The sequence below is a fragment of the Streptomyces mayonensis genome, assembly GCF_018982965.1.
In the GTDB taxonomy this organism is placed as follows: domain Bacteria; phylum Actinomycetota; class Actinomycetes; order Streptomycetales; family Streptomycetaceae; genus Streptomyces; species Streptomyces mayonensis.
In genome coordinates this window covers 1-42,929 of record NZ_JACBYP010000071.1, presented here as the reverse complement: position 1 = coordinate 42,929, position 42,929 = coordinate 1, and the positions used below count along the sequence as shown (strand labels likewise).

The 42,929-nt window shown below is 72.8% G+C and carries 39 protein-coding genes and 1 pseudogene; 19 read left to right on the top strand and 21 right to left on the bottom strand.

Annotated features, from left to right (window positions below; translation table 11 throughout):
* The first annotated feature begins 295 nt into the window (after positions 1–295).
* Both HZS56_RS24295 and HZS56_RS24290 read left to right on the top strand, forming a co-directional pair.
* The gene (locus HZS56_RS24295) at positions 296–1,360 is read left to right on the top strand and encodes a hypothetical protein (RefSeq protein ID WP_216722899.1); all 1,065 of its coding nucleotides are present in this window, start codon (positions 296–298) and stop codon (positions 1,358–1,360) included.
* Positions 1,361–1,604: 244 nt separating this feature from the next.
* Entirely contained in the window at positions 1,605–2,282 is a 678-nt protein-coding gene (locus tag HZS56_RS24290) for an HAD family hydrolase (RefSeq protein ID WP_374201200.1), read from the top strand.
* On the opposite strand, the gene HZS56_RS24285 is transcribed toward HZS56_RS24290, so the two are convergent.
* The 3 genes from HZS56_RS24285 to HZS56_RS24275 form a co-directional block, all read right to left on the bottom strand.
* A complete protein-coding gene (locus tag HZS56_RS24285) occupies positions 2,228–2,509 on the bottom strand; it encodes a hypothetical protein (protein WP_216722897.1) in 282 nt (93 codons plus the stop codon). The genes HZS56_RS24290 and HZS56_RS24285 overlap by 55 nt on opposite strands.
* 46 nt (positions 2,510–2,555) lie before the next feature.
* The gene (locus HZS56_RS24280; RefSeq protein ID WP_253914781.1) at positions 2,556–3,236 is read right to left on the bottom strand and encodes a hypothetical protein; all 681 of its coding nucleotides are present in this window, start codon (positions 3,234–3,236) and stop codon (positions 2,556–2,558) included.
* A 264-nt stretch (positions 3,237–3,500) separates the two neighbouring features.
* Positions 3,501–4,145, bottom strand: a complete 645-nt coding sequence (locus HZS56_RS24275) for a TetR/AcrR family transcriptional regulator C-terminal domain-containing protein (protein WP_216722895.1) — start codon at positions 4,143–4,145, stop codon at positions 3,501–3,503.
* Between the two features lie 54 nt (positions 4,146–4,199).
* On the opposite strand from HZS56_RS24275, the gene HZS56_RS24270 reads away from it, so the two are divergent.
* The 3 genes from HZS56_RS24270 to HZS56_RS24260 are packed head-to-tail and all read left to right on the top strand — an operon-like array spanning position 4,200 to position 7,761.
* Positions 4,200–5,765, top strand: a complete 1,566-nt coding sequence (locus HZS56_RS24270; protein ID WP_216722894.1) for an FAD-dependent monooxygenase — start codon at positions 4,200–4,202, stop codon at positions 5,763–5,765.
* Entirely contained in the window at positions 5,762–6,172 is a 411-nt protein-coding gene (locus HZS56_RS24265; RefSeq protein WP_216722893.1) for a RidA family protein, read from the top strand. The genes HZS56_RS24270 and HZS56_RS24265 overlap by 4 nt, the downstream gene beginning before the upstream one ends.
* A complete protein-coding gene (locus HZS56_RS24260; protein WP_216722892.1) occupies positions 6,169–7,761 on the top strand; it encodes an MFS transporter in 1,593 nt (530 codons plus the stop codon). The genes HZS56_RS24265 and HZS56_RS24260 overlap by 4 nt, the downstream gene beginning before the upstream one ends.
* A 161-nt stretch (positions 7,762–7,922) precedes the next feature.
* Here HZS56_RS24260 and HZS56_RS24255 read toward each other — a convergent pair whose 3' ends face one another.
* Complete coding sequence (locus tag HZS56_RS24255; protein ID WP_216722903.1) at positions 7,923–8,795, bottom strand: LysR family transcriptional regulator; 873 nt, start codon at positions 8,793–8,795, stop codon at positions 7,923–7,925.
* 275 nt (positions 8,796–9,070) lie between these two features.
* Between HZS56_RS24255 and HZS56_RS24250 the strand changes: the two genes are divergently transcribed.
* A complete protein-coding gene (locus tag HZS56_RS24250; protein ID WP_216722891.1) occupies positions 9,071–9,943 on the top strand; it encodes an aldo/keto reductase family oxidoreductase in 873 nt (290 codons plus the stop codon).
* Positions 9,944–10,165: 222 nt separating this feature from the next.
* Positions 10,166–10,549, top strand: a complete 384-nt coding sequence (locus HZS56_RS38790; RefSeq protein ID WP_003974650.1) for a cold-shock protein — start codon at positions 10,166–10,168, stop codon at positions 10,547–10,549.
* 57 nt (positions 10,550–10,606) lie between these two features.
* On the opposite strand, the gene HZS56_RS24240 is transcribed toward HZS56_RS38790, so the two are convergent.
* Genes HZS56_RS24240 through HZS56_RS24225 form a run of 4 tightly spaced genes read right to left on the bottom strand, consistent with a single transcriptional unit; the run spans position 10,607 to position 14,180 of the window.
* Positions 10,607–11,506 carry a 1,4-dihydroxy-6-naphtoate synthase gene (locus HZS56_RS24240; protein WP_253914779.1) on the bottom strand — a complete coding sequence of 300 codons (900 nt, stop codon included), beginning with the start codon at positions 11,504–11,506 and terminating at the stop codon, positions 10,607–10,609.
* A complete protein-coding gene (locus HZS56_RS24235; protein WP_216722890.1) occupies positions 11,490–12,248 on the bottom strand; it encodes a futalosine hydrolase in 759 nt (252 codons plus the stop codon). Before HZS56_RS24235 ends, HZS56_RS24240 begins: the two co-directional genes overlap by 17 nt.
* Positions 12,218–12,730 carry a DUF2771 domain-containing protein gene (locus HZS56_RS24230; RefSeq protein WP_253914778.1) on the bottom strand — a complete coding sequence of 171 codons (513 nt, stop codon included), beginning with the start codon at positions 12,728–12,730 and terminating at the stop codon, positions 12,218–12,220. The genes HZS56_RS24235 and HZS56_RS24230 overlap by 31 nt, the downstream gene beginning before the upstream one ends.
* Positions 12,731–12,788: 58 nt before the next feature.
* The gene (locus HZS56_RS24225) at positions 12,789–14,180 is read right to left on the bottom strand and encodes an MFS transporter (protein WP_216722889.1); all 1,392 of its coding nucleotides are present in this window, start codon (positions 14,178–14,180) and stop codon (positions 12,789–12,791) included.
* 667 nt (positions 14,181–14,847) lie between these two features.
* On the opposite strand from HZS56_RS24225, the gene HZS56_RS24220 reads away from it, so the two are divergent.
* Both HZS56_RS24220 and HZS56_RS24215 read left to right on the top strand, forming a co-directional pair.
* A complete protein-coding gene (locus HZS56_RS24220) occupies positions 14,848–15,774 on the top strand; it encodes a DUF3027 domain-containing protein (RefSeq protein WP_216722888.1) in 927 nt (308 codons plus the stop codon).
* A 653-nt stretch (positions 15,775–16,427) separates the two neighbouring features.
* Positions 16,428–19,589, top strand: a complete 3,162-nt coding sequence (locus HZS56_RS24215) for a sacsin N-terminal ATP-binding-like domain-containing protein (RefSeq protein ID WP_216722887.1) — start codon at positions 16,428–16,430, stop codon at positions 19,587–19,589.
* A 217-nt stretch (positions 19,590–19,806) separates the two neighbouring features.
* Here the strand turns inward: HZS56_RS24215 and HZS56_RS24210 are convergent, their stop codons facing one another.
* On the bottom strand, positions 19,807–22,209 hold the full coding sequence (locus HZS56_RS24210) for an HAD-IC family P-type ATPase (RefSeq protein WP_216722886.1): 2,403 nt from the start codon (positions 22,207–22,209) through the stop codon (positions 19,807–19,809).
* A gap of 185 nt (positions 22,210–22,394) precedes the next feature.
* A complete protein-coding gene (locus HZS56_RS24205) occupies positions 22,395–22,661 on the bottom strand; it encodes a DUF2530 domain-containing protein (protein ID WP_216722885.1) in 267 nt (88 codons plus the stop codon).
* Between the two features lie 214 nt (positions 22,662–22,875).
* On the opposite strand from HZS56_RS24205, the gene HZS56_RS24200 reads away from it, so the two are divergent.
* Positions 22,876–24,333: an NCS2 family permease gene (locus HZS56_RS24200; RefSeq protein ID WP_216722884.1), complete on the top strand. Its 1,458-nt coding sequence runs from the start codon at positions 22,876–22,878 to the stop codon at positions 24,331–24,333.
* Positions 24,334–24,384: 51 nt separating this feature from the next.
* On the opposite strand, the gene HZS56_RS24195 is transcribed toward HZS56_RS24200, so the two are convergent.
* A complete protein-coding gene (locus HZS56_RS24195; protein ID WP_253914776.1) occupies positions 24,385–24,567 on the bottom strand; it encodes a BrnA antitoxin family protein in 183 nt (60 codons plus the stop codon).
* 155 nt (positions 24,568–24,722) lie between these two features.
* Here HZS56_RS24195 and HZS56_RS24190 point away from each other — a divergent pair, with 155 nt between their 5' ends.
* Positions 24,723–25,160, top strand: coding sequence for a MarR family winged helix-turn-helix transcriptional regulator (locus HZS56_RS24190; RefSeq protein WP_216722882.1), 438 nt, complete (start codon positions 24,723–24,725; stop codon positions 25,158–25,160).
* Between the two features lie 27 nt (positions 25,161–25,187).
* Positions 25,188–26,558, top strand: a complete 1,371-nt coding sequence (locus tag HZS56_RS24185) for an MFS transporter (protein ID WP_216722881.1) — start codon at positions 25,188–25,190, stop codon at positions 26,556–26,558.
* Between the two features lie 21 nt (positions 26,559–26,579).
* Here the strand turns inward: HZS56_RS24185 and HZS56_RS24180 are convergent, their stop codons facing one another.
* On the bottom strand, positions 26,580–27,167 hold the full coding sequence (locus HZS56_RS24180) for a Uma2 family endonuclease (RefSeq protein WP_216722880.1): 588 nt from the start codon (positions 27,165–27,167) through the stop codon (positions 26,580–26,582).
* Positions 27,168–27,283: 116 nt separating this feature from the next.
* Between HZS56_RS24180 and thpR the strand changes: the two genes are divergently transcribed.
* Positions 27,284–27,865, top strand: a complete 582-nt coding sequence (gene thpR, locus HZS56_RS24175; RefSeq protein WP_216722879.1) for an RNA 2',3'-cyclic phosphodiesterase — start codon at positions 27,284–27,286, stop codon at positions 27,863–27,865.
* A gap of 145 nt (positions 27,866–28,010) precedes the next feature.
* Here the strand turns inward: thpR and HZS56_RS24170 are convergent, their stop codons facing one another.
* The 3 genes from HZS56_RS24170 to HZS56_RS24160 all read right to left on the bottom strand — a co-directional run bounded on the left by HZS56_RS24170 (position 28,011) and on the right by HZS56_RS24160 (position 30,426).
* Positions 28,011–29,003, bottom strand: a complete 993-nt coding sequence (locus tag HZS56_RS24170; RefSeq protein WP_216722878.1) for an aldo/keto reductase — start codon at positions 29,001–29,003, stop codon at positions 28,011–28,013.
* A 51-nt stretch (positions 29,004–29,054) separates the two neighbouring features.
* Positions 29,055–29,642, bottom strand: a complete 588-nt coding sequence (locus tag HZS56_RS24165) for a Uma2 family endonuclease (protein WP_216722877.1) — start codon at positions 29,640–29,642, stop codon at positions 29,055–29,057.
* Positions 29,643–29,745: 103 nt separating this feature from the next.
* Positions 29,746–30,426 (bottom strand): GDSL-type esterase/lipase family protein, encoded by a 681-nt coding sequence (locus tag HZS56_RS24160; protein ID WP_216722876.1) that lies wholly within the window; start codon positions 30,424–30,426, stop codon positions 29,746–29,748.
* A gap of 175 nt (positions 30,427–30,601) precedes the next feature.
* On the opposite strand from HZS56_RS24160, the gene HZS56_RS24155 reads away from it, so the two are divergent.
* Complete coding sequence (locus HZS56_RS24155) at positions 30,602–31,588, top strand: WD40 repeat domain-containing protein (RefSeq protein ID WP_216722875.1); 987 nt, start codon at positions 30,602–30,604, stop codon at positions 31,586–31,588.
* On the opposite strand, the gene HZS56_RS24150 is transcribed toward HZS56_RS24155, so the two are convergent.
* Positions 31,562–32,368: a TetR/AcrR family transcriptional regulator gene (locus tag HZS56_RS24150; protein ID WP_216722874.1), complete on the bottom strand. Its 807-nt coding sequence runs from the start codon at positions 32,366–32,368 to the stop codon at positions 31,562–31,564. The genes HZS56_RS24155 and HZS56_RS24150 overlap by 27 nt on opposite strands.
* A 111-nt stretch (positions 32,369–32,479) precedes the next feature.
* Here HZS56_RS24150 and HZS56_RS24145 point away from each other — a divergent pair, with 111 nt between their 5' ends.
* Both HZS56_RS24145 and HZS56_RS24140 read left to right on the top strand, forming a co-directional pair.
* Entirely contained in the window at positions 32,480–33,487 is a 1,008-nt protein-coding gene (locus tag HZS56_RS24145; protein WP_216722873.1) for an ATP-binding cassette domain-containing protein, read from the top strand.
* Positions 33,484–34,308: an ABC transporter permease gene (locus tag HZS56_RS24140; protein WP_216722872.1), complete on the top strand. Its 825-nt coding sequence runs from the start codon at positions 33,484–33,486 to the stop codon at positions 34,306–34,308. The genes HZS56_RS24145 and HZS56_RS24140 overlap by 4 nt, the downstream gene beginning before the upstream one ends.
* Before the next feature lie 7 nt (positions 34,309–34,315).
* On the opposite strand, the gene HZS56_RS24135 is transcribed toward HZS56_RS24140, so the two are convergent.
* Together HZS56_RS24135 and HZS56_RS38435 are read right to left on the bottom strand one after the other, a co-directional pair.
* On the bottom strand, positions 34,316–34,795 hold the full coding sequence (locus HZS56_RS24135) for a hypothetical protein (protein ID WP_216722900.1): 480 nt from the start codon (positions 34,793–34,795) through the stop codon (positions 34,316–34,318).
* Between the two features lie 463 nt (positions 34,796–35,258).
* Positions 35,259–35,483: pseudogene (locus tag HZS56_RS38435) on the bottom strand (ATP-binding protein); the annotation flags it as partial.
* A 138-nt stretch (positions 35,484–35,621) separates the two neighbouring features.
* On the opposite strand from HZS56_RS38435, the gene HZS56_RS24125 reads away from it, so the two are divergent.
* Both HZS56_RS24125 and HZS56_RS24120 read left to right on the top strand, forming a co-directional pair.
* Complete coding sequence (locus tag HZS56_RS24125; RefSeq protein ID WP_216722871.1) at positions 35,622–36,482, top strand: helix-turn-helix domain-containing protein; 861 nt, start codon at positions 35,622–35,624, stop codon at positions 36,480–36,482.
* Positions 36,483–36,484: 2 nt separating this feature from the next.
* On the top strand, positions 36,485–36,706 hold the full coding sequence (locus HZS56_RS24120) for a DUF397 domain-containing protein (protein WP_216722870.1): 222 nt from the start codon (positions 36,485–36,487) through the stop codon (positions 36,704–36,706).
* On the opposite strand, the gene HZS56_RS24115 is transcribed toward HZS56_RS24120, so the two are convergent.
* The 3 genes from HZS56_RS24115 to HZS56_RS24105 are packed head-to-tail and all read right to left on the bottom strand — an operon-like array spanning position 36,667 to position 41,377.
* Complete coding sequence (locus HZS56_RS24115) at positions 36,667–38,304, bottom strand: type 1 periplasmic-binding domain-containing protein (RefSeq protein ID WP_216722869.1); 1,638 nt, start codon at positions 38,302–38,304, stop codon at positions 36,667–36,669. The two genes, HZS56_RS24120 and HZS56_RS24115, sit on opposite strands and share 40 nt — an antisense overlap.
* Positions 38,301–40,574 (bottom strand): hypothetical protein, encoded by a 2,274-nt coding sequence (locus HZS56_RS24110; RefSeq protein ID WP_216722868.1) that lies wholly within the window; start codon positions 40,572–40,574, stop codon positions 38,301–38,303. The genes HZS56_RS24115 and HZS56_RS24110 overlap by 4 nt, the downstream gene beginning before the upstream one ends.
* On the bottom strand, positions 40,571–41,377 hold the full coding sequence (locus HZS56_RS24105; protein ID WP_216722867.1) for a hypothetical protein: 807 nt from the start codon (positions 41,375–41,377) through the stop codon (positions 40,571–40,573). Before HZS56_RS24105 ends, HZS56_RS24110 begins: the two co-directional genes overlap by 4 nt.
* Positions 41,378–41,620: 243 nt before the next feature.
* Between HZS56_RS24105 and HZS56_RS24100 the strand changes: the two genes are divergently transcribed.
* On the top strand, positions 41,621–42,583 hold the full coding sequence (locus HZS56_RS24100; RefSeq protein WP_216722866.1) for an RpnC/YadD family protein: 963 nt from the start codon (positions 41,621–41,623) through the stop codon (positions 42,581–42,583).
* Positions 42,584–42,929 lie beyond the last annotated feature (346 nt).

Genomic DNA, 42,929 nt, shown 5'->3' with positions numbered 1-42,929 from the left:
TTCGGGGGGTCTGCGTGTCCGGTGCGCGGGGGTTCGTACGGGGGCGGCGGTACGGCGTGGAGGTACCGGGGCGGCGGTACGAGGTGGGAAGCACGGGGACGGCGGTACGGGGCGGAGGCACGGGACGGTGCTACGGGGCGGAGGTGCGGGCGGGTCGCTCGGTCGGCAGGCCTGCACGACTGTCCGCACCCCGCACCCCGCGCACCCGCCCGGCCGGTGCGGCTGTCCGCAGCCGCATGCCGGGTTCGGTACCGTCGTGCGACGGGTTTTGCCGCGCACCGTCCCGGAGGGGAACGTGGGGATCGAGAGCGATCAGGTCGTCTTCGAGTATCTGAGCCGTGTCGGCGACGTGGCCCAGCAGCGGCAGTTGCCGTCGGCGGACCGCATGCGGCTGGTGTCCGAGCTGCGCAACGAGATCGACCGGCACCGCTCCAGGACCACCGTGGACAGCCCCGCGGCCGTACGCCGCATCCTGGACCGGCTCGGCAGCCCCGACGACCTCGTCACCGCGGCGGGCGGCACCGGCCCGGTACGGCAGCAGGCCGCGCCGTCCCCCACCGCCGTACCCGAGCAGCGGGACCCCGCGCCCCGCGACGCCCCGCCCACCGGCGAACCGCGCGGCACCGAGCGGCGCGGCACCGAGCGGCGCGGTGTCGAGTGGCGCAAGGGCAGGCGGCGGCCCGCTCCGCCGCCCCCGGCCGCCCCTGCGGCGGCCTCCCCTCCGCACCGGGCGGGCGCCCACGAACTGGGCGACGGCGAGGACGCGCAGCCGGACTGGTGGCGGGTCGACGACGCACCGTTCGCCGGCGTGGGCGGCCTCGGCGACAGCGTGCCCGGATTCGTCGGCGGCGTGGAGATCCCCGAGCTGCTCAAGCCGCCGCCCGGACCGGAGGACGAGGCGGAGAAACAGGGCGCACCGGGCGGAAAGGAACCCGTGGAGGCGGCGGAGATCGTCGAGCCGGTCCCCGGTACGGCCGGGGGGACCGGGCGCCGCCGGCTGCCCCGCGTGTGGCCCGACGGCGGCTGGAACAACCCCCTCCTGCTGCTCGCCGCCGCCCTGCTCGTCGCCGGTGCCGTCCTCGGCAGCCTCGTGCCGCTGGGCCTGGGCTGGCTGATCGCCTACCTCTCCCGCCGGCTGACCCCGGCGCAGTCGAAGTGGGCGGTGCTGGGCCTGCCCGGCACGGTGGCCGCCGCCGGTGCCGTCTGGCTGTGGGGCCGTGTCGACGGGCGCTGGGGCGACCCGATCGCCGACGGGCACATCAACGACGCCGTCGCCGACACCTGGCCCTGGGTACTGCGCACCGCGGCCGTCGCCACCGCCCTTTACCTACTCTGGCGCTCCCGCGCACCCCGCGGCTGACGGGCACCGCCGCTGTGGGCGCACCCCGCCCCGCGCCTGACGGGTGCCGTCCGGGTTGACCGGGCCGGGACCGGCCGGGGGGAGGGGGGAACGGATTGACCGGGACCGGCCGGGGGCGGACGGGCTGCCCGGGACCGGCCGAGGGCCGGACGGGGGTGACCCGGACCGTTCGGGCCGACCGGAAGGGGCCGGGAGCCAACGAGGCAGACGGGGCCCGGCCGGCCCCGTGGCGGCGCCCGGCACAATGGGAGTCATGTCCTCCACGACCAGCCGCCCCGCGCCCACCGTCGGTTTCGACCTCGACATGACGCTGATCGACTCGCGCCCCGGCATCCGGGCCTGCTACCTGGAGCTGAGCGCGCGGACGGGGACGTACGTCGACGCCGACCTGGCCGTCACCCGGCTCGGGCCGCCGCTGGCCGAGGAGTTGGCCCACTGGTTCCCCGCCGAGGAGATCCCGGCCGTCGCCGACCTGTACCGGGAGATCTACCCGGCGTACGCGGTCGAGCCGACGCCCGCGCTGCCCGGCGCCCGTGAGGCCGTCGAGGCGGTGCGCGAGGGCGGCGGGCGGGCGGTCGTCGTCACCGCGAAGCACGAGCCCAACGCCAAGCTGCACCTGGCCCACCTCGGCATCGAGCCGGACGCCGTGATCGGCGGCCTGTGGGCCGAGCAGAAGGCGGTCGCGCTGCGCGAGCACGGCGCGGAGGTCTACGTCGGCGACCACGTCGGCGACGTACGCGGTGCCCGGGCCGCGGGCGCCCGCTCGGTGGCCGTGCCCACCGGCCCGTGCGACGCGCGGGAGCTGCGCGCGGCCGGTGCCGACGTCGTCCTGGCCGACCTGACCGCGCTTCCGGCCTGGCTCGTCGCCTACCGGGACGGCGACGCCGAGGGGCTCGGCGGGCTCGACGCGGCCCGCGCCTGACGCCGCCCGGCCGCGATCGACTGGATCACCCCGGCCCCCGCGACCAGGAAGCCCACGCCCATCAGCATGCTCAGCCCGAACATGTAGGTGGGGAAGGGTGTCGTACCCAGCAGGAGCGGGGCCACCGTGACCAGTGTGGCCACGGCGCCGACGAAGAAGACGACCGCTCCGGCCCGGATCAGCCGGTCGCCGGGCGCGGCGGAGTTCACTCGGGTTTGTTCACGCACCCGACCAGAGTAGTTCCCGGCCCCCGCCCGCCCCGGTGCCCGGTGCCTACTGCCTCTTCGGGGCGTCCGCCTTCTCCAGCTCACGGACGACAACCTGCTTGCCCTGGCCCCACGCGGTCTTCTCCAGGCTGTTGTTGCTCTTGCGGGAAAACCTTTCTCCGGCGGCGACCTCCTCCTCGCTCAGCACCCGTCCGCACCACTCCCCCCGCCCCACCACCTGATCGTCGAACGGCACGGCGGCACCCTGCCCGAGGACGACCCACTGGCCCTCGGACCAGCGCAGGGCGAGGATGTAGGTGTGGCCGGTCTCCAGCCGGGAGGCGGACGGGGCCGTCTTCTTGATCCGCGTGCCGCTCCGGTACACCGACCAGCCGGGCGCGGTCATCTCGAACTCCTCGGCCAGCGTCTGCCGGGGGCGTTCGGCGGACCACAGCACCTCCTCCGCGCGCAGTGCCACCGACCGGTCGACCGTGTACTCCAGCGCTCCCTCGCCCATGTCCTCCCTGTTGGTCTCCCGCTCGCTGGTCGGTGCCGCCACCACCACGTGGTCCGCGTTCGCCTTCCAGTCGGCCGCGGTCCGGGAGGCGTAGGCGTCGCTCACCAGGCCGCAGCCCACCACGGTCTGCAGTCCGTCCTGTCCGACCAGTACGCCGCCGACGAGACCGGCCAGGCCGAGGACGGCGACGACAGGAGCGCCGGAGGAAGCAAGACGTCGGGCAAGGTTCAACGTGGAACACCTCATAAGCAGATATACGAAGATATTGGGCAGGCAGGGCCGGGCCGGTCGGATGCCGACCTGCTGTCTCCCGGGACGACCGTGCTGTGCGGCGCGTTCCGCCGCGGGAGGGAAAGCGCCGTGCCGGAGAAGTGGAGCGCCGGGCGGGAGAGGGGGAGCGCCGGGCGGGAGAGGGGGAGCGCACGGGCCTGTCGGCGCGTGGGGGCGGACCGGCCGGCACGAGGGCGTCGCAGCAGGGGCCGCGTCCGGTGGCCCTCACCCCTCGGGCGCCGCCGTGGCTGCGGCGGAGCGGAGGATCTGCTCGACGCCGAAGCGGAACCGCGTCTCGAAGTCGACGGACATGAACTCCTCCAACACCGAGTCCAGGGCGGCGAAGCGCTGTGCGTCCACGTTGGCGCGCAGGCGCTCGCGCTCGTCGGCGGGCGCGGCCTGTTCCTCCTGGACCAGGCCCAGGGTGAAGTAGAAGAGGTTCCAGGCGGTCCACGCCGCAGTCCTCGGAGTGGGGCAGGCCTCCAGGAGCGCGGTCATCAGGCGGTCGGTGAAGGCGAGGGTCCGCGGTTCCGCGGGGAAGGTGCCCGCCACGAGCAGGGCGCCGTCGCGGTGCCCGAGCATCGCCCGGCGTAGTCGCCGCACCAGTTCGGCCGCCTGCTCGTGCCCCTGACCGGGCAGGTCCTCCAGGGAGACCTCCCCGAGGACGGCGTCGGCCATCGTGTCCAGGAGCCGGTCCTTGGTGCGGATGTGCCACATGACGGTGTTCATGCTGACGCCGAGTTCCGCCGCGATGGTCCGGGTGGAGAGCTTGGCGACGCCGCCCCGGTCGAGTACGTCGAATGCCGCGCCGACCACGTGGTCGAGGGTGATCCCGACCTTGGCGCGGTCGGCGGTTTGTTTCTTGGTCACCGATCGAGTATATCTGGGTCCCATCGCTCTTGGTCACTGTTAGAGAGGCTGGGTATGGGAAAGAACGTTGTCGTCGTCGGCGGTGGGCCGACGGGCATGTGGCTCGCCTGCGAACTGCGCTTGGCAGGCGTCCCCACGGTGGTTCTCGAACAGGACGTGGACATCGACCAGCACTCCCGGGCGCTGACGGTTCATCCCCGGACGATCGAGACACTCGCGCTGCGCGGCGCACACGGCGACCTGCTGGCCGAGGGCGGCCGGATCCCCAGCGGGCACTTCGCGGTCCTCGACGACCGTCTCGACTTCCGTCCGCTGGACACCGACTTCCCGTTCACCCTCACGATTCCGCAGGCGCGGACCACGGAGCTGCTGCAGGCGCGGGCCGTGGCCCTCGGGGCGGACGTGCGGCGCGGTCACCGGGTGACGGACTGCGCGGCCACCGGCGCCGAGGCGACCGGCGGTGAGGTGGCCGACGGCGTGGTGGACGGCGGTGAGGTGGCCGTGTCGGTCCAGGGGCCGGACGGTGCCTACGTGCTGGAGGCCGCCTACGTCGTCGGGTGCGACGGCACGCGCAGCCTGGTGCGGGAGCGCGCCGGGATCGACTTCGACGGCACCCGTTTCACCGCGCTCGGGGCACTCGCCGACGTGGTCCTCGCCGACCCGCCGTCCGGGCCCGTCACGAGCGAGTGGACGACCGACGGCACGCTGATGCTCGTCCCGCTGTCCGGCGGCCGCCACCGCATCGCGCTGCACTCACCCGAGGACCTGCGCACCGACTGGCCGGGCGAGCCGACCCTCGAGGAGATCCGCGCGCGGGTCCGCCGCATCGCGGGTACGGACTACGGGATGCACAGCCCGTCCTGGCTGTCCCGTTACGGCAACACCAGCCGGCTGGCCCGGCACTACCGCAAGGGCCGCTTCCTGCTGGCCGGTGACGCGGCGCACCAGCACATGCCGATGGGCGGTGTCGGTCTGAACGTGGGTGTGCAGGACGCGATGAACCTCGGCTGGAAACTGGCCGCGACCCTCCAGGGCCGGGCGGGCGACGCGCTGCTGGACACCTACCACGACGAGCGGCACCCCGTGGGCGCCGACACGATCGAGCACACCCAGGCCCAGACCGCCCTCATGGCCGGTTTCTCGCCGCAGGGAAGCGCGCTGCGGTCTCTGCTGGGCAAGCTGATCGCGCAGCAGCCGCAGCTCCGGGACGCTCTGGCGGGACGCCTCTCGGGGCTGTCCGTGCAGTACCCGCCGCCCGGCCCGCACCACCATCCGCTGACGGGGCACCGGGCCCCCAACCTGCGGCTCTCCGACACGGAGCACCTGTTCGACCTCCTGAGGGACGGCCGCCCCGTCCTCGTCGACTTCGGCCGCGTCGACGGACTCGGCACCGGCGGCGTCGACGCCCGTACGAACCGGTACCGGTGCCCGCCGGGCGGAGAGCAGTCCCGCCCGGCCTGGGCCGCCGTCAGCGCCGCCCTGATCAGGCCGGACGGATACGTCGGCTGGGCGTCGGACGAAACCGACCCCGACGCGCTGTCGGCCGAGACCGGGAAGGCCGTCGCGGCCCTCCACCACCCCGAGCCCGAACACCCCGAGCCCGAAAGGCACCACGCATGATCCACCGCATCGAACCGGACGGCGTCTTCGGCCTTCCCGACCTGATCAGCCAGGTGTCGGTCCCCTCCGGCCGCGACCTCGCCTTCCTCAGCGGGCAGGTGGCCTGGGACGAGGAGGGCCGTGTCGTCGGCGAGGGCGACCACGTGGCACAGGTCGAGCAGATCGCGCGCCGCATCGACCGCGTCCTCCTCGCGCTCGGCGCCGGGCGCGAGGACATCGTCAAGGAGACGGTCTACGTCGTGGACTACGCCCCGCGGCTGGCCCCGGCCCTCCTCGGCGCCCTGCACGGTACGCCTCCGCCCTCGTCCACCCTGGTCGGCGTGGCGCAGCTGTTCGCCCCGGAGTTCCTGATCGAGGTCGAGTGCGTGATCGCCCTGCCCTCCGCGGCGGAGGAGCTCGTGGGATGACGGACACCGACACCGACACCGGCACCCACACCCACACAGTCGCGGGCACGAGCACGGGCACGGTCCGGCCCGGGCGGGCGCTTCTGGCGCTCACCCTGACCGTCTCGGCGGTCCTGCTGGGCAGCACCGTCCTCAACGTGGCGTTGCCCACGATGCAGGAGGACCTCGGCGCGAGCACCACCGAGCAGCAGTGGTTCCTGAACGCCTACACGCTCACCTTCGCCGCGTTCCTGCTCGTCGCGGGCAACACGGGCGACAGGTTCGGCCTGAAACGGCTTCTCGTGTGGGGGTCGGCCGCCTTCGCCGTCACGACCTCGGTCACCGGCCTGCTCGACTCGTCCGCCGCCATCATCGCCGCGCGTGCGCTGACGGGCGTGGCCGCGGCCGCCATCATGCCGACCACCCTCGCGGTGATCCTGCGCGTCTTCCCGCCCGGCGAACGGGCTCGCGCCATCGCCTCGTGGGCGGCCGCCTCCGGGCTGTCCATCTCACTGGGCCCGCTGCTCGGCGGGGCCCTGCTGAGCGCGGGCCTGTGGTGGGGGTCGGTCCTCGAACTCGTCGCCCTGCTCGCGCTCCTCGGCCTGGCGGCCGCATGGGCGTGGATCCCCGCGATCCCGGCGGGCGGCCGGGGAGAACTGCGAGTGGCGCCCGTCGCGGCGTCCCTGGCCGGCATCGGTCTGCTGCTGTTCGGAGTGGTGCACGCCACGGACCAGGGGTGGACGTACGTGGGCACCTGGCTGCCCGCGGCGGTCGGCACCGTAGTCCTGGCGGGCCTCGCCGTGGCCGAGGCCCGCCACCGCGAACCGCTGCTCGACGTCGGCCTCTTCAGAAACGCCTCGTTCACCGTCGCCGCGGTGGCCCTCACCCTCGGCTCGTTCGTCGTGTTCGGCTATCTGTACTTCACCACGTTCTACCTGCAGATCCTGCGCGGCTATTCACCGCTGCGGACCGGGCTGCTGCTCATACCCCTGTCGGCGGGCCTGGTGGTCGGCGCTCCGCTCTCGCGCAGGGCGACGCAACGGTTCGGTGCCCGGGCGACGATCGCCACCGGCCTCGCGATCATGGGCGGGGCCTTCGCGGGCGTCACCGCGCTGGGCGCACGTACCGGGGTCGGCTGGTTCGTCGTGGACGCGTTCGCCCTGCAGCTGGGGTTCGCCCTCGCGCTCGCCCCCGGCACCACGCTGGCCTCCTCGGCGCTGCCCGCGGAGCGGGCGGGAGCGGGGTCGGCGCTGCTGAACACGCTGCGCCAGCTCGGCAGCGCGCTCGGCGTGGCCGTGCTCGGATCGGTTCTGTGGTCCCGTTACGCGGGCGCGGTGCACGACCGTCTCCAGGGTTCCCCGGCGAGTGTGCGGGACACGGCGTCCGAATCGCTCGGCGCGGCGCTCGCCACGGGCGACCCCGCGGCGGTGGCGGCCGCCGGACCGGCCTTCCTCGGTGCCATGCACACCGCCGCACTCGTCGCGACCGGAGTGTGCGGGGCGGCCGTGCTCGTCACGCTGTTCACCCGTACGTCCCGGGGCGAGGGCGGCGAGAGCGCCGTGGCCCGGAGGCCGCCGGCACGACGCAAACGCACCGCCCAGCGCGTGTGACGCCCCGCGGGGAGCGGGCGTTCCGCGCGACGGGCGCCCTGCTCCGCGCCGGACGGCTGTGCCGGGCCTCCGCGTCGAGCAAGCATCCTTCCCGGGCATCCGGTCCGGGGCCCCGCGTCACTCCGGGACGTGGACGTGGGCGCGGACGCGGACGTGGGCGGTCACAGTCCTGTGGCGGTGCGGATCAGTCCGGCCAGGGCGAGTGAGCGGCTGTGCGCGGGCCAGGCGAGGTGGGTGACGACCGGGGGCGCGTCGGTCAGGGGGACGGCGGCGTGTTCCGCCCACAGCCAGGCGCGGGCCGAGTCCGGGTAGACGGCCACGGTGCGCCCCAGGGCGATCAGCTGGGCCAGCTGTGTCTGGTCGTGGATCTCGGGGCCGGGGCCGGGCGGGAACGTGCCGTGGCGGGACCAGCGGGCGAGGGGGAGGCCGGGGACGTCACTGACGTCGGCCATGGACAGAGACCCGCGCGCGGCCAGGGGATGTCTGGCGGGCAGCACGGCGATCTGACCCTCGGTCATCAGCTCCTCGCTGTCGAAGCCGGTGAGGGAGTTGAAGGGCTTGTGCATGAGCGCCGCGTCGGCACGGCCGTCGCGCAGCATCCCCTCCTGCTCGCACGTACCGCTCGGCAGCACCTCGATCTCGGCCGCGTCGGGCTCGGCCGCGTAGGCGTCGAGGAGCTTGTGCAGCAGCTCGTGGGACGCGCCGGCTTTCACCGCCAGCACCAGGTGGCTGCGAGGCCCACCCGGTCCACCCGGCCCGGCGGCGCCACCGGCGCGGCGGGTGCGGCGTGCGGCGGCGGTGGTCGCGTCGAGCGCCGCGCGGCCCTCGTGCAGCAGCATCTCTCCGGCCCCGGTCAGTTCGACCCCGCGGCGGTCGCGTTCCAGCAGGCGGACACCGAGGCGCCGCTCGAGCCGCTGGACGGCCCGGGACAACGGCGGCTGCGCCATGCCGAGTCGCTGGGCGGCGCGGCCGAAGTGGAGTTCCTCGGCGACAGTCAGGAAGTACCTCAGCTCACGGGTCTCCAAGGCGTCCATGGTGTCCGTGGTGTCCATGGCCAGAGCGTAACTCGCTGATACCCGCCCGGTATGAGAGCGCGCGGCATCGGTATTGGATGCGCCGCCCGTCCCCGAGTGAACATCGACTGCGTACGCGGACGAAGACCCGCGCCGGTGGCCCGCAGGAGAGCGGGGAGACACCGCATCCGGCGCGCGAGCAGCACCCCGCGCAGGCAACCGCCCGCGATCCGGCTCAGCGCGAAAGCGCTCAGCGCGCCAAAAAGACACGGAAAGACACGGAAAGAAACCTCAGCATGAACACATCTCCCACGTCCCTGCCCGGCGGCACCCTCGCCCTGGGCGACCTGACCGTCACCCGCTTCGGCTACGGCGCCATGCAGCTCGCCGGCCCCGGGGTCATGGGCCCGCCCGCCGACCGCGACGGCGCGCTCACCGTCCTGCGCGAGGCCGTCCGGCTCGGGATCACCCACATCGACACCGCGGACGCGTACGGGCCACGCGTCACCAACGAGCTGATCCGCGCGGCGCTCCACCCCTATCCCGACGAACTGCACCTCGTGACGAAGGTCGGCGCGGTCCGTGACGAGCAGGGCGGCTGGCCCCCCGCCCGGCGGCCCGACGACCTGCGCCGCGCCGTCCACCGGAACCTCGAAGACCTCGGCCTCGACGCGCTCGACGTGGTCAATCTCCGGCTCGGCGACGCACAGGGCACCCTGCCGGGCTCCCTCGCCGAGCCGTTCGAGACGCTCGTCGCGCTCCAGCAGGAGGGCCTGATCCGGCACCTCGGGGTGAGCAACGCGACCGCGGAACAGATCGCCGAGGCGCAGACGATCGGACCGATCGTGTGCGTGCAGAACATGTACAACCTCGCCCACCGCCAGGACGACGAACTGATCGACGACCTCGCCGGCAAGGGCATCGCCTATGTGCCGTTCTTCCCGCTGGGCGGCTTCACCCCGCTGCAGTCCACGGCGCTCTCCGCCGTGGCCGCCCGGCTGGACGCGACGCCGATGTCGGTCGCCCTGGCCTGGCTGCTGCGACGGTCACCGAACATCCTGCTCATTCCCGGCACCTCGTCGGTGGCGCACCTGCGCGAGAACATCACCGGTGCGGGCCTGGAACTCTCCGACGAGGACCTCGTGGAACTGGACCGGATCGGCGGCTGAGCGACCCGCTCCGACCCGGCTGACACCCGGCTGACACCCGGGCGGAGAAGGAGTGCCGGCGCCCCGGGATTCCCACTGGCCCCTGCCCCCACGGGCGGGGGCCCGGTGCTGTTCACGGGCGTGATTAAGGCCGTGTGCCGTGGGGGAGACCCCCGGTAGGCTGTCTCAACGGCAGTTCAATGGGCGTCCGGCCAGTCCGGCGGCGACAAGGGAGCGTGTGCTTTGCCGACTGGCAAGGTCAAGTGGTTCAACAGCGAGAAGGGCTTCGGCTTCCTCTCCCGCGACGACGGCGGTGACGTCTTCGTGCATTCCTCGGTCCTCCCCGCCGGAGTCGAGAGCCTCAAGCCCGGGCAGCGCGTCGAGTTCGGGGTCGTCGCCGGACAGCGCGGCGACCAGGCCCTGTCCCTGGCCCTGCTCGACCCGGCTCCCTCGGTCGCCGCCGCGCAGCGCAAGAAACCGGACGAGCTGGCCTCCATCGTCCAGGACCTGACGACCCTCCTGGAGAACATCACACCGATGCTGGAGCGAGGCCGCTACCCCGAGAAGACCGCCGGCAAGAAGATCGCCGGACTGCTCCGCGCGGTCGCCGACCAGCTCGACGTCTGAGACGTCCGGGACGCCCGACCGTCCGCCCGTCCACCGGTCCGCGCTCCCGGCCCGGTACTACGGGAACGCCAGTGCGTCGGGGCCGAGGGCCGGCACCAGTCCCTCGGCCGCCGCGCGGGTCAGCAGGCCGCGGATCGCCGCGTAGCCGTCCTCGCCGAGGTCGGCGGTGAACTCGTTGACGTACAGCCCGATGTGCTGGTCGGCCACGGCCGGGTCCATCTCCTGGGCGTGCTCCATGACGTACGGCCGGGACGCCTCCGGGTCGTCCCAGGCCGCCCGGACCGAGGCACGGACCGCGTCCGCCAGCCGGGTCAGGGCCTGTTCGCCCAGCGAGCGCCGGGCGATGATCGCGCCGAGCGGGATCGGCAGCCCGGTGGTCCGCTCCCAGTGCTCGCCCATGTCGGCGAGCTTGTGCAGCCCGTAGTTCTGGTACGTGAAGCGCGCCTCGTGGATGACCAGTCCGGCGTCGACCTTCCCGTCGCGCACCGCGGGCATGATCTCGTGGAAGGGCATGACCACGATCTCGCCGACCCCGCCGGGCACGGTGTCCGCCGCCCACAGGCGGAAGAGGAGGTAGGCGGTCGACGTCTCGCTGGGCACCGCGACCGTCCGGCCGCGCAGATCCGCGCCGGCCTCCCGCGTCAGCACGAGCGGGCCGCAGCCCCGGCCCAGCGCGCCGCCGCAGGGCAGCAGGGCGTAGTCGTCGAGGACGTACGGCAGTACGGCGTACGACACCTTCAGCACGTCCGACTCGCCGTGCTCGGCCATGCCGTTGGTGATGTCGATGTCCGCGAACGTCACGTCGAGGGCGGGGGCGCCCGGGACGCGGCCGTGGGCGAGGGCGTCGAAGACGAAGGTGTCGTTGGGGCAGGGGGAGTACGAGATCCGCAGGGTCCCGGCGGTCCCGGTCGAGTCGGTGGTGTCGGCAGTGTGGGCGGTGTCAGCCGTGTGCGTCATGTGGGGTCCAACTCCTGAGGACGGGGGCGAGCTTCCCGAAGGCTTCCGTCAGTGCTCCGAGTGCCTCGCCGATGCGCCAGGCGGCCCGGTCGCGCGGGCCGACGGGGTTCGAGACGGCACGCAGCTCCAGTACCGGCACGCCGTGTGCCGCGGCGGCCTCCGCGACGCCGAAACCCTCCATCGCCTCGGCGAGGGCGCGCGGGTGGCGCTCGCGCAGCAGCGCGGCGCGTTCGGCGGTGCCGGTGACGGTGGACCCGGTCAGGACGGTGCCCGGACGGGCGCCCGTCGCGTCGGCGGCGGCGACGACGAGGCCGGGCGGCGGGTGGTGGGTGACGGTGCCGAAACCGAGGTCGGTGACCGGCAGGAAGCCGTCGGCGGTCTCGGCACCCAGGTCGGCGGCGGTGATCTCGTCGGCGACGACGAGCGAGCCGACGGGCGCGCCCGGTGCGAACCCGCCGCCGATGCCGGCCGAGACGACCAGGGCGTAGGGGGCGCCGTCGAGGGCCGCGGCGGTCAGCGCGGCGGCGGTGGAGGCGGCGGCGAGGGCCGGGCCGACACCGGCGGCCAGCAGGTCGGGGCCACCGTCCGGGAGCCGGTGCAGGACGGTCCCGGGGCGGGGCAGCTCGGTGACCGGTCCCGGGAACGCCCGTGCCACCGCGTCCCGTTCGACGGGCACCGCGGTGGCGACGAGGATGCGCGCGGAGGACGTGGTCAGCTGTCCTTCTTCAGCTTGAAGGACCACAGACCGGTCGCCTTCTCGCTGCCGGTCTTGCCGTCACCGGCCTTGATGGTGACGAGCGTGGAGTCGCCCTGGGCGCCGTACTGGGCGTTGAAGAACACGCTGCCCGGGACCGTCCGGTACGTGTTGTCCGTGTCGTCCGTCAGCTGCTGACCGTTCATCAGGATCGTCCAGCGCTGGTCCGCGACGTCCGGGTCGACGCCGAAGCGGACCGTGTCGTCGGGGTTGACCGTGATGGACTTGACGCTGTCGTCCTGGAGGCACTTCTGGATCTCCGAGGTCTCCAGGACCTTGTCGTCGCCACCGCAGGTGGCCTCGGAGCTGACCGAGTCGCTGCCGACCGTGACCGTCGACATCGGGGTCGGCTCGTCACAGGCGGACAGCAGGAGCAGTCCGGCGGATACGGCGCCGGCGGCGGCGACGGCGCGGCGGCGTCGCACTACGCCGTGTCCGATAGCGGCAGTGCCGCGGGCAAACGTGGTCATGGGCGAAGGCTATACGGCGCCCGGGGCCCGCTCCCCACCTGGGTACGGCGCGGCGTGGTCACGCCACCCTCGGGCGCGCCGGGCCCCCGTGCCGCGCCGAGTCGAGCAGGCCGCGTACGGTCGCCAGCCACCCGGCGGCGACGATCGCGGCGGCCACCGACAGGCCCAGTGTGCCGTTGAGCGGCAGCACGATGCCGACCGCGCCGCCGAGCACCCAGGAGACCTGCAGCAGCGTCTCCGAGCGCGCGAATGCCGAGGTGCGCACCTGTTCCGGCACGTCCCGCTGGATCAGCGCGTCCAGGGACAGCTTGGCCAGCGCCTGCGCGAACCCCGCGACCGCCGCCAGGCACGCCACCAGGAAGGCGCTGAAGAACACCGCGGCCGTGACCGCCGTGCCCAGCACGACCGCGACGACGGTCACGATGATGATCTCCGGCGCGCGGGAGCGCAGCCACGCGCCGACCGCCGTGCCCAGCGCGTTGCCCGCACCGGCCGCGACGCCCACGATCCCGAGCGACACCGCCGCGCTCTGCCCGGTCATCGGGTGCACCCGCAGCAGGAACGCCAGGAAGAAGATCAGGAACCCGGACAGACAGCGGATCCCGGCGTTGGCGGCCAGCGCGTGCGTCACCGCCGGGCCGACCGTACGCAGCCCCGGCCGCTTCGCCCGGCCCCGCAGCGGCCCCGGCAGGTGCCCCTCGTCCGAGGCGAGCAGCGCGCGGTCCTCGCCGCGCGCCGAGTCCACCTTCCGCGGCAGCGTGAACGACAGCACCGTGCCCGCCACGAAGATCACGAACGCCCCGTACAGCGGCCAGCGCGGCCCGACCTGCTGCAGCCCCGCCCCGATCGGCGCGGCCGCGCCGGTGGCGAGCAACCCGCACAGCGTGACCCGTGAGTTCGCCTTCACCAGGGAGACGCGGGGCGGCAGCAGCCGGGGCACGACCGCGCTTCTGACCACCCCGTACGCCTTCGAGGCGACCAGCACGCCCAGCGCGGCCGGGTACAACTCGATGCCGCCGGTGGCGACCGCTCCCGACAGCACCAGCGCGAGCAGCGCGCGGGCGCCCATGGCGGTCGCCATCGCCGCGCGGCGGCCGTGCGGCAGCCGGTCGAGCAGCGGGCCGATCACCGGCGCGAGGAGGGTGAACGGAGCCATGGTGATCGCGAGGTAGAGCGCGACCCGGCCGCGGGCCTCGTCGGTCGGTACGGAGAAGAAGACGGTGGAGGCCAGCGCAACGGTGATCATGACGTCGCCCGCGCCGTTCACGCCGTGCAGTTCGATCAGCTTGCCGAGGCCCGACTCGCCCGCCCCGTGCGCGTGCGTCGCCCGGCGGATGCCGCGCGCGGTGCCGGTCACCGGCAGGCGCAGGACCCGTCCGAACGCACGGAACCGGGAGCCGGGTCCACGCCTCCGGCTCCCGCTCTTGAACTCCGTCCGTGCGGCTGCCACCCCGTCATAGTGCCCCGAGAGCCGGGGCTGTAGCGCACATACGCCACGGACGACGCTCCCGAAGCCGCACCGATGACACACTGCGGCCTCCGCTGCGGCCCCGCTGCCGCCTCCACTGCGCCCCCCCGCACTGCGGCCCACTGAGGCCTGACTGCGAGGACACTCCGGACACCGAAGCCCGGCCCGGGACGGGACGGCACCTGGCGGCGGGGCGGGCGGCATCCCGTGCGGGCCCCGCGGGCCCCGCGGACCCCGCGGACCCCGCGGGCCGGGGGCGGCTTCGGCGACAGCGCTGTGAGCCCCGTGCGGGCCGGGACGACACCCCGGCGACACCCCGGCGACACCCCCGGGCAGGACGCGGCGACATCCCGGGCAGGACCCGGCGACACCCCGGGCGGACCCGGTGGTCTCGTGGTCGTTGCCGGACCGTACTCTGCTGAAACTCCCGTCGGTGTAGGCCCAGGGCACGTGAGCAGGTAGCGTGCGTAGCGCGCCGTGGCGAACGTTCTCGGCCGCGCGCCGTACGGCCATCCCGCAGAATGGATGACGTAGGTGCGCCCGAGCGCGATCGGGCGCGGACGTCGACGCGGTCCACAGGTCCGCTCCGTCCGCCCCCTCGCAGGCAGCGGCGCACTCGTGAGACGGCGTATGGAGAGAAGCGATACCTGTGAGCGCAGCGACAACGCGAAGCCGCACCCCTGACCGTCTGTGCGCCGAGGCCGTCGACCTCGCCCGCGCCGCAGCCGAGGAGGCCGCCGCCCCCGGCGTCGTCGGTGAGCACGACGGCATGGTCTCGGAGGGCGACCGGGTCGTCACCCACTTCTTCGCCTGCAAGGAGCTGGGCTACCGCGGCTGGCGCTGGGCCGTGACCGTGGCCCGCGCCTCCCGCGCCAAGGTCGTCACCGTGGACGAGGCGGTGCTGCTGCCCGGCCCCGACGCGCTGCTCGCCCCCGAGTGGGTGCCGTGGAGCGAGCGGCTGCAACCCGGCGACATGGGCCCCGGCGACCTGCTGCCCACCGACGCCGAGGACCTGCGCCTGGAGCCCGGCTGGACCGGCGAGGACGAGCCGCCGCCGAACTCCGCCGTCTCCCACGAGATGGCCGACCTGGTCGAGGCCGAGGACGCCGAGGTCACCGCGGGACCGCCGGCCGAACTGTCCGCCGTACCGGCACGCGGGACGATCTCCGCGGTCGCCGAGGAGCTGGGCCTGCGCCGCACCCGGGTGCTGTCCCGGTACGGCCTGCACGTCGCCGCCGACCGCTGGGAGGAGGGCTACGGCCCCAAGACCGCGATGGCCCAGGCGGCCCCCGCCTCCTGTGTCAGCTGCGGGTTCCTGGCCCGTATCGGCGGCTCGCTCGGACAGGCCTTCGGCGTGTGCGCCAACGAGTTCTCCCCGGCCGACGGCCACGTCGTGTCGCTGGCGTACGGGTGCGGCGGGCACTCGGAGGCCGCGGTCATGCCGAAGCCGCCGCGGGTGGCTCCGCCGGTGATCGACGAGACGCGGGTGGACCCGTTCCCGCTGCGGCCGGCCTCGGACTCGGGCTCGGTCCCGGCGACGGAGGACGCGGCCTCGGCGGAGCTGGGGCATTCGTAGCCCTGCCCGGTCCCTGCCCGGTCCCTGCCCGGTCCCTGCCCGGTTGTCCCTGCCCGGTTCCTGCCGGGTCCCTGCCGGGCTCATCCCTGGCGCTGTCCAGCCCGTCTCGGTCTCTGTCGGGTTCGTCTCGGTCTCTGTCGGGCTGGTCCCGCGGTTCGTGCCGGGCCCTGTCCCACGGTTTGTGCCGGGCTCGTCCTGGTCTCTGCCGGGCTCGTCCCGCGGTTCGTGCCGGGTCCCGTCCCGCGGTTTGTGCCGGGCTCGTCCTGGTCCCGCCGGGCTCGTCCCTGCCCGGTTCCTGACCCGTCCCTGCCCGCTCCCTGGCCAAGTCCCTGCCTGGTCGCCGCCCTGTCCCCGCCCAGCCCGTGCACGGGGCTCCCCAGCCTGTCTCAGGCATTGCCCAGCCCGTCTCAGGTGCTGTTCAGCCTGTTTCAGGTGCTGCTCAGCCTGTTCGAGGGGCGCTCAGCCCGTCTCAGGTGCTCCCCAGCCCTGCTCAGCCCGCGTCGGAGCCCCCGTTCGTCTCTTGAGAACCGCCTGCTCAGGGCCCGGGCGGCGTCGGCGGAGGGCCTGAGCGGCCCCGGCCGGTCCGGTCGTCCCGGAGCGGTGCGGGTCCGCCCTCGCGGTACCTTCGTGGTCCGTCGATGAGGAGAGTCACCGTGAGCATGTTCGTACGGCCTGCCGCCGAGGGTGCCGACCCGTTCGGTACGGCACGTCTGCGGCGCGGGGTGCTGGACGCCTGGGCGACGAGCCCGGCCCGGTTCCGTGAGGACGCCAACGCGGAGGAGGACCTCGTCCTCGGCGGCTACCGCGACCGGCTGGTCGTCGAGCTGGCGCAGAACGCCGCCGACGCCGCCGCACGGGCCGGCGTACCCGGCCGGCTGCGGCTCACCCTGCGCGACGGCGTCCTCGTCGCCGCCAACACCGGCGCGCCGCTCGACGCGACCGGCGTCGAGTCGCTGTCCACCCTGCGCGCCTCCGCCAAGCGGGACGCGGGGGACGGCTCCGTCGGCCGGTTCGGGGTCGGCTTCGCCGCCGTCCTGGCCGTCACCGACGAGCCCGCCGTCGTCGGCCGGCACGGCGGGGTGCGCTGGTCGCTGGCCGAGGCCCGCGACCTGGCCGCCGACACCGCCCGGCACAGCCCCGGCCTCGGCGACGAGATCCGGCGGCGCGACGGCCACGTCCCGCTGCTGCGGCTGCCGTTCGCCGCCGAGGGCAGCGCCCCCGACCCCTACGACACGGCCGTCATCCTCCCGCTGCGCGACCCGGCCGCCGCCGACCTCGCCGAACGGCTCCTGCACGGTGTGGACGACGCCCTGCTCCTCGCCCTGCCCGGCTTGGCGGAGGTCGTGATCGAGGCGGGGGACGAGACCCGTACGCTCTCCCGCCGCGGCGAGGACTCCCTCACCGTCGTGGACGACTCCCGCGCGGGCACCACCCGCTGGCGCACCGCCACCGCGCACGGCCCCCTCACCCCCGACCTGCTGGCCGACCGGCCGGTGGAGGAACGGCTGCGCCCCCACTGGTCCGTGACCTGGGCCGTGCCCGTGGACGCCGACGGCGCCCCCGCCCGCCCTCGTACCAGCCCCGTGATCCACGCGCCCACGCCCAGCGACGAGCCGCTCGGCGTGCCCGCCCTGCTCATCGCGTCCTTCCCGCTGGACTCCACCCGCCGGCACACCGCGACCGGCCCGCTGACCGACTTCCTCACGGAACGCGCGGCCGACGCCTACGCCGGTCTGCTCGCCGACTGGCGGCCGGTCTCCACCGGCCTCATCGACCTGGTGCCCGGCGCGCTGGGCCGGGGCGAACTGGACGGCGTGCTGCGCCGGGCGATCCTCGAACGCCTCCCGCGCACCGCCTTCCTGCCGCCCGCCGTCCCCGCCGAGGACCGGCGCGCGGAGGACGACGACCTGCCGGAGTCCCTGCGCCCCCGCGACGCCGAGGTGGTGGAGGGCGCGGGCGCCGACACCGTGCGGGTCCTCGCCGAGGTGCTGCCGACCCTGCTGCCCGCCGGTCTGGAACGCCGCGCGGAGCTGCGCACGCTGGGCGTGGCCCGGGTGCCGCTGACCGACGCGATCGACCGGCTGGCGGGCCTGGAGAAGGCCCCCGGCTGGTGGCGCGAGCTGTACGACAGCCTGGCCGGGGTCGACCCCGACCGGCTGTCCGGACTGCCGGTGCCGCTGGCCGGGGACGCCACCCAGCCGCCCGGCACCGGGGCGGGACGTACGACGATCGGGCCCCGGCAGGTGCTGCTCCCCTCCCCGGAGGCCGCCTCCCTCGACCCCGGGGTCCTCACCCGGCTCGGCCTGAAGATCGCCCACCCGGACGCCGCCCACCCGCTCCTGGAGAAGCTCGGCGCCCTCCCGGCCACCCCGCGCGCCGTGCTCACCACCCCGCAGGTCCGGGCCGCCGTCGCCGCCTCCCTGGACGACGAGGGCGCGGCGAACTGGGAGGAGGACGCCCTCGACGCCGACGAACTGGCCGACACCGTCCTCGGCCTGGCCCGCGACGCCGGGCTCGACGCCGGGGACGAGCCCTGGCTGGGCGCCCTCGCGCTGCCCGACGAGGACGGCGAACTCTCCCCGGCGGGCGAACTCGTCTTCCCCGGCGGCCCGTTCGCGCAGGTCATGCGCGAGGACGAACTCGCCGGCGTGGACGCCGAGCTGGCCGCCAAGTGGGGTCCCGAGCCGCTGGCCGCGTGCGGCGTGCTCGTCACCTTCGCCCTGGTCCGCGCCACCGACGTCGTCCTCGACCCCGACGAACTGGAGCCCCGCGAGGGGGACTTCGCCGAGCCGGACGACGCGGGCCTGCTGGACGCCGTGGACGTGTGGAGCGAGGACGTCCTCGACCGCTTCCCGGACAGCCCCGTGCCGCCGGTCGCCACCGAGATCGTCGCCGTGCGCGACCTGGACCTCGTCGACGACGACCGCTGGCCCGAGGCCCTCGCCCTGCTGTCCCGGCCGCCGCTGCGCGACGCGCTCGTGCAGCCCGTGCGCGTCCTGCTGCCCGACGGCACCCACGAGGTCGTACGGCCCTACACCGCATGGTGGCTGCGCGGGAACCCGGTGCTCGGCGGGCGCCGCCCGGCGGGACTGCGCGCGGCGGGCGGCGACCCGCTGCTGCGCGGCCTGTACGACGACGCCGACGCGGCCGGCTTCGAGGACGAGCAGGTGCTGCGGGCGCTGGGCGTGCGCACGTCGGTCGCCGCCCTCCTCGACGAGCCCGGCGGCGCCGCCGAACTCCTCGACCGGCTCGCCGACCCCGACCGCCCGGTCGCGGCCGCCCAACTGCACGCCCTGTACGGCGCGCTGGCCGACCTCGACCCGGAGCAGGTCACCCTGCCGGACGAGGTGCGGGCCGTCGTCGACGGGCGGGTGGAGGTGGTGGACGCCGCCGACGCCGTGGTGGTCGACTCGCCGGACCTGCTGCCCTTCACCTCCGGTGTGCCGCTGCTGCCGGTCCGCCCGGCCCGGGCCGCCGAGCTGGCCGAGCTGTTCCAGGTGCGGCGGCTGAGCGAGTCCGTCACCGGCCGGGTCGACTCCGAGGGCACCGAGCACGACGTACCGGAGCCGGTGCGGGTGCTGCTCGGGGCGCGGACCCCGGCGTCGTACGTGGAGCACGAGGAACTGGTCGTCGACGGCGTGGAGATCGACTGGCGGCTGACCGACGACGGCGTGCTGCACGCCGCGACCCTGGAGGGCGTGGCCGCCGGCCTCGCCTGGGCGGCCGGCCAGTGGCCCCGCCGCTTCGAGGTGGCGGCCCTCCTGGAGGACGAGTCCCGCACGGACGAACTGGCCCGGGACCGCTGGTTCGACTAGCGGGTTCCACCCTCACCCGGGCGCCCGGCGGACGCCTCATCCGGGCACCCGGACGCCCGGACGCCTGGGCACACGGTGGACGCCTCGCCCGGGCACCCCGGGCACCCGCCACCCGGGCACCCGCCACCGGGCCCCGGCGGACGTCTCGCGCCGGCACCTCAGGCACGCCCGGCACCCCCGGCACCCCCGGCACCCCCGGCACCCCCGGCACTAAGCATCACACCGGGAAGCGCCGGTCCACCCACCGCCACACCAGTTCCAGCAGCCCCGCTCCGGCCACCGCGATGGCGACCGCGGTCCACGGCATCGTCACGCCGACCAGCTTCAGCGCGAAGAAGTCCTGCAGCCACGGCACCGCCAGCACCACCAGGAACGCCAGGCCCATCGCGGCCACCAGCAGCACCCGCCACCAGGTGTAGGGCCGGGCGATGATCGCCAGTACCCACATGGAGATCAGGAACAGCGTCAGCGTCGCCGCGCTCGTCTCCGCGTCCAGCGCGCCGGGCCCGGAGTAGTGGCTGCGGGCGACGAGGTACGTCGCGAAGGTCGCCGCGCCCGCCACCACGCCGCCGGGGATCGCGTACCGCATCACGCGCCGTACGAAGTGGGGCCTGGCTCTCTCCTTGTTGGGGGCGAGGGCCAGGAAGAAGGCGGGGACGCCGATGGTGAGCGTGGACAGCAGGGTGAGGTGGCGGGGCAGGAACGGGTACTCGACCTGCGAGCAGACGACCAGGATCGCGAGCAGCACCGAGTACACGGTCTTCACCAGGAACAGCGTCGCCACGCGTGTGATGTTGCCGATCACCCGGCGCCCCTCGGCGACCACCGACGGCAGCGTGGCGAAGCTGTTGTTGAGCAGCACGATCTGCGCGACCGACCGGGTCGCCTCCGAGCCCGAGCCCATCGCGACACCGATGTCGGCGTCCTTGAGCGCGAGGACGTCGTTGACGCCGTCGCCGGTCATCGCGACGGTGTGGCCGCGCGACTGGAGGGCGCCCACCATGTCCCGCTTCTGCTGCGGGGTGACCCGCCCGAAGACGGTGCCCTCGTCGAGCGCGCCCGCCATCTCCTCCCGCTCGGCGGGCAGTCGCCGCGCGTCCACGGTCGTGCCGGACAGCCCCAGCTTGGCGGCCACCGCGCCGACCGACACGGCGTTGTCGCCGGAGATGACCTTGGCGCTGACGTCCTGGTCGGCGAAGTAGCGCAGGGTGTCGGCGGCGTCCGGGCGCAGCCGCTGCTCCAGGACGACCAGGGCGAAGGGCTCGACGCCCTCGGCCACCGCGGGATCGTCGAGGGCGCGGGCGGCGCGGGCGAGCAGCAGGACGCGCAGCCCCTGCTCGTTGAGCCGCCCGGTCTCGGCGAGCGCCGGGTGGTCCTCGGCCAGCAGCACGTCCGGCGCGCCCAGCAGCCACGTACGGGAGGTGCCGTCGCTCTCGCGGAAGGTGGCGCCGCTGTACTTGCGGGCGGAGGAGAAGGGCAGCGCGTCGGTGCGGTGCCGGTCCCCGCCGGCCGGGTAGGCGTCGATGACGGCCTGGAGGGAGGCGTTCGGGCGGGGGTCGGACGCGCCGAGGGCGCCGAGCACCGAGCGGACGTACGCCTCGTCGGCACCGTCGAGGACGCGCAGGCCGGTGACGTCCATGCCGCCCTCGGTGAGGGTGCCGGTCTTGTCGAGGCAGACGGTGTCGACGCGGGCCAGGCCCTCGATGGCGGGCAGCTCCTGGACCAGGCACTGCTTGCGCCCGAGCCGGATCACGCCGATCGCGAAGGCGACGGAGGTGAGCAGGACCAGGCCCTCCGGGACCATCGGGACGATGCCGCCGACGGTGCGGGCGATCGAGTCGTCCAGCGCGTTGTCCTTGGCGAACAGCCGGCTGAGGATCAGGCCGATCGCGGTCGGGACCATCATCCAGGTGACGTACTTGAGGATCGTGGAGATCCCGGACCGCAGCTCGGACTGGACCAGCGTGAACCGCGAGGCCTCCTCGGCGAGCTGCGCGGCGTACGCCTCGCGGCCGACCCTGGTCGCCCGGAAGGCGCCGCCGCCCGCCACCACGAAGCTGCCGGACATGACCTGGTCGCCGGGCTGCTTGACGACGGGGTCGGCCTCGCCGGTCAGCAGGGACTCGTCGATCTCCAGCCCGTCCGCCTCGACGCACACGCCGTCGACGACGACCTTGTCGCCGGGCCCGGTCTCGATGACGTCGTCCAGCACGATCTCGGAGGTGCTGACCTCGGCGGCGGTCCCGTCCCGGCGCACCGTCGGCCGGGCCTCGCCGATGACGGCGAGCGAGTCCAGGGTCTTCTTGGCCCGCCACTCCTGGACGATGCCGATGCCGGTGTTGGCGAGGATCACGAAGCCGAAGAGGCTGTCCTGGATCGGCGCCACGATCAGCATGATCACCCACAGGACGCCGATGATGGCGTTGAACCGGGTGAAGACGTTGGCGCGGACGATGTCGGTCAGCGAGCGGCTGCTGCGCACCGGCACGTCGTTGACCTGGCCGCGTGCGACCCGTTCGGCGACCTGGGCGGCCGTGAGCCCGGCCGGGGAGGCGGGAGCGGAGACGGCGCCGTCGGGTTGCGCGGGATCGAGCCGGTCGTCCGCGTCGAGATGCGTCATGCGTTCGACGGTACGTGCGGACCTACGGCTCCACCCTCCGGAATGGGGGAAGATCCGACCAGAGTACGAGGCACTCCGGCGCGGTGTGCTGCCCTGGTACTACCCCGTGGCCCGTACCCCTTGGCCTCGCACTCCGTGGCCCGTACCCGCTGGTCTCGCACCCCGTGGCCCGTACCCCTGGCTCGTCACCCCTCCGCGGTCTCCCGTGCGGCGGCCTCCCGCCTGATCGCGGCGTCGCGCCCCCGGACGTACCAGATGCCGATCAGGCCGAGCCCGGCCCCGGCCAGACAGGTCCACACCCACCAGGCGTGCCCGCGGTCGTCGAACCAGCCGTAGAAGGGCAGCTGCACCAGGAAGAGGACGAACCACAGGGCGGTGCCGCCGACGATGGTCGGAACCACGGGGCCCTCCAGGGGCTCCGGCGCCTCGTGCGTGGGTGTCCACTTCGTCATGCGTACAGCTTACGAGGGAGTTCCGACAGAGGTTCGCCAGGACTCCGCGAGGCAGCCGCCAGGCAGACGCCAGGGGTCTACGCGCGGAGATAGCGCTCCGCGGCTCATACGTTCATACTGAACCCGTTTGTCTCTGACTGTTTTCATTCGTAGGAAACACCAACAGGAACGCCGACACGGCCGTGGGGGAACCTGTCGGTGCATGAGGTTCCGCATGTCCACCTCGGCCTCCGCCAAGGTCCCCCCGTCCCCCGAACCGCCGGAGGACCGCCGGCCCCCGCAGAACGGCCTCGACCGTTACTTCAGGATCTCCGAGCGCGGCAGCACCCTGCCCCGTGAGATCCGCGGCGGCTTCGCCACCTTCTTCGCGATGGCCTACATCATCGTGCTGAACCCGATCATCCTGGGCAGCGCGAAGGACATGTACGGCCACCAGCTCGACAACGGCCAGCTGGTCACCGCGACCGCCCTGACGGCGGCGTTCACGACGCTGCTGATGGGCGTCATCGGCAACGTGCCGATCGCGCTCGCCGCGGGCCTCGGCGTGAACTCGGTCGTCGCCCTCCAGCTCGCCCCGCGGATGTCCTGGCCGGACGCCATGGGCATGGTGGTGCTGGCGGGCTTCATCGTCATGCTGCTGGTCGCCACCGGCCTGCGGGAACGCGTGATGAACGCCGTGCCCTACGGCCTGCGCAAGGCCATCTCCATCGGTATCGGCCTGTTCGTCATGATCGTCGGTCTGGTCGACTCCGGTTTCGTCACCCGGATGCCCGACGCCGCGCAGACCACCGTGCCGCTCCAGCTGGGCACCGGCGGCCACCTGCACGGCTGGCCGGTGCTGATCTTCGTCCTCGGCGTGCTGCTGACCCTCGCGCTGATCGTGCGCAGGACCCCGGGCGCGATCCTCATCTCGATCGTCGTGATGACCGTGGTCGCGGTGGTCGTCAACGCCGTCACCGACATCCCGTCCTGGGGCCTGACCACCCCAGAGTGGCCGGGCAACCCCGTCGCCACGCCCGACTTCGGACTGGTCGGCGAGGTCAGCCTGTTCGGCGGGTTCGGCAAGGTCGGCGTGCTGACCGGGGTGCTCTTCGTCTTCACCGTGCTGCTGTCGTGCTTCTTCGACGCGATGGGCACGATCATGGGCGTCAGCGACGAGGCGAAGCTGACCGACGCCGAGGGTCAGATGCCGGGCATCAACAAGGTCCTCTTCGTCGACGGCGTCGCGGTCGCCGCGGGCGGTGCCAGCTCGGCCTCCGCCACGACCTGCTTCGTGGAGTCGACGGCGGGCGTCGGCGAGGGCGCGCGTACCGGCTTCGCCAACGTCGTCACCGGCGCGCTGTTCGCCCTGGCGCTCTTCCTCACGCCGGTCGCCACGATGGTGCCGTCCCAGGCGGCCACCCCGGCGCTGATCGCGGTCGGCTTCCTGATCCTGGCCGGCTCGATCCGGGAGATCGACTGGTCCGACTTCACGATCGCCATCCCGGCCTTCGTGACGATGCTGATGATGCCGTTCACCTACTCGATCACCAACGGCATCGGCATGGGCTTCCTCACCTTCTCGGTGCTGCGCCTGGCGGCCGGACGGGGCCGCGAGGTGCCGGTGGCGATGCACGTGGTGTCGGCGGTCTTCGCCTTCTACTACCTGATGCCGGCCCTGGGCCTGACGTGAGCCGCCCTCTGTGGACGCGGGCCCAGGCGACCCCGTAGACGCGCGCGGGCTTCAGGTGACCCCGTAGAAACGTTCCGTCTCCTCCACGGCGGACTGGAACCGCTCGTCGAAGTCATTGCGGACGAGCGTCCGGACGACATAGTCCTGGACGCTCATTCCTCTTTTCGCCGCATGATCCCGGAGCCGTTCGAGCAGCTCCCCGTCCATCCGCAGGCTGAGCACGCTGGTCCCCATGTCCACGAGGGTCACCCCCGCTGGACGGGTGTCGCTCCCATTTCCGTAACCGACTCACTCGTACGGGTGAACTGTGGGTTTCAGTGGCGGGCGTCACGGGCACGCGGCTGACGGGCGGTAGTACTTCGCCAGACTAATGAGTTACGCTAAGGAACATGCCGGACCTCAAGCATGGCGACGACGCCGCCGCCGTGAACTCCCTGCGCTCCGCCGTGATGCGGTTGTCCCGTCGGCTCAAGCACCAGCGGGTCGACGAGTCGCTGAGCCCCACCGAGATGTCGGTGCTCGGCACCCTCTCCAACTGCGGCAGCGCGACCCCGGGCGAGCTGGCCCGCAAGGAACACGTCCAGCCGCCCTCGATGACCCGCATCGTGGCACTCCTCGAGGCCAAGGGCCTGGTCCGGCTGGAGCCGCACCCCGAGGACCGGCGCCAGAAGGTCGTGACGCAGACCGAGCAGGCCGTGGTGATGCTCGAGGAGAGCCGCCGCAAGCGGAACGCGTTCCTGGCCACGCTGGTCGAGGGACTCGACGACGACGAGTGGGCGAAACTCCGCGCCGCGGCGCCCGTGCTGGAGAAACTCGCACACCGGTAAGCAGCATTCGCGAGGAGGCGAACCCTTTTGAGTACGGGACCCGGAGCAGCTTCCGCCCCCGCACCTGACGGCCCCGACGACCCGACCACCGCCCTCACCCCCGACGCCCCTCGCAAGACGTCGATGTTCGCCTCCCTGAAGGTCAGGAACTACCGCCTGTTCTTCATGGGCCAGGTCGTCTCCAACATCGGCACCTGGATGCAGCGCATCGCCCAGGACTGGCTGGTGCTCAGCCTCACCGGCTCCTCGGCCGCCGTCGGCATCACCACCGCCCTGCAGTTCCTGCCGATGCTCCTCTTCGGCCTCTACGGCGGCGTCCTCGTCGACCGCTGGCGCAAGCGGCCCACGCTGCTCGGCACCCAGTCCGCGATGGCCGTCACCGCCCTCGCCCTCGCCGTCCTCACCCTGACCGGCCGGGTCGAGGTCTGGCACGTGTACGTCGCGGCCTTCGCGATGGGCCTGGCCACCGTCCTCGACAACCCGGCCCGCCAGTCCTTCGTCGCCGAGCTGGTCGGCCGGGACCAGCTGCAGAACGCGGTCAGCCTCAACTCCGCCAACTTCCAGTCCGCCCGCCTCGTCGGCCCCGCCGTCGCCGGTCTCATGATCACCGGCGTGGGCACCGGCTGGGCGTTCCTCGCCAACGGGCTGTCCTTCGTCGCGCCGCTCAGCTGCCTGCTGCTGATGCGCGCCCGCGACCTGCACGCCGTCGAGCGCACCCCGCGCGGCAAGGGCCAGCTCCGCGAGGGCCTGCGCTACGTCGCCGGGCGGCCCGAGCTGATCCTGACGATCACGCTGGTCGGGTTCATCGGCACCTTCGGCTTCAACTTCCCGGTCTTCCTGTCCGCCTTCGCCGACGACGTCTTCGACGCGGGCGCCGGGGCCTACAGCCTCTTCAACACCCTGATGGCCGTCGGCTCGGTGGCCGGCGCCCTGCTCGCCGCCCGCCGCGGCACGGCCCGGCTGCGCGTCCTGATCGCCGCGGCCCTGGCCTTCGGCGCGCTGGAGATCGTGTCGGCGGCGGCACCCGCGCTGTGGTTCTTCGCGCTGCTCATGGTGCCGATCGGCGTCTTCAGCATGACGGTCAACGTCACCGCCAACACCAGTATCCAGATGTCCACCGACCCGGCCATGCGGGGCCGCGTCATGGCCCTGTACATGATGGTGTTCCTCGGCGGCTCCCCGGTCGGCGCCCCGATCGTCGGCTGGGTCACCGACACCTACGGCGCCCGGGCCGGCTTCGCCTCCGGCGGCGCGGTGGCCGCGACCGCGGCGATCGTCATCGGCCTGGTCCTGGCCCGCGTCGGCAACCTGCGCCTGTCCGTCGGCTGGCACCGCGGCCACCCCCAGGTCCGCTTCGTCCCCCGCGAACGCGAGGAGGCGCTGGCGCCGGCGGCATGACCGGGGCCAGGTGGGGCCCGGTCAGTCGCGGGGGAAGTCGTCGGTCCTGAGCGTGAGACCGACGACGGTGCCGGTCAGATCGACGTCCTCCCCGAAACCGAAGCTGACCGCGCCGTGGTACTTGCCGTCTTTGGGGAGGGTGTGGAGGCGCCACTCGCCGGCGTACGGGTCGACGATGAGGTACACGGGAACTTCGGCGGTGGCGTAGGCGTCCTTTTTAGGTCCGTAATCGTTGGCGGCGGTGTCCTTGGAGATCACCTCTGCGACGAATTCGATGTCTTGATAGCGCCAGTGGCCCTTGCCGTCCTTCACTGACCGATCGGAGATGGCCGCTACGTCGCAAGCGAACCCGTTCAGCCGGCCAGGGAAGTCGATCCGCACGTCCGAAGCCAGTTGTTTACGTGAGTACTTGGCGTGCAGTTGTTGCAGGAGGTCAAAGATGATCTCGAAATGATGGTGCCGTTGCGGCGACATGAAGACGTGACCCCCGACGATCTCGGTCTTGTATCCCTCGGGGACGGGCATCTTCTCGAGCCACTCGAACATGACGTCCAGAGTCAGCTCGGTGCTCTCTTCGGCCATCTCGATCCTGTCGTCAAGGACGGTCATCGTGGCGCTCCTCCCCGGCTGCCCCCGACGCGAGTGCAGCCGCGCGGTACAACGATACGCACGGTGACCAGGTCACGCGCGGACGCACGCGTGTTCCCCGGGTAAGACTGGCCTGCATGAGACTCTTCGCCGCCCTGCTGCCGCCCCAGGACGTCACCGATGCGCTGGCCGACGAGGTGGCCGCGCTGCGGCGACTGCCCGGTGCGGACGGGCTGCGCTGGACCGGGCGCCCCGGGTGGCACCTCACCCTGGCCTTCTACGGAGAGGTCGACGACGGCCTCGTACCGGACCTGTCGGCCCGCCTGGAGCGGGCGGCCCGGCGCACCGCGCCCTTCGAGCTGGCGCTGTGCGGCGGCGGGCAGTTCGGGCGGGGACGGGCGCTGTGGGCCGGGGTGGAGGGCCCCGGGGGCGGGCTCCCGGCCCTGCGGCTGCTGGCCGGCCGGGCGGAGGCGGCGGGCCGCAGGGCCGGCGTGCCGACGGGCGAGCACCGGCGCTACCGGCCGCATCTGACCCTGGCCCGCAGCAGGCAGGACCTCGACGCACGCCCGTACGTCGACGCGCTGGACGGTTTCACGGGTCCCGTCTGGACCGTGACCGACCTGGCGCTGGTGCGCAGCAACCTTCCGGACTCGGGTGTTCCGGGCGAGCGGCCCCGTTACGAGGCGGTCGCCCGCAGTCCGCTCGGGGCGTCCGGTTAGGCTCGGGGGCGTGGACCCGAAGACCCGTAACCGGATCATGGCCGGTGTGCTCGTGCTGATGCTCGTGGTGGTGGCGGTGGCGGCGGCCCTGGGCTGAGTAACCGGTGCCCTCCCTGCCGCGCCGCCGCCCCCGCTCACCCGCCGGCTACCAGGCGAAGGCCTCCGGAGAGGGCCCCGGGCCCGGGAAGATCTCGTCGAGCCCGGCCAGCAGCTCGTCCGACAGGTCCAGCTCCACGGCCCGCAGCGCCGACGCGAGCTGTTCGGCCGTGCGCGGGCCGACGATCGGACCGGTCACGCCGGGCCGCGTCAGCAGCCAGGCCAGCGCGGCCTCGCCCGGCTCCACGCCGTGCTTGTCGAGCAGGTCCTCGTAGGCCTGGATCCGCGCCCGGCCCGCCGGGTCGGCCAGGACGTCGGCCGCCCGCCCCGAGGCCCGGCGCCCGCCCTGGACCTCCTTCCTGATGACGCCGCCGAGCAGCCCGCCGTGCAGCGGCGACCACGGGATGACCCCGAGGCCGTACTCCTGCGCGGCCGGGACCACCTCCATCTCGGCCCGGCGCTCGGCCAGGTTGTACAGGCACTGCTCGCTGACCAGCCCGATGGTGCCGCCGCGCCGGGCGGCGGTCTCGTTGGCCTGCGCGATCTTGTACCCGGGGAAGTTCGACGACCCGGCGTAGAGCACCTTGCCCTGCTGGACCAGGGTGTCGACGGCCTGCCAGATCTCGTCGAACCCGGTGTCGCGGTCGATGTGGTGGAACTGGTACAGGTCGATGTGGTCCGTCTGCAGCCGCTTGAGGCTGGCCTCGACGGCACGCCGGATGTTCACGGCGGACAGCTTGTCGTGGTTGGGCCACGCCTCGCCGTCGGCGCCCATGTTGCCGTACACCTTGGTGGCGAGGACCGTCTTGTCGCGCCGGTCGCCGCCCTTGGCGAACCAGTTGCCGATGATCTCCTCGGTGCGGCCCTTGTTCTCGCCCCAGCCGTACACGTTGGCGGTGTCGAAGAAGTTGATGCCGGCGTCCAGCGCCGCGTCCATGATGGCGTGGCTGTCGGCCTCGTCGGTCTGCGGACCGAAGTTCATGGTGCCGAGGACGAGCCGGCTGACCTTGAGTCCCGTGCGTCCGAGCTGCGTGTACTCCATGGTCCCAAGCCAACGACTTGGAGTGCGCTCCAGGCAAGCGGGGGCGGACGGTCAGTCGCGGGGGAAGGTGTCGGTGCGGAGCGTGAGGCCGAGGACGGTGTCGGTCAGGTCGACGTCGTCGCCGAAATCCACCTTGGTCCTCGTGACATAGTCGCCGTTCTTGGGGTTGGTGTAGACGAAGCAACGGCCTTGGTAGGGGTCCGCGATGAGGTACAGGGGGACCTCGGCGAGGGCGTAGGCGGCCTTCTTGGGGCCGTAGTCGTTGGTGGCGGTGCCCTCGGAGATGACCTCGGCGACGAACTCGACGTCCTGGTGACGCCAGTGGCCCGTATCGTCCTTCTCCGCTCCGTCGCGGAGCTTGGCCACGTCCGGGCAGAATCCGTTCTCGTGGCCGGGGAAGTCGATGCGGACGTCCGAGAACACCGTGACGTCCATGCCGAACCGGTCCTCGACGGGCCGTACGATCCGGCGGATGATCCCCCAATGGGTGTCGCGCTGCGGAGTCATGTGGACGTTGCCCCCGACGATCTCGACCCTGAATCCTTCGGGGACGGGCATCCGCTCCAGCCGCTCGAACCACTCGTCCAAGCGCTCGGTGTCGACGTCGGCCATGGCGATCCTGTCGTCTACGACGGTCATCGTGGCGCTCCTCCCCGGCTGCCCCACGGACGAGCGCAGCCGCGCAGTACAACGATACGCACGGTGACCACGTCACGGGAGAGCGCGCATATGCCAGGGCTGCTCAGGGCTGGGCGGCGTAGGGCCCGCCCAGCCCCCACCCCTCGTCCATCGCCGCCGCGAACGCCGCCGCGATCCGGTGCTCGCCGCTCTCGTTCGGGTGGGTGCCGTCGTAGGTGTCGGTGTGGAAGTCGTACGGCGCCGGTGGCGGCACGAGCAGCAGCGGGGAGCGCGGTTCGTCGAGGTCGGCGACGGTCTTGGCGAGGAGTTCGTTGAAGTGGGCGGTCTGCTCGGCGAAGACGGGGTCGGCGTCCACCCGTATGTTGTGCAGGACCGGCAGCACGGCGACGTGCAGGCGCGGGTTGGCCGCGCGGGCGGCGGCGACGAAGGCGCGGACGTTGCCGTCGGTCTGCTCCGCGTTCGTGTAGAAGCCGAGGTCTATCAGGCCCAGGGCGACCAGCAGCACGTCCGCGCGGTGGGCGCGGACCGCCTCGCCGATCAGCGGGGTCATGTGGTGCCAGCCCTCGCCCCAGCCGGCCAGGTGGGCGCGGGGGAAGCCGGGTTCCGCGTAGGCGTACGACGTGGGGGCGTCCGCCACCCGGTCGTGCAGCGTCTCGCGCGGGCCGACGAACGTGAAGGGGCGCCCGTACGACGCGCACAGGTGCTGCCACAGCCGGTAGCGCCACGTGTGCTCGCCCGCACTCCCGATCGTCATGGAGTCGCCGACGAACATGAACCTGAGCATCCGCTCATCATGGACGATCGGCCCGGCCGGCGCGACGTGAGCCCGGCCACGCAGGGTGACGGCGCCCGGGCACCGGAGGCGACCGGTCGCGTGAACGCCCGACGTCGCCCGGCGGGGTGAATGCCGTAGGACGGCCGGTCGCGTGAACGCCCGCGCGGGATGGCAGGCTTGGCGCATGCGCCGCCCTCTCGCCCTTCTCGCCTCCGCCCTCCTCGTGGGCGCGTTCGCCGCGCCCGCCTCCGCAGCGGACGGGGACGAGGCTCCAGCCGGGAGCGGCGGCTTCACGATCAAGGACCCGCGGATCACCGAGTCCAGCGGCCTCGCCGCCTCCCGCCTCCACCCCGGCATCTACTGGACGCACAACGACCAGGACACCGGCCCCTACATCTACGCCGTCGACGGCGCCACCGGCGAGACCGTCGCCCGCGTCTCGCTCTCCGGCATCGGCACTCCGCGTGACGTGGAGGCGATCTCCATCGGGCCGGACAACCGCATCTTCGTCGGCGACATCGGCGACAACCTCGGCGGCACCTGGCCGCACGTGTGGATCTACGAGCTGCCCGAGCCGAAGGAGCTCAAGGACCAGACGGTGAAGGCGACGCAGTACGTCGTGAAGTACGCGGACGGCGCCCGGGACGCCGAGTCGATGCTGGTCCACCCGGAGACCGGGCGGGTCTACATCATCGACAAGAACGAGGACGGCGGACACCTCTACGAGGGCCCGGCGAAGCTCTCCGCCTCCGGGACCAACACCTTCGAGCCCACCGTCCCCGTCGACCTCTGGGCCACGGACGCCGCCTTCTCACCGGACGGGGAGCAGCTCACCGTGCGCGGCTACCTCGGGGGCATCTGGTACGACTGGAACGGCGGCAAGATCCAGCGCAAGGGGCGGATCAGCGTGCCCCTCGGACAGGGTGAGTCCGTCACCTACACCACCGACGGCAAGAAGCTGCTGCTCGGCATGGAGGGTGCCAACAGCCCCGTCAAGGCCCAGGACGCGCCCGGCAGCGGCAGCGGCGGCGGCTCGGAGGGCGGTTCGGGCTCGGGCGCCTCGGGCGAGGACGACGGTCCCGGCCGGGACACGCTCAAGGTCGGGGCGGTCGGGCTCCTCGTCGCGCTCGCCGCGCTGTTCGGGCTACGCCGGCTGTTCCGGCGCCGCTGAGTCCGCGGAAGGCGTGGCGAGGCCCACCGCCCGGCGCTCCGCCACCAGCACCTCCAGCCCGTCCAGGATGCGCTGGAGCCCGAACTCGAAGTGGTCGAAGCGCGGGCTGAAGGAGTCCTCGGCGAGGGAGGACAGCACGGGGTAGCGCCCGCTGTTCATGGCCTCGACCAGCACGGGCTCCTGAGCCGCCCAGAACTGCGCGTCCGTCAGCCCGGACCCGCGCTCGGCCTCCTGCTCGTACACCTGTGTGCGGGCCGCGCCGACGACGTACCCGTCGATCATGACGACGACCGACACCAGCTCCGGGTCGGACAGGCCCATCGCCCTGATCCGGGCGAGCACCTTCTCCATGCCGTCCAGGGCGCTCGGGCCGAGGACCGGGCGGGACTGGTTGACGCCCAGCAGCCAGGTGTGGCGGCGGTAGAGGGCGAGCGTGGCGTGCCCGAGGGCGTGCAGCGCCGAGCGCCAGTCGCCGTCGCCCAGGTCGGCGGGGTCCTCGGACGGGCGCTGCACGCGGTCCAGCATCAGGTCGATCAGCTCGCCCTTGCCCGGGACGTACCGGTACAGGGACATGGCGCCGGTGCCCAGCTCGGTGGCGACGCGGCGCATCGACACCGCGCCGAGCCCCTCCCGGTCGGCGACCTCGACGGCGGCCTCCACGATCCGCTCCAGCGTCAGCCCCGGCTTCGGACCCCGGCTGGGGCGCCGGCCGGTGTCCCACAACAGTTCGAGGGTGCGGCCGATGTCGCCGCTGCCGCTGGTCTCCGTACCGCTTGCCATGCGGCCAGTGTAGGTCCGCGGCGAAAAACCGAGTACGGCGTACGCGAAACAGAGTACGGTGTACGCGCAATCGGGTACGGTGTACCCGGTTTGGAACCGGAAGGGGGACCCATGACTGAAGGACACGCGGTACGGGCCGAGGGCCTGGTGAAGAGGTACGGCGGCAAACACGCCCTGGACGGCTTCGATCTGGCCGTCCGCGAGGGCACGGTGCACGGCCTGCTCGGGCCGAACGGCGCGGGCAAGACCACCGCCGTGCGCATCCTGTCCACGCTGATCCGGCTGGACGGGGGGCGGGCCGAGGTGGCCGGGCTCGACGTCCGCCGGCAGGCGCGCGAGGTGCGGGCGCGGATCGGCCTCACCGGGCAGTACGCGGCCGTGGACGAGGTGCTCACCGGCCGGCAGAACCTGGAGATGTTCGGTCGCCTGTTCCATCTGGGCGGCAGGCGGGCCCGGTCCCGAGCCGTCGAGCTGCTGGCGCGGTTCGGCCTGACCGACGCCGCCGACCGCGGCGTGGGCAAGTACAGCGGCGGCATGCGGCGGCGCCTCGACCTTGCCGCGTCGATGATCCTCGCGCCGTCCGTCCTGTTCCTGGACGAGCCGACGACGGGCCTGGATCCGCGCAGCCGCGGGGAGGTCTGGGAGTCGGTCCGGGCGCTGGTGGCGGACGGCACGACGGTCCTGCTGACCACGCAGTACCTGGAGGAGGCCGACAAGCTGGCCTCCCGCATCACCGTCCTGGACCAGGGCCGGGCCATCGCCGACGACACCCCGGACGGGCTGAAGAACCTGGTCGGCGGCGACCGGATCGAGGTCGTGGTCGCCGAACGGGCCGGGATACCGCGTGCGGTGGAGACGGTCGCCCGGGTCTGCGCCGGCGCACCGGAGGTGGACGAGGAGGCGCTGCGGGTCCACGCCCCGGTCACCGACCGGGTCGCGGCGCTGACCGAGGTGGCGCGCACCCTCCAGGACGAGGCCGTCGCGGTGGAGGACATCGGCCTGCGCAGGCCGAGCCTGGACGACGTGTTCCTCCGCCTGACCGGTCACGGCACGGAGGCGGCGACGGCGACCGTGGCATCTTCGTCTCCGGCGATGGACAAGGAGGCGGTGTCGGCATGAGCACCCTCGACCTGGCGACGCCCCCGCGCGAGCACGGCCGCCTCTACTGGCTGCTGGCCGACTGCGCCAACCTCGTCCGCCGCGGCCTCACTCACTACCAGCGCCAGCCGATCAACATCGCCTGGCAGCTCGGCTTCCCGATCCTGTCCGTCCTCCTCTACGGCTACGTCTTCGGCAGCGCGATGACGGTGCCGGGCGGCGGGGACTACAAGGACTTCCTGATGCCGGGCATGTTCGTGATGACCATGGCGTTCGGCTTCATCAACACCGCGACGGTCGTCGTCCACGACTCCACCAAGGGCGTCATCGACCGCTTCCGCTCGATGCCGATGGCCTCCTCGGCGGTGGTGGCCGGCCGCGGCGTGACCGACCTCGTGGTCGCGTGCGCGGAGTTGACGATCCTGATGCTGACGGCACTGGCCATGGGCTGGCGCCCGGACGGCGGCTGGGGCTTCCTGGCCGCGTTCGGACTGCTGCTGTGGCTGCGGTTCGCGCTGATCTGGCTCGGCGTGTGGCTCGGCCTGCTCGTCCCCAACCCGGAGGCGGCGGGCGGCCTGTTCGCGGTGGCGTTCCCGCTGACGATGATCTCCAGCATCTTCGTCGCCCCGCAGCTGATGCCCGACTGGCTGGGCTGGGTGGCCGCCTGGAACCCCATCTCCTCCACGGCCGCCGCGGCCCGCGACCTGTTCGGCACACCGGTCGGCGGGGGCGACTCGTGGGTCGAACAGCACGCGCTGCTGATGGCGGGCCTGTGGCCCCTGGCCCTGACCCTGCTCTTCCTGCCCCTGGCGGTACGGCGCTTCCAGCGGCTGAGCCGGTAGGCCCCGTTCACCCCACGGGGCAGGACACGGCGCGGGCCCTCCCGCCCTCCGGACAGCAGGCCACCAGGGCGAGGGAGAGAAACACGGGCCGTTCGAGGTAGTAGCCCAGCGACACGTCGCCGCCCCACTCCAGCCGGGCTTCCACGGAGGCGGCGAGGGTGCTCAGCCGGAGGACGTCACGCTGGGCGCCGGACATGAAACGGGGCGCGTACTCGCGCAGCCGCTCATCGAGCCACGCCGCCGCCTCCGCCGGGTCCGACCACGTACCGCGCACCTGTACGGGCGGCTTGCGCAGCCAGTTCCGCGTCTCCAGCGGGGGCAGGTCGCAGCCCGGGAACTCGGCGGCGACCTCGCGGTACCGCGCGATCACCTCCGGCCGGCTCCCGGCGGGCGGCGCCTCGGGGTGGGGAGGGCGCCGCAGAGCCTCCTGGTCGAAGCGGGACTTGGGGCCGACCCAGAGGTAGCCGTGGTGATGACGGTGATACATGCGCTGCTGCACCGGCGTTCCTTCGGTGTCCCCTTCCCGACCGGGGCCGGGAAGGGGTGGGGCGGACGGTGCTTTCAGAGAGCCAGCCCGAACCGGGTCGGGTCGATCCCGGCCACGGCAGGTAACGCCCCGCCGCGCGGCAGCGCTTGTGCCAGCGGCGCCAGCGGGCGTCGTACGGGCTGAGGCGCGGCCACACGTACGGGTCCGGTTCGCGGACCCGGTCGGCGAGGAGCGCCGCCGTCGTACCGGTGCGCCGCCGCACGAGCGCGTCACCGAGCCGCCGGAGCCACACCGTGCCTCCCCGCGAGCGTGAAGCGCGCCCAGACGCACTTCGTGTACGAGTCCTGTCGGCACCCCCAGTCGTCCGACAGCGCCGCCACGAGGGCCAGTCCGCGTCCGCCCTCCTCGTCCGGGGCGGAGTCGTGCAGCCGGGGGAGCCTGTCGCGGTCGGGTCGGAGACCTCCAGGGTCAGCTCGGGGTCGTCCAGGGTGAGGGTGACGCCGACCTGCGCGTACGAGGTCCGGCAGTGCAGTACGGCGTTGGTGACCAGCTCGCTGGCCAGCAGGACGACGACATCGGTGAGTTCGTCGGCGACGCCCCAGTCCGCCAGGGCTTTGCTCAAGTGCTGCCGGACCGCTGACACGTGCCGCCTGTGCTTGGGGACCCGGAAGGTCTCGGTTGCGGGCATGGGGCGAAGCTAGAGCCGCAAATGCTGCATACACAACCCGCTCAACTGAATACATTCACTCGTCCACTCGATCGAGTGAAGCGCTCTCAGTTCTGGCGACTGCTGTGGCATCGTTGCGCGAGAACGAGGGGAGGGCACATGCCCGCAGGTGGACGACCGACCGTACGCAGCAGGCGACTTGGCACGGCACTCAGGCAGTACCGGCAGGCCGCGAAGCTCGATCAACCGCAGGCAGCCGAGATCATTGCGGCAAGCCAGGCCCGAGTCAGTCGGGTCGAGAGCGGGCACGTCACTGCGCGGGTCATCGAGGTGCGGCTGCTGTTGGACGCGTACGGCGTCAATGATCCCGAAGTCCGCACCAAGCTGGAGGACTTGGCCAAGCACTCCAAGAACCGGGGCTGGTGGCTGGAACATGCCGCGCACGTCCGGCCGGACTATCTCGATCACATCGCCCTGGAAGATGACGCGACGTACATCCGCGAGTGGCAGCAGGTCTTGGTGCCGGGGCTGTTGCAGACTTCGGCCTATACAGAAGCGGTGATCCTCACCAGCCCCACCTATATGCAGCCGGAGCGTGTTGCCCAGCTGCTCAAGGTGCGCGAAGCCCGGCAGGCGAAGATCGAAGAGGGCGGGGCAACGTACTCGGCCATCATCTGGGAAGCAGTGATCACTCACCCTTTGGTGAGTGTCGACGTCCACCGCCAGCAGCTCTTGGCGATCCTTGAGGTCGCAGAGCGGAAGAACGTCACGGTGCAGGTGCTCCCCTTCAGCGTAGGAGCCCTTGCCACCGTCACCTCTGCCTTCTCGGCATTCAGCTTTGATTCCGATCCGGTGGTCGAGGCGGTGGCTCTGGAGAACCTGAGAGGTACGTCCGTCCTCGAAGCGGCGGAAGACCTCACCGCTTACGCCAACATGTACGACCTACTACGATCGTCTGCGCTGGCACCGGACGCGAGCGCGAAGCTCATCCGGAACATACTGCGGAGTACCAAGGACTGATCGTGGCCAAGGTCATAGGACCCTTCCGAAAGTCGTCGCACTCTGGAGCAGAGAGCAACTGCGTGGAGGTGGCTCCTACCCACGGCAATGGCCGTGCCGTCCGTGACAGCAAGCGGCAGGACGGCCCTCTGCTCATCGTTTCCCGCGAGGGCTGGCAGGCGTTCCTGGGCCAGTTCGCGTCGGCTCACGGGGCCGGGCAGGTGGTCTCTCCCGGGTCCTGGTAGGTGCGGTACAGGGGGGACTTGTCCCGGCGTTCGACCGGGAAGGTGACGATGGGCACCGGCTTGCAGACCGGCCACAGGCCTACCACCCGCTCGCTCCCGGGGCTCGCGTCCGCACCGGCGCTCTCGTCGGCGAACGTGAAGACACCGCTCGCGCCCGGTACGCAGACGGCGGCGCAGTGCTCCAGGGGGCTGCCCCGGCGCAGTTCGTCGTAGACGTCGTTGTGGGTCACGGCGTCGATGTCGCTGTCCCGGGCGGCAGCCACGGCGGTCCCCACGGCGGTGAGCGCGTCGTGGTACATCACGGCGTATCCGTCGTCGAGGGCGTCGGGACCCTCCTCGAAGTGCTCGTCGTAGGACGTGGCGAAGCGGGCGAAGGCACTGGGGATCTGCTCGTCGCCGTTGGCGCCGGACTTCCAGCGGGGCGCGTCGACGGCGACGGCGGTCACGATCTCGATGTTGTTGCGTTCGGCGATCCGGTGCATGTCGTCGGTCTCGGTGACCGGGTCCCGGCCGGTGCTGACGCGCAGGATGCGCAGCGGGTCGTCGTCCGAGCCCCGGTCGCATGAGCTGGTGCGGTCGATGGTCTCCAGGAAGGGCGGCAGATCCGCGTCGCGGCCCGCCAGGAACACGGTGCGGGCGTCGACCGCGCACATCGCGGCCACCGCCCGCCGGAAGATCTGCGGGGTGCCCTGGGAGGGCCCCTTGATGCCCTGGTAGGTCTCGGTCCGCCGTTCCACCTCGTCCGGGGTGATGCCGTACCGCGCGCCGAACTCCCGGCGGAAGGCCTGGCGGAGGTTGGCCACGTAGTTGTCGTCGCGGTCGTCGGCGATCATGAACGTGTTCTTCCGGTCGACCTCGTTGGCGCTCACATAACGCTGGAGCGCGTCGACGAACTGGTCCGTGGAGGGCGAGACCTTGAACAGGTAGGGGTGCTCCATGTCGCGGGAGCTGAGCACGGCGCTCACCGCCGGGATCTGCGCGGGCCCGAGGCCGTCCCGGACGGCGTCGAGCGTGGCGTCGTCGCTGTTCGGGAAGCCGATGGCGGCCACGACCGGTGCGTCGCCCCCGCGCCGGTCGGCCAGCGCGTCGGTCACGGTCTCCCAGTGGCTCAGATCCTCGCCGACGTTGGCGAAGAGCAGCTGGACGGCGGTGTCCCCGGTGGTGGGCCCGTGGTTGTGGGCCTGCTGGGCGACGTAGGCGCCCTGCAGGGAGTGCCGGATCAGGTCCTGCGACATGGCCGCGCCGGGGCTCTGCGCGGTGTACGGCATGACGACGGCGACGCTGACCACCGGCTTGCCCGACGTCCGCGCCGCCTCGTTCTCCTCCTCGATGAGGCCCAGGATGCCGTCGAGGTCCGAGGCGAAGGCGTACGCCTTCGCCGTGACGCCGATGCACTCCTGGCCCGCACGCCGCAGCTCCCGGTCCGCGGTGCAGTAGTCGCGGTGCTGACGGTAGCTGTCCAGGCCCCACCAGGCACCGGCTGTCGTCAGGGCGGCGACCAGCGTCCACAGGACCACCACGTCGACCAGGCCGAGCACCCGGAAACGGAGCCGGCGCGGCAGCCAGCGCCAGGTCCGCCGGTCCCGCAGCCCCGTCATGCCGCCCCTCCCGTGCGCGGTCCTTCTCCCTGCCAGCGGTGGTCCAGGGGCCAGTCCTCGCCGTCCTTGACCGCGCGTGGCCAGCGGATGGCGGCCTGGGCGAGGACCGCACGGCCGGTCAGGTGCTGGGCGGACAGGAAGGACAGGTCCTGGCCGATCCGGTCGACCAGGGGCCGGTCGGCCTCGGCCAGTTCGTCCGCCGCGTACCACAGGGCGTGCAGCAGCCGGTTGACGGCCTGCTTCTCCAGGTCCGTACCCGGGTCGGCCCGGAGCTGGACCAGGTCCCGGCGTCCCCGGGCGACCTCCTGGCACTGCTCGAACCAGATGTTGCCCGGCGGGCGCGGCGCGTGGGCGACGGTCCGCAGGACGTGCAGCCAGTCGACCGCGTCGCCGTCGTGGCGGAGGAACTCCGCGTGCAGCCGGTCGACGACCTCCGGCGCCTGACCCGCGGCCAGCCGGTGCCACAGGAAACGCGACCACTCGTCGCGCGCCGACCGTCCCGAGCGGCTCTCGGCCCGCTGCCGGTGGTGTTCGGCGAGCAGGGCGTGCGCGCCGGACCAGTCCACGCCCCGGCCGCCGCGTCCGCTGCGCATCTGGTGCACCAGCAGGGCGCGCAGAAAGCGGTCGGTGATGAAGGGCCGGCTGCCCGGTCCGCGCGACCAGCGCTCCCGCTCCAGCTGGGCGGCGGCACCGTCGGCGGCGGGCAGCCCGTCGATGCGGCGCGGCACCCACCGCTCGGCCAGCCGCTCGGCGGCCTCCCGGTCCCAGGCCAGGGAGAACAGGCACAGCTCGTCGTGGTTCTCGCTGCCGACGAGGGTGTCGAGCAGCCCCCAGACGACGGACTCTCCGGCCCTGCTGGAGTGGGCCAGGTCGAGCAGTTCCTCGGCCGCCACCCACTCCTCGGTACGGGACCGGTCCACCACCGCCTCGCACAGCCTGCGGGCGCCCATCGGGTGGCCCCGGGTCAGGTCGTGCACCGCGTTGGCGATGTACGGGTCGAAGGAGGCGCGGTCGTCGCGCCTGAGCATCCGCTCCAGGTGCTCGCACTCCAGCGGCGGCAGCGGCAGGAGCAGTACTCCCGCCGAGGGCGCGGTGCCCTCGCGGGTCCAGCCGGAGTCCGTGCCGACGTCGTGCAGCGAGCGCCGCGCCGCCTGCGGGTAGGGAGCGTCTTCTCCCGCGGGGCCGTCGCCCCGGGCGTCCGGAGCGTCGTCGCTGTGCAGTTCGGTGGCGATCACCACCATCCGGTCGAGGGCGCCGCGGCCGGAGCGTGCCCGCTGCTCCAGGAGCAGTTCGAGGAAGTCGCGGCCGGCGTCCGTGTGCACGTTGTCCAGGAGCACCAGTGGACGCGGGGTACGGTTCGCGCGCCGGAGGCGCGGATAGCGCACGTCCTCGAGGAAGGCCGCCGTCAGCATGCGTTCGACGCCGCGCCGGAAGCCGCGGCCCTGGTGGAACTCCTGGCACAGCCGGGCCACGGCCGGTGCGCGCTCCGCCGCCGGCACCGGGCGTGGTTGTCCCGAGGCGCCCGGAGGCAGTCCGCGCAGCCGGTTGTCGGCCTCGCTGCGGTAGGTCTCGTACCAACCGGCCAGCCGGCGGGCGGCGAGCCCCCGGGAGCGCCCGCGGCGCTGTCCGCCCAGGAAGGTGCGCACGGCCGCCTCGGGGAACGCCGCGGGGTCGGGGGAGCCGCCGTCAGGGGGTGCGGGAAGCGCGGGGCGGAACAGCGAGTCCCAGGTGGGGCGGGGCCGCGTGTCCGGCGGAACGCCCATCAGGGTGGCCGCGTGCCGGTCGGCCGCCCGCAGTTCGCCGTCGTGGCCCGGACGGCGGGCGGACACCACGGCGAGCAGGCCGGCGGTGGTACGGGGGAACCGCAGCGCTCCGAACCCGGCGACGGGACGGGACAGCTGGGCGACGAGCTCGACCAGCATCTCCACCGCGTAGGAGTTGTTGGACATCTCCGGTCCGACCCTGGCCTGTTCCTGCAGTTCCGTGCAGTTGATCCGGGCGAAGGGCACCCGCGGGCCCGGCCAGGTGCCGCTCTCGGGTGCGTAGGCCTGCTGGAGGTCGTCCAGCATGGCGCTCTTCCCGGTGCCGTGCCGCCCGCTGAGGAGCACCACCGGCAGGTCGTCGGCGAACTCGTGGTGCGCACGCCTGCGGTGGCGGTCGCGGTCGAGGCCGACCATGCGCGGCACGAGCCGGTGCAGCACGGGCTGGCGCGCGTACACCTCCGGGATCTGACTGTCCGCCGTCGGCGCCGGGCCGAAGGGGGCGGTCATCCGAGCCTCAGCAGGGAGCCGATGAGGTCCGACAGCATGCCGGAGGCCATGTCCCGGCCCATGGAGCCCACCGACCTCGAACCGGCCTGCACGAGGTCCCGGCTGTGCTCCAGGAAGCGCTCCACGGCGCCCGCGTCGGGCTCGGCACCGCTGCGCGAGGCGTCCGTCAGCGCGGCGGCGAGGTCGCGCACCTGCCGTAACTCGCTGTCGTTCTCCGAGAGATCGGGGCGGGACGCCTGTACGAGCCTGGCCAGTTGTTCGAAGGAGAGGAAGACTCCGGCGCCCTGCTCCATGACGCCGACATGCATCGGGGCGGGCAGGTCCAGGTGGTCCTTGGCGTACTCCAGGTCCTCGAGGGCGAGCTGTCTGCCGCAGTAGAAGGCCTCCCGCGCCCAGAGGAAGTCCTCGGCGCCGGCCCCTCCGTCGCCGTACTGGCCGACCCGGTCCCACCAGGCGAACAGGGCCGCCTTGGCGTAGCGGCGGCGGGACTCGCGGTCGGCGTACGCCTCGTCCCACAACTCCGCCTCTCCGAGACCCGAGGTGGTGGGGCTGACCAGCGGCGGTACGGCGCCGGAGTCGTTGTGCACGGTGATCCAGCCGAGTGCGGCCAGGCGTTCCACGACGTCCTCGACCAACTCCAGGGTGCAGCGCTCGTGATGGGCGTAGGCAGAGCTGGCCACCCGGTGCCCGCGCGTCTCCCCGGTCTCCTCGCGCAGCCACAGCAGGAACCTCGCGGACGCGGCACCCGTCTCGTCGTAGACCGGTGACAACCCGTTCGTGGGCACCGCTCCGGACCTGATCATCGTTGTCCCCCAACTCCCGTGACCAGCCATGGGCGTTCGCCTTCCCAAAACGGCGAAGTCAAACACATCACATTTGACGTTCAGGCTGTCCGGCGCCCGCCGTTGCCGTACGGGGGACGGCGGCTGCCGTGCCTCGAAACACGGAACGGGGTATGGGCATAGTCCCCTGGCATTTTCACTCGTATGGCTGAGCCCGAGCCGAACGCCCGCGCACGGTGTGCCCATGCGATTACGTTCCGTCGCATGGTCAGTTCACCGCATGAAGCCCTGCACCGGATCTTCCGGGCGGATCCGGGGCTGTTCGCCCGGCTGTTGCCGCGGGCGGGCGTCGAGTTCCCGGAGTACACCGCGATCGAGTCCCTGGACACCGATCTCACCGAGATCAGACCACTTGAGCGGCGAGTGGACGGCGCGTTCCGGGTGCGGGTGGCCGGTGAGGAGGGCGGTTTCCTCCTCGCCGTCGAGGCGCAGGGCAAGCCGGATCCGGACAAGCACAACAGCTGGACGTACTACTTGGCCCACATGTACGCCAAGTACCGGTTGCCGCCGATTCTGCTGGTGGTGTGCAAGGACAAGGCGACCGCGTCGTGGGCGGCGGAACCGATCCGTGTCGGTTGCGGCTTCCACACGAGCATGGTCGTCTACCCGCTGGTTCTCGGTCCTGGGGTTCTTCCCGCAATCACCGAGGCGGACGAGGCGGCCCGGGACGTTGGAGTCGCCGTCTTCTCCGCACTCGCCTACGCCGCGGATCCGGGGCTGACTGCGATACTGGACGCGCTGGCGTCAGGAGTGTCGGACGACGCCAAAAAGTCCAGGTCCAGGGGCGACAGTGAGTTGGACGTGGACCGTGTGGACTGGGCGGAGATCGTCGAAATCGGCCTGGGTGAGGGCCCAGGGCGTGAGTACTGGAGGCATCTGATGGCCACTTACACACCGAACTTCCCGGGCAGCAACACCATCGTCGAAGAGTCCTGGCTCGAAGGCCGCGCGATGGGCCAGACCGAGGGCAAGGCGGAGGGCAAGGCGGAGGGCAAGGCGGAGGGCAAGGCGGAGGATATTCTGCACATTCTCGACGTGCGGGGCATCGAGATCCCCGACCATGTCCGTGAGCGGGTCACTGACTGCAGCGATCTCGACGTCCTGGGCACCTGGCTCGACCGTTCCCTGAGCGTGGCGCACGCCGAGGAGCTGTTCGGTGAGGGGTAGGGCGTACGTACCGATACGCAGAGGGGGGGGGGGGGGGGGGGGCGGCCCGGGCGCCCCCCCGGGGGGGGGGGGGGGGGGGGGGGGGGGGGGGGGGAGGGGGGGGGGGGGGGGGGGGGGGGGGGGGGGGGGCGGGGGGGGCGGGGGCCGCGCGGGGGGGGGGCGCCGCCCCCCCCCGCGGGGCGGGGCGGGGGGCCGCGGCCCCCCCCCCCCGGGCCGGGGCCGTTATCGGCGGCGGGGCGGGGGGGCCGCCGCCCCCCGCCCCCCCCGCGGCCCGCGGGGGCGGGCGCCCCCTCGCGGGGCCGCGCGGGGCGTTTGGTTGGTCCCCGCGGCCGGGATGGGCGTGCTG

Excerpts from the sequence above, each read along its gene's own strand:
- HZS56_RS24240 (WP_253914779.1), bottom strand. The coding sequence starts at position 11,506 with ATGACGCACACGGCTGACACCGCCCACACTGCCGACACCACCGACTCG.
- HZS56_RS24110 (WP_216722868.1), bottom strand. The coding sequence starts at position 40,574 with ATGACCGCCCCCTTCGGCCCGGCGCCGACGGCGGACAGTCAGATCCCG.
- HZS56_RS24135 (WP_216722900.1), bottom strand. The coding sequence starts at position 34,795 with ATGTATCACCGTCATCACCACGGCTACCTCTGGGTCGGCCCCAAGTCC.
- HZS56_RS24105 (WP_216722867.1), bottom strand. The coding sequence starts at position 41,377 with ATGATCAGGTCCGGAGCGGTGCCCACGAACGGGTTGTCACCGGTCTAC.
- HZS56_RS24160 (WP_216722876.1), bottom strand. The coding sequence starts at position 30,426 with ATGCTCAGGTTCATGTTCGTCGGCGACTCCATGACGATCGGGAGTGCG.
- HZS56_RS24270 (WP_216722894.1), top strand. The coding sequence starts at position 4,200 with ATGGGAAAGAACGTTGTCGTCGTCGGCGGTGGGCCGACGGGCATGTGG.
- HZS56_RS24205 (WP_216722885.1), bottom strand. The coding sequence starts at position 22,661 with ATGACGAAGTGGACACCCACGCACGAGGCGCCGGAGCCCCTGGAGGGC.
- HZS56_RS24260 (WP_216722892.1), top strand. The coding sequence starts at position 6,169 with ATGACGGACACCGACACCGACACCGGCACCCACACCCACACAGTCGCG.
- HZS56_RS24250 (WP_216722891.1), top strand. The coding sequence starts at position 9,071 with ATGAACACATCTCCCACGTCCCTGCCCGGCGGCACCCTCGCCCTGGGC.
- HZS56_RS24125 (WP_216722871.1), top strand. The coding sequence starts at position 35,622 with ATGCCCGCAGGTGGACGACCGACCGTACGCAGCAGGCGACTTGGCACG.
- HZS56_RS24200 (WP_216722884.1), top strand. The coding sequence starts at position 22,876 with ATGTCCACCTCGGCCTCCGCCAAGGTCCCCCCGTCCCCCGAACCGCCG.
- HZS56_RS24145 (WP_216722873.1), top strand. The coding sequence starts at position 32,480 with ATGACTGAAGGACACGCGGTACGGGCCGAGGGCCTGGTGAAGAGGTAC.
- thpR (WP_216722879.1), top strand. The coding sequence starts at position 27,284 with ATGAGACTCTTCGCCGCCCTGCTGCCGCCCCAGGACGTCACCGATGCG.
- HZS56_RS24165 (WP_216722877.1), bottom strand. The coding sequence starts at position 29,642 with ATGACCGTCGTAGACGACAGGATCGCCATGGCCGACGTCGACACCGAG.
- HZS56_RS24180 (WP_216722880.1), bottom strand. The coding sequence starts at position 27,167 with ATGACCGTCCTTGACGACAGGATCGAGATGGCCGAAGAGAGCACCGAG.
- HZS56_RS24150 (WP_216722874.1), bottom strand. The coding sequence starts at position 32,368 with ATGGCAAGCGGTACGGAGACCAGCGGCAGCGGCGACATCGGCCGCACC.
- HZS56_RS24210 (WP_216722886.1), bottom strand. The coding sequence starts at position 22,209 with ATGACGCATCTCGACGCGGACGACCGGCTCGATCCCGCGCAACCCGAC.
- HZS56_RS24255 (WP_216722903.1), bottom strand. The coding sequence starts at position 8,795 with ATGGACGCCTTGGAGACCCGTGAGCTGAGGTACTTCCTGACTGTCGCC.
- HZS56_RS24190 (WP_216722882.1), top strand. The coding sequence starts at position 24,723 with ATGCCGGACCTCAAGCATGGCGACGACGCCGCCGCCGTGAACTCCCTG.
- HZS56_RS24265 (WP_216722893.1), top strand. The coding sequence starts at position 5,762 with ATGATCCACCGCATCGAACCGGACGGCGTCTTCGGCCTTCCCGACCTG.
- HZS56_RS24100 (WP_216722866.1), top strand. The coding sequence starts at position 41,621 with ATGGTCAGTTCACCGCATGAAGCCCTGCACCGGATCTTCCGGGCGGAT.
- HZS56_RS24140 (WP_216722872.1), top strand. The coding sequence starts at position 33,484 with ATGAGCACCCTCGACCTGGCGACGCCCCCGCGCGAGCACGGCCGCCTC.
- HZS56_RS24115 (WP_216722869.1), bottom strand. The coding sequence starts at position 38,304 with ATGACGGGGCTGCGGGACCGGCGGACCTGGCGCTGGCTGCCGCGCCGG.
- HZS56_RS24290 (WP_374201200.1), top strand. The coding sequence starts at position 1,605 with ATGGGAGTCATGTCCTCCACGACCAGCCGCCCCGCGCCCACCGTCGGT.
- HZS56_RS24170 (WP_216722878.1), bottom strand. The coding sequence starts at position 29,003 with ATGGAGTACACGCAGCTCGGACGCACGGGACTCAAGGTCAGCCGGCTC.
- HZS56_RS24230 (WP_253914778.1), bottom strand. The coding sequence starts at position 12,730 with ATGACCACGTTTGCCCGCGGCACTGCCGCTATCGGACACGGCGTAGTG.
- HZS56_RS24155 (WP_216722875.1), top strand. The coding sequence starts at position 30,602 with ATGCGCCGCCCTCTCGCCCTTCTCGCCTCCGCCCTCCTCGTGGGCGCG.
- HZS56_RS24195 (WP_253914776.1), bottom strand. The coding sequence starts at position 24,567 with ATGGGGACCAGCGTGCTCAGCCTGCGGATGGACGGGGAGCTGCTCGAA.